We start from the raw sequence: 52,746 nt of genomic DNA, 5'->3' as shown, positions 1-52,746 counted from the left end.
CGACGACGTTCCCGGACAGCAGGGCGTCGTCACCGGCCGCGGGCGCCGACGCGCCGGCGCCCGCGACCCGGTCGGTGCGCGGGCGGCGGGTGCCGCTGCTGGTCAGCCTCGGGGCGGTCGCCGTGGCCGTCGTCGCGGTCGGTGCGTCGGGGCTGCTCCCCGACGAGGCCACGACCACCGCCGTGCCGCCGCCCGCGCCCGAGCGCTCGACCTCCTCGCCCCCGGCGCCCACGACGGTGATGACGCCGACCTTCACCCCGGCCGTCGACGACCTCGGCGAGGTCGTGATGGCGTTGAGCGACCTGCGGGCGCAGGGGTTCTCGACCGCCGACGACGCGCCCCTGCGGGCGGCGAACGTCGAGGGGTCGCAGGCCCTCGCGGCCGACCTGGCCACACTCGACGACCTGCGGGCGCAGCAGGTGCGCCTCGACGGCCTGGCGTTCACGGTGTCCGACGTCGAGGTGCTGTCGCAACAGGGCGACGACGCGGTCGTGACGCTGACCGTCGTCACCGGGGCGCACCGGGTCGTGGCCGACGACGGCAGCGTGCTCGAGGACGTCGCGGCCTCCGACCCGGCGCAGGTCGAGCTGGTGCTCGCCCGGGTCGACGGCGGGTGGCGCGTCAGCGAGGTGCGCTAGTCCTTCGAGCTGATCCAGGCGACGGCGGACGCGACGTCGGGGTGCTCGAAGCGGTAGCCGGCGTCGAGCAGCACCTGCGGGGCCAGCCGGTGGCTGGCGAGCACGTTCTCGGCGAACTCGCCGAGCACCACCCGCAGCGCCTGCGGCGGCACCGGCACGACGGAGGGACGGTGCAGGGCGCCCGCGAGCGCCTTGCTGAAGTCCTTCTGCCGCGCCGGGTCGGGCGCCGCGACGTTCACCGGTCCGTCGACCTCGGCGGTCAGCAGGAACTCGATGACGCCGAGGGTGTCGGGCAGGGTGATCCAGCTCCACCACATCCGCCCGCGACCCATCGGACCGCCGACGCCCGCCTTGTACAGCGGCAGCAGCCGGGCGAGCGAGCCGCCGTCGCGGGCGAGCACCAGCGAGGTGCGCAGGTGGGCGACCCGGATGCCGGCGTCCTGCGCGGGGCGCGCCGCCGCCTCCCACTCCTCGCAGACGTCGGCGAGGAAGCCGTCGCCGCGCGGGAACCGCTCGTTGACGACCTCGTCGCCGGTGTCGCCGTAGTAGTCCATCCCGGACGCCTGCAGCAGCACGGTCGGACGCGGTGACAGCGCGGCCAGCGCGGTCGCGAGGGTGCGGGTGGAGTCGACCCGCGAGTCGCGGATGACGCGCTTGTACTCGCTGGTCCAGCGCTTGTCGCCGACGCCCGCACCGGACAGGTTGATCGCCGCCTGCACGCCCTGCAGGGCGTCGACGTCGAGGGTGCCGGCGGCGGGGTCCCACTCCACCTCGTCGGCGGTGCGGGGCAGCCGGCGCACGAGCTGCAGCACCTCGTGCCCCCGGGCGCGCAGGTGCTCCAGCAGCGGCGGGCCGATGAAGCCGGACGCGCCGCTCACGACGATCCGCACGGGACGTCTCCTCAGCTGGTCGGGACGGTCAGAGGTTCAGGTCCGCCTCGAACGCGCCCTCTTCCAGCCGCTCCTTGATCGTCGTCAGGAACCGCGCGGCGTCGGCGCCGTCGACGATGCGGTGGTCGTAGGACAGCGCCAGGTACATCATCGACCGGATCGCGATGGTCTCGCCGCCGTCGGCGTCGGTGACCACGATCGGGCGCTTCACCACCGCGCCCGTGCCGAGGATGCCGACCTGCGGCTGGTTGATGATCGGCGTGTCGAACAGGGCGCCGCGGCTGCCGGTGTTGGTCAGCGTGAACGTGCCGCCGCCGAGCTCGTCCGGCGTCACCTTGTTGGCACGGGTGCGCTCGGCGAGGTCGGCGATCTTGCGGGCGATGCCGGCGATGTTCAGGTCGCCGGCGTCCTTGATGACCGGGACGAGCAGGCCGCGCTCGGTGTCGACCGCGATGCCGAGGTGCTCCTGCGCCGGGTAGACGATCGTGTCGTCCTCGACGGTGGCGTTCACCACCGGGTGGACCTTGAGCGCCTCGACGGTGGCGAGGGCCAGGAACGGCAGGAACGAGAGCTTGACGCCCTCGCGCTGCTCGAACGCCGACTTCGCCCGGGCGCGCAGCCGCGCGACCTTGGTGAGGTCGACCTCGACGACGGTGGTGAGCTGGGCGGACACCTTGAGCGACTCGACCATGCGCGAGGCGATCACCTTGCGCAGGCGGGTCATCTTCTCGGTGGTGCCGCGCTTCGGACCGGCCTCGGTCGGCTTCGCCGACGCAGCGGCGGGCGCCGACGCCGCCGGCTGCGCGGCCTGCGGCTCGGGCTCCGGCTCGGGCGCCGGCTTGGCGGCCTCGGCCGCCGCCAGCACGTCCTGCTTGCGGATGCGGCCGCCGACACCGGTACCGGTGAGCGTCGACAGGTCGACCCCGTGCTCGGACGCCAGCTTGCGCACCAGCGGCGTGACGTACCCGGCGGCGTCGCCCTGGGACGGCTGCTGCTGGGCCTGCACCTGGGAGGTGGGCTGCTCGGCGGAGGCCTCGCGGCGCTCCTCGCGCGGCTCGTCCTGGGCGGCCTGCGGCGCCGACTGCTGCGGCTCGGGCTCGGACGCCTTCTCCTCCTGCGGCTGGGGCTCCGGCTCCTCGGGCGCCTTCTCGTCCTCGGGCTGGGGCTGCGCCTCGGCCTGCTGGGGCTGCTCCTGCTGGGGCTGCTCCTGCTGGTCGGACCCGCCGCCGCCACCGCCGCTGCCGTCGCCGACGACGGCGAGGGCCGCACCGACCTCGACGGTCTCGTCCTCAGCGACGAGGATCTTCTGCACCGTGCCCGCGACGGGCGAGGGGATCTCGGTGTCGACCTTGTCGGTCGAGACCTCGAGCAGCGGCTCGTCGACCTCGACGGTGTCGCCCTCCGACTTCAGCCACCGGGTGACGGTGCCCTCGGTGACGCTCTCGCCGAGCGCCGGCATGACGACCTCGGTACCGCCGCCACCACCCGGCTGCTGGTCACCGCCCGACTGCTGCTGCTCGCCACCGGACGGCTGCTGCTCCTCGCCACCCGGACCGCCGGACGCGGCCGGCTGGTCGCCGGTGGGCTGCTGCTCGGCCTCGACGGGCGCCGCCGCGCTGGGCTCCTCGGCCGGCGGCTCGTCCTGCTGCTGGGGCTCGTCCTGCTGCTGCTCCTGCTGCGGCTGCTCGTCCGAGCCGCCGTCGCTCGAGCTGCCCTCGGAGCCGTCGCCGATCACGGCCAGCTTGGCGCCGACCTCGACGGTCTCGTCCTCCTGGACGAGGATCTCCTGCAGCGTCCCCGCGACGGGCGAGGGGATCTCGGTGTCGACCTTGTCGGTCGACACCTCCAGCAGCGGCTCGTCGACCTCGACCGTGTCGCCGACGTTCTTGAGCCAGCGGGTGACGGTGCCCTCGGTGACGCTCTCACCCAGGGCGGGCATCTCGACGGAGCTGGACATCGGTTCTCCTCCTGCGGGGGCCGCGGCGGGTCGGTCGGGCGGTCAGTTGTGGACGTGCAGGGGCTTGCCGGCCAGGGCCAGGTGGGCCTCGCCGAGCGACTCGTTCTGGGTGGGGTGCGCGTGGATGAGGGCGGCGACGTCCTCGGGCCAGGCCTCCCAGTTCACGATCAGCGACGCCTCGCCGACCTGCTCGCCCATGCGGGCGCCGACGGCGACGAAACCGACCACGGGGCCGTCCTTCTCGCGGATCAGCTTGACGAAGCCGGTGGTGCCGATGATCTGGCTCTTGCCGTTGCCGCCGAGGTTGTACTCGAACACCTCGACCTCGTCGTCGCCGTACTGCTCCTTGGCCTGCGCCTCGGTGAGGCCGACCGAGGCGACCTCGGGGTCGCAGTAGGTGACGCGCGGGATCGACGGGTCGAGCACCGGCTGCGGGTTCAGGCCCGCGATCTCCTCGGCCACGAAGATGCCGTGGGCGAAGCCGCGGTGGGCGAGCTGCAGGCCGGGGACGATGTCGCCGACGGCGAAGACGCCCGGGACGTTCGTGCGCAGCCGCTCGTCGGTGGGGACGAAGCCGCGGTCGACGGTGACGCCGGCCTCCTCGAAGCCGTTGCCCTGGCCGTTCGGCCCGCGGCCGACGGCGACCAGCAGCAGGTCGGCGCGGATCTGGTCTCCCGACTCGAGCGAGACGGTGACGCCGGAGTCGTCCTGCTCGACGCCGGAGAAGCGCACGCCGGTCTTGAACGCGATCTTGCGCTTGCGGAACGCGCGCTCGAGCACCTTGCTCGCGGCCTCGTCCTCGCCCGGGACGAGCCGGGGGAGCGCCTCGATGATGGTGACCTCGGCGCCGAACGACTTCCAGACGCTGGCGAACTCGACGCCGATGACGCCGCCGCCGAGCACCACGACGCTGCTCGGCACGTGGTCGAGGGTGAGCGCCTGGTCGGAGGTGATGACTCGGCCGCCGATCTGCAGCCCCGGCAGCGAGCGGGCGTACGAGCCGGTGGCCAGCACGACGTTCTTGCCGGTGAGGGTGCGGTCGCCCACGGTGACCGTGGTGGGCGACGAGAGCCGCCCCTCGCCCTCGACGACCTCGATCTTGTGCGCCTTGAACAGGCCCTGCAGGCCCTTGTAGAGGCGGCCGACGACGCCGTCCTTGTACTCGTGCACGCCGGCCATGTCGACGCCGTCGAAGCTCGCGCGGACGCCGTACTTGCCCGCCTCGCGGGCGCCGTCGGCCAGCTCGGCCGCGTGCAGCAGCGCCTTGGTGGGGATGCAGCCCCAGTGCAGGCAGGTACCGCCCAGCTTGGAGCGCTCGACCACCGCGACGCTGAGCCCGAGCTCGGCGGCACGGAACGCGCAGGCGTACCCGCCGCTGCCACCTCCCAGGATCACGAGGTCGTAGGTGTCGCCGGAGGCCTCGGCCATCTGGTCCGCTCCCTTGTGGGTTCGCTGCTGGTGGGGGTGCGCCCCATCCTGGCACTACGGGGTGGTTCCGTCGCAACGGGGCACCCGGGGCCGCGCCGGGCCGCTACCGTCCCGGCGCATGGGGTGGATCTCACGGCTGACGGGACGGGCATCAGCACGCGACCGGGCGGCGGCGCCGACCGCGCGCGGGCCGCAGCGGGGCGAGGTGCAGCGGCACCTGGCCGAGTGGGTGCGCACCCGCACGGGCGTCGAGGCGTTCCTGGAGCCCGCGACCACGGTGACGCCCGCGACCGTGCTGCTGGTGGCCGGCGACGGCGAGTGGACACGGCGTCCCGTGCCCGACCCGAGGTCGGCCACCGACTTCCTGCGCTCGGTCGGCGTGCGCACGTCCGACGTCAACCTCACCGGGTACCCGCCGCGGATGCGGGAGTGGAACGCCCGGGTGAGGGCCGACGAGGAGAACGCCCGCCGCGAGCTCGACGGCTGAGCCGTCGGGCCGACCGAGGCGTCAGGCCATCCGCTCGGCGAGCGTGAGCAGGGTGCGCACGGCGACGCCGGTACCGCCCTTGCCGGTGTACCCGTGCGGCGAGCCGCCGTTGAAGGCCGGCCCGGCGATGTCGAGGTGCGCCCACGGGATCGGCTCGCCGTCGGGGCGGGTCGCGACGAACTCGTTGAGGAACAGGCCCGCCACGAGCATGCCGCCGAACCGGTCGCCGATGTTGGCGATGTCGGCGACGGCGGAGTCCATCGACGCGCGCAGCTCGACCGGCAGCGGCATCGGCCAGAACTGCTCGCCCGCGTCGTAGGCGGCGTCGACCACGCGGTCGCGCAGGTCGTCGTCGTTGGCCATGACGGCGCTGACGCGGTTGCCGAGCGCGACCATCTGCGCGCCGGTGAGGGTGGCGACGTCGACCAGCGCGTCCGGCTGCTCCTCGCCGGCCGCCACCAGGCCGTCGGCGAGCACCAGGCGCCCCTCGGCGTCGGTGTTGAGCACCTCGACGGTGCGGCCGCCGTGGATCGTGATGACGTCGGACGGCCGCTGGGCCGAGCCGGACGGCATGTTCTCGGCGAGGCACAGCCACCCGGTGACGGCGACCGGCAGCTGGAGGCGGGCGGCGGACACGACGGTGTGCAGCACGGCGGCCGCGCCCGCCATGTCGAGCTTCATCGTCTCCATGCCGGCGGCCGGCTTGATCGACAGGCCGCCCGAGTCGAACGTGATGCCCTTGCCGACCAGCGCCAGGTGCGGGCGCTTCCCGCGGCCGGACGGCTTGTACGACACCTTCACCAGCCGTGGGCCGCGGGTCGACCCCTGGCCGACGCCGATCAGCCCGCCGTAGCCGCCGCGGCGCAGCGCGGCCTCGTCGAGCACCTGCACCTTGCCGCCGTGCTCCTTGCCGAGGGCCTGGGCGATCTCGGCGAACCGGGCCGGGTACAGGTCGAGCGGCGGGCAGTTCACGAGGTCCTTGGTGCCGGCGACGGCGTCGGCGAGCACCTGCGCGCGGGCGACGACGGCCTTGGCCGCCTTGTCGCGGGTGCGGGAGGTGTGCACCGTGACCTGCGCGACCGGCGTCTGCTGCGGCGAGGCGGAGCGGCGGCGGTACTCGGTGTAGGAGTAGGCGCCGAGCAGCGCGCCCTCGACGACGGCGGCCAGGTCGGTGCCGTCGGTGGGCAGGGCGAGCACGGCGTGGCGCGTGCCGCCCAGCGAGCGGGTCGCCGCGCCGGCCGCGCGCCGCAGCGACTCCGACGTGGTGCCCTCGCGGCCGGGACGGCCGGTGCCGCTCAGCACCACGACGGGCGCCCTGACGCCGTCCGGCGACGGGACGCGCACCACCTCGTCGGCGGTGCCCTTCACCCCCAGCACGGGCAGGGCGGCCTCGAGCGCGCGGCGCACGCCGGCGGGGAGCAGGTCGCCCGCGAGCAGGGTGGCGGGCCCGCCCGCCTCGGTCGCGGCGGCGGTGGCCAGGACGAGGGCGTCTGCGGTGACGCCCGAGGCGTCCTTGCCGGAGAGGGTCACGGTGGTCACGGTGGCGACTCTAGCCACGCGGCGACGGCGGTAGGTTCGGGGCCGTGACCACCACCCTGCACGGACCGCTGCACGACCGGCACCTCGCCGCCGGCGCCAAGATGGCCGACTTCGGCGGCTGGTCGATGCCCCTCGAGCACCCGGGCGGCGGCGTCGTCGCCGAGCACGCGGCCGTGCGCGAGGCCGTCGGCGTGTTCGACGTCAGCCACCTCGGCAAGGCGTCCGTGCGCGGGGCGGGCGCTGCCGACTTCGTCAACGCCTGCCTCGCCAACGACCTGCGGCGGATCAGCCCCGGCCAGGCGCAGTACACGCTGTGCTGCGACGACGACGGCGGCGTGGTCGACGACCTGATCGCCTACCTGCGCGCCGACGACGACGTGCTGCTGGTGCCGAACGCGGCGAACACCGCCGAGGTCGTGCGCCGGCTCGCCGCCGCCGCGCCGGACGGCGTCGAGGTCGAGGACCTGCACCGGTTGTACGCCGTGCTGGCCGTGCAGGGCCCGCTGTCGGACGAGGTGCTCGAAGACCTGGGCCTGCCCGCCGGGCACGACTACATGTCGTTCGTCGAGGCCGACTGGCGGGGCTCGCCGGTCGTCGTCTGCCGCACCGGCTACACGGGCGAGCGGGGCTACGAGCTGCTGCCGCGCTGGGACGACGCCGGGCCGCTGTGGGACGCGCTCGTCGCCGCCGCGACCGCCCGCGGCGGTCGCGCCGCCGGTCTCGGCGCCCGCGACACCCTGCGCACCGAGATGGGGTACGCCCTGCACGGCCACGAGCTGTCGACCGAGATCACGCCGGTGCAGGCCCGGGTCGGCTGGGCGGTCGGCTGGAAGAAGGACGCGTTCTGGGGACGCGATGCGCTGGTCGCCGAGAAGGCGGCCGGCCCGCGGCGGGTGCTGTGGGGGCTGCAGGCGATCGACCGCGGCGTGCCCCGCGCCGACCTCGACGTCGTCGACGACGGCGGCACGGTCGTGGGCCGCACCACGTCCGGCACCTTCTCGCCGACGCTGAAGCAGGGCATCGCCCTGGCGCTGCTGCCGCCGGAGGCCGGCGTCGACGACGAGCTGAGCGTCGACGTGCGCGGCCGCCGGCTGCGGTGCCGCGTGGTGAAGCCGCCGTTCGTGCAGGTGCAGACGCGGCAGGCGTAGGGCTCTCCCGCACCGATGAGTCCGGTGCGCGGCACCGGTCCACCGTGCATGCCCAGGATCGTGATGAACGCAGCCGTCTCGCTCGACGGGTTCGTCGCCACCGACGACGACCTGCCGGGCCCGATCTTCGACTGGTACGGCAACGGCCCGGTCGCCGTGCACCTCGGCGACGAGGAACGGGTGTTCCACGTGTCGGCGCCGACCGCCGCGGTGCTCGACGACGTCCGCACGAGCACGGCTGCCGGCATCATCGGCAGGCGCCTGTTCGACCTCGTCGACGGCTGGGGCGGGCGGCCCCCGGCCGGCGAGCACGTCTTCGTGGTGACGCACCGGCCCGCCGACGACTGGGCGTGGAAGGACACCGCGCCGTTCACCTTCGTGCGCAGCGTCGAGGAGGCCGTCGCGCGGGCACGCGCGTACGCCGGCGACCGCGACGTGTCGATCACGGCGGGCGACGTCGGCGGTCAGGCCCTGCGCCTCGGGCTGGTCGACCGCGTCGTCATGCACCTCGCGCCGGCCGTGCTGGGCAGCGGCAGGCCCTTCTTCGGCACCGGGTCGCTCACCGAGGCGATCGAGCTCGAGGACCCGCGGGTCGTCCAGGGCGACCGGGTGACGCACCTGGTGTTCGACGTCCGCCGCGACCGCCCGGCGAACCCGCGCACCGGACCGGGGTACGTCGCCGACTGAGCGGCACGACTAGCCTCGCTCCACGTGAGCGTCGCCGTCCGCGTCATCCCGTGCCTCGACGTCGACGCCGGGCGCGTCGTGAAGGGCGTCAACTTCGCCGACCTGCGCGACGCCGGCGACCCGGTCGAGCTGGCCGCGCGCTACGACGCCCAGGGTGCCGACGAGCTCACCTTCCTCGACGTCACGGCCTCGTCGTCGGACCGCGAGACGACGTACGACGTGGTGCGGCGCACCGCCGAGCAGGTGTTCATCCCGCTGACCGTCGGCGGCGGCGTGCGCGCGGTCGACGACGTCGACCGGCTGCTGCGGGCCGGGGCGGACAAGGTCGGCGTCAACACGGCCGCGATCGCGCGCCCCGCGCTGGTCGGTGAGATCGCCGACCGGTTCGGCTCCCAGGTGCTCGTGCTCTCGCTCGACGTGCGCCGGGTGCGCGACGGCGAGCCGACCGCGTCCGGGTTCGAGGTCACCACCCACGGTGGGCGGCGCGGCACCGGGCTCGACGCCGTGGTCTGGGCGCAGCAGGTGGCCGACCTGGGGGCCGGCGAGATCCTGCTGAACTCGATGGACGCCGACGGCACCCGCGACGGGTTCGACCTCGAGCTGCTGCGGCTCGTCCGCGCCGCCGTGGGCATCCCGGTGGTCGCGAGCGGGGGAGCGGGCGCGGTCGAGCACTTCGCCCCGGCCGTCGAGGCCGGTGCCGACGCCGTGCTCGCCGCGAGCGTCTTCCACTTCGGCGACCTCACCGTGGGCGAGGTCAAGGACTCGCTGCGGGCGGCGGGCCACCCCGTCCGCTGAGCGATCCGTGCGCTAGCGCGCCAGCCAGGCCTCGAACGCGGCCACGGCGTCGGCCGGGCCGGACAGCGCGACGTCTGCCTGCGGGCGACGACCGGTGACGTACAGCGCCAGCTCGGACGCGAGCCCGGTCAGCACGACGGCCGGCGCGCCGCGACGCACCTTCGAGCGCGGGCCGTCCGGCACCACCAGCACGACGCCGACGGGGCAGCGCAGGTACGAGCGGCGGGCCATGAACAGCGTCGGGCCCCAGAGCGCCTTCTCGTCGTCGAGGTCGAGCGGGCGGGCCGTCCAGCCGGGCTGCGCGCGGCGCACGTCCTCGTGGTGGATGAAGTGCTCGGCGGTGTTCACCAGGGTGTCGACCGGGGTGGGCACCGGCAGCGCGGGCCCGGAACGGAACCGCGCCACGAGGTCCTCGAACGGGCGCGGCGGGGCGTCGGTGCCGGGCAGCCGCCCGCGCAGGACGGGGGCGTGCGCCACCGCGAGCCGGACGACGGCCTGCGGGTCGCCCTCGCGCAGCACCAGGTGCCGGGCCAGGTCGCGCGTCGTCCAGCCCTCGCACAGCGTCGGGGCGTCGGGCCCGGTGGCGAGCAGCGAGTCGGCTAGGGCCTCGCGCTCGCGGGCGGCCAGCGTCGGACGGGCGCTCGGTGCGGTCATGGCGCCATCCTCGTCCACGACCGTCGGCGCGACGTGAGAGGGTTCCGTGTACCCCCTCACCGCGCCAGGAAGGCAGGCCCGCACGTGCCCGAACCCGTCCGACCGACGGTGCGGCAGGGCACCATGCGACGCGGCTTCGGCGTGCTGTGGCGCGGCATCCGGCAGCAGCCGCGCATGTTCGCGGTGGCCGTCGTGGGCGCCGCCGTCTACGGCATCGGCACGGCCGGCAGCGGCTACGTGCTCGGCCGCGTCACCGACCGCGTGCTCGAGCCGTCCTTCGACGCCGGCCGGGTCGATGCAGGCACGCTCTGGCTCGGTGCCGGGGCGCTCGCCCTGGTCTCGCTGATGACCGCCGTCGCCGTGGCCGTGCGCCGCATCTTCGCCGGGCTCACCTCGATCAACCTGATGGCGCACTACCGCCGGCGGGTCTCGTCGCAGTACCTGCGGCTGCCGCTCGCCTGGCACCACCGCCACCCCACCGGGCAGCTGCTGAGCAACGCCAGCAGCGACATCGAGGCCTCGTTCCAGGTCTTCAACCCGTTGCCGTTCTCGATCGGCGTGCTGTTCATGCTCGTGGTCGCCGGCATCGCGATGGTGCTGGCCGACCCCGTGCTCGCGGCGGTCGGGCTGACGGTGCTGCCCGCGGTCGCGATCGCGAACATCGTGTACCAGCGCGTCATCTCGCCGAAGGTCGTGCGCTCGCAGCAGCTGCGCGCCGAGGTCGCGGCGATCGCGCACGAGAGCTTCGACGGTGCGCTGGTGGTGAAGGCGCTGGGCCGCGAGGCCGACGAGACCGCGCGCTTCGCCGCGTCGGCCGACACGCTGCGCGAGGCGAACGTCGCCGTCGGACGCCTGCGCGGCGTGTTCGACCCGCTCGTCGAGCTGCTGCCCACCTTCGGCACGCTGGCCGTGCTCGGGCTCGGCACCTGGCGGGTCAGCACCGGCGACGCCGCGGCGGGCGACGTCGTGCAGGTGGCCTACCTGCTCACCATCCTCGCCTTCCCGGTGCGGGCGATCGGCTGGGTGCTCGGCGACCTGCCGCGCGCGGCGGTCGGCTTCGGACGGGTCGAGTCGGTGCTCACCGCCACCGGTGAGATGACCTACGGCAGCGCCGATCTCGGACGCGAGGGTGCGGCCGCGCTGGCGGTCGACGACGTGCGGTACGCCTACCGGGGCGCGGGTGACTCCGACCTGTCCGACGACCCCGACGCGGAGCCCGACGACGACGAGCCGGTCGAGGTGCTGCACGGCATCGACCTCGAGGTCGCGGCCGGCAGCACCGTGGCGGTGGTCGGGCCCACCGGGTCCGGCAAGTCGACGCTGGCGGGCCTGCTGGTGCGGCTCGTCGACCCGGCGTCCGGGCGGCTGCTGCTCGACGGCGTCGACGCGCGCGAGGTGCGCCAAGGCGGGGTCGCCCGAAGCGCCGCGCTCGTGCCGCAGTCGACCTTCGTGTTCGACGACACCGTGCGCGGCAACATCACCCTCGGTGCCACCGACGACGCCGGCGTCGAGCTCGACGACGACGCCGTCTGGGAGGCGCTGCGGCTGGCGCAGGGCGACCGGTTCGTCGCCGCGCTGCCGTCCGGCCTCGACACCCGGGTGGGGGAGCGCGGGGCCAGCCTGTCCGGCGGGCAGCGGCAGCGCATCGCGCTGGCCCGCGCCGTCGTCCGCTCGCCCCGGCTGCTCGTGCTCGACGACGCCACGTCGGCGGTCGACCCCCGCGTCGAGCAGGCGATCCTCGCGGGCCTGCGCGAGAGCACGTCCGGGCTGACGGTCGTCGTCGTGGCGTACCGCAAGGCGACGATCTCAGTGGCCGACGAGGTGGTGTTCGTCGAGCGCGGCCGCGTCGTCGACCGCGGCGCCCACGCCGAGCTGCTCGACCGCCAGCCGCGCTACCGCCACCTGGTGAACGCCTACGAGGAGGCCGCGAACCGATGACCGCCGCCGCCGTCCCCGGCCCGGAGGCCAAGGGCTCCGGGTCGTCCATCGAGGCCGCCGCGCAGACCAGCGTGCTCGGCACGCTCAAGCGCGGGCTCGAGCTGTCGCCGCAGATCCGCCAGGGCCTCGGCATCACGCTCGCGCTGGCCGTCGTCGCCACCGTCGGGCGGGTCATCGTGCCGGTGACGGTGCAGCAGACCATCGACACCGGCATCAACGCCGACGGCGGCCCCGACGTGCACGCCGTCACCCTGCTCGTCGGTGGGGCCGCCGTGATCGTCGCGCTCACCGGGCTCTGCTCGTACGTCGTGAACCTGCGGCTGTTCACCGCGACCGAGGCGGGGCTGGCGCAGCTGCGCACCACGGCGTTCCGTCGCGTGCACGACCTGTCGGTGCTCACCCAGAACACCGAGCGCCGCGGCGCGCTGGTCAGCCGGGTCACCAGCGACGTCGACACGATCTCGCAGTTCATGCAGTACGGCGGCCTGATGCTGATCCTGTCGGTGGGCCAGCTGACGCTCGCGACGCTGCTGATGGCGCTGTACTCGTGGCCGCTGACGCTGCTGGTGCTGGCGTTCTTCGTCCCGCTGGTGCTGTTCGGGCGGTGGATGCAGAAGTACGTCTCCGCGGCGTACGGCCGGGTGCGCGAGCGCGTCGGCGACATGCTCGGCGCCATCTCCGAGACCGTCGTCGGCGCCGACACCATCCGCGCCTACGCGGTCGAGGCGCGCACCGGCGCCCGGGTCGAGGAGAGCATCGAGAGGCACCGGCTCGCCGCCCGGCGGGCGCAGAACCTGGTGTCGCTCAGCTTCTCGTCCGGCGTGCTGGTCTCGGGCCTGGTCGTGGCGGCGGTGGTGCTCGTCGGCACCTGGACCGGCGTCGACGGCGACATCACCCTCGGCGAGCTGCTGGCGTTCCTGTTCCTGGTGCAGATCTTCACCGGCCCGGTCATGAACATCACCGAGATCCTCAACGAGCTGCAGAACGCCGTCGCCGGCTGGCGGCGCGTGCTCGCGGTGCTCGACACCCCGGCCGACGTCGCCGACCCCGGCCCCGAGGGCCACGTGCTGCCGCGCGGCCCGATCACGGTCGAGTTCGACGACGTGACCTTCGCCTACCCCGGCGGCGAGCCGGTGCTGCGCGAGGTGTCGCTGACGATCGCGCCGCGCACCAAGGTGGCCATCGTCGGCGAGACCGGCTCGGGCAAGACCACATTGGCCAAGCTGCTCACCCGGCTGCAGGACCCGCGCGACGGTCGGGTGCTGCTCGACGGCGTCGACCTGCGGGACGTGCGGTTCTCGTCCCTGCGCGAGCGGGTGGTGATGGTGCCGCAGGAGGGCTTCCTGTTCGACGACACGCTGCTGCACAACGTCCGGTACGGCCGGCCGTCGGCGTCCGACGCCGACGTCGAGCTGGCCCTCACCGAGCTCGGCCTCGACGAGTGGGTCGACGGGCTGCCCCGCGGCATCCGGTCGCGGGTCGGCCAGCGCGGCGAGTCGCTGTCGGCGGGCGAGCGCCAGCTCGTGGCGCTGGCCCGGGCCTACCTGGCCGACCCCGACCTGCTGGTGCTCGACGAGGCCACCTCGGCCGTCGACCCGGCCACCGAGGTGCGGCTGCAGCGCGCGCTGTCCGGCGTCACGACGGGCCGCACGTCGGTGACCATCGCCCACCGGATGTCGACCGCCGAGGCGGCCGACAAGGTCGTCGTCGTCGACGCCGGCCGGGTGGTCGAGGTGGGCCGGCACGACGACCTCGTCGACGCCGGCGGCGTCTACCAGCGGATGTACGCGTCCTGGCAGGCCCAGCTGAAGTCGGTCTGAATCGCGACCGACGCGTCTGGGAGGATCGCCCTCGTGCCCGGAACGACCTCGTCCGACCTCGACCCCGCCGTGGCGGCGCGCCTGAAGCGCGACGCCGACGGCCTCGTCGCCGCGGTCGTGCAGCAGCACGACAGCGGCGAGGTGCTCATGCTCGGCTGGATGGACGACGAGGCGCTGCACCGCACGCTGACGTCCGGGCGCGTGACGTTCTGGAGCCGCAGCCGGCAGGAGTACTGGCGCAAGGGCGACACGTCCGGGCACGTGCAGCACGTGCGGTCGGTGGCGCTCGACTGCGACGGCGACGCCCTGCTCGTGCGGGTCGACCAGGTCGGCGCGGCCTGCCACACCGGCGACCGCACCTGCTTCGACGCCGGCGACCTCCGCGCGGCGGTGGGCGAGTGAGCGCCGGCCCCGGACGCGAGCTCGGGACGGTCTGGCCGAGCCTCGACGTGTTCCACGAGCTCGCCCGCGACCGCCGCGTCATCCCCGTCGTGAAGCGGGTGCTCGCCGACGCCGAGACGCCGATCGGCCTGTACCGCAAGCTGTCCCACGACCGGCCCGGCACGTTCCTGCTGGAGTCGGCCGAGCACGGCGGCGTCTGGTCGCGCTACTCCTTCGTCGGCGCGTCGTCGGCCGCGACGCTCACCGAGGTCGAGGGGCAGGCGCACTGGCTCGGGACGCCGCCGGTCGGCGTCCCGACCGACGGACCGGCCCTCGACGCGCTCGCCGGGACGCTCGGGGCCCTGCACACGCCGCGGCTCGAGGGGTTGCCGCCGCTCACCGGCGGCATGGTCGGCGTCATCGGCTACGACGCGGTGCGGCACTGGGAGCGGCTGCCCGAGCACGCGGCCGACGAGCTCGGCGTGCCGCAGCTGCTGATGTCGCTCGCGACCGACATGGCCGTGCTCGACCACAGCGACGGGACGCTGCTGCTCGTGGCCAACGCGGTGAACCACGACGACACCGACGAGCGGGTCGACGAGGCCTGGGCGGACGCGGTGTCGCGGCTCGACCGGATGACCGCCGAGCTCGAGGCGCCCGCGCCGTCCACCGTCGCCGTCACCGACGTCCCCGGCGAGGTGGTGCCGCGCCAGCGCACCGCGCGCGAGGACTACCTGGCGGCCGTGCGCACCGGCCTGCAGGCGATCCGCGACGGCGAGGTGTTCCAGGTGGTGCTGTCGCAGCGCTTCGACCTCGACTGCCCGGCCGACGCCGTCGACGTGTACCGCTGCCTGCGCGCCTCGAACCCCAGCCCGTACATGTACCTGTTCCGGTGCCAGACCCCCGACGGCACGGGACTCGACGTCGTCGGGTCGAGCCCGGAGGCGCTGGTGAAGGTCGAGAGCGGGCGCGTGCTCTCGCACCCGATCGCCGGCACCCGCCCGCGCGGGAGCAAGCCCGAGGAGGACGTCTGGCTGGGCGAGGACCTGCTCGCCGACGCCAAGGAGCGCAGCGAGCACCTCATGCTCGTCGACCTCGCCCGCAACGACCTCGCCCGCGTCTGCGAGCCCGGCACCGTCGACGTCGTCGACTTCATGGGCCTCGAGCGCTACAGCCACGTCATGCACCTGGTCTCCACCGTGACGGGCGAGCAGCGGCAGGGGACCTCGGCGATCGAGGTGCTCCGGTCGGCCTTCCCCGCCGGGACCCTGTCGGGGGCACCGAAGCCGCGGGCGATGGAGCTGATCGACGAGCTGGAGCCGGTGCGGCGCGGCGTCTACGGGGGAGCGGTCGGCTACCTCGACTTCGCCGGCGACCTCGACATGGCGATCGCGATCCGCACCGCCGTGCTGCGCGACGGGGTCGCGCACGTGCAGGCCGGTGCCGGCATCGTCGCCGACTCGGTGCCGGAGAGCGAGGACGCCGAGTGCCGCGCCAAGGCGGCGGCGGTGCTGCGCGCGGTCGCCACCGCGGCGACGCTGCGTCCGGCCGGCGGGTCGGGACGCCCGTGAGCCGGTTCGGCAAGGGGCCGGTGGTCGTCGCCCTCGTCGTCCTGGCCGTCGTCCTGCTCGCGGCGTCCTCCCGCACCTGGGTGAGCGCGCAGGCCGACCTGCTCACCGGCGGTGCCGTCGCCGGCCGCCAGGTCGTGATGGCGTCCGGGTCGGCCGTGGCACCCGCGGCGGGTGCCCTCGGGCTCGTCGTCCTGGCCGCGGCCGGGCTGCTGCTGCTCGCGCGGCCGGTCGTGCGCGTCGTGGCCGGTGCGCTCGTCGTGCTCGCCGGGCTGGCTGCGGCGGTGGTCGCCGCCGGGGTGCTGCTCGACCCGACCGCCGCGGTGCTGCCGTCCGTCGCGGAGGCCTCCGGGCTGACCCCCGGCTCGGTCACCGCCGACGACGTGGCGTCGGTGCGGCTCACCGGCTGGCCCGTCGTCGCCGTCGTGGCCGCCGTGCTCGCCGCGCTCGTCGGGGTCGTCGTCCTGGCCGCCGGACGCCGGTGGGGCACCGCCCGCCGGTTCGAGCGCGACCCGGCCCCGACGCGCGGTGACGACTGGGACGCCCTCAGCCGGGGCGACGACCCCACGGCTGGCATGATGGACCCATGACCGACGACCCCCGTTCTCCCGCAGCCACCGCCCACGCCGTCGGGCACGGCAACAGCGTCGCTGCCTGGACGGCCGTGGGCGTCATCCTGCTCGGCACGCTGATCTCCTGCATCGCCCTCCCGTTCGCCCAGGTGTGGCTCTTCTGGGTCGGCGTCGTCGTCATCGTGATCGGCGCGATCCTCGGCAAGGTGCTGACCGCCATGGGCTTCGGCGAGCACGCGAGCCACCACTGACGGTGCCGCCCACCGACCGGCTGCGGGCGCTGCGCGCGCCCCTCGCCGTCGGCGCGCTCGGCGCCGGGGCGTTCGTCGCCCTCGCCGTCCGCGACCCGCACGTCGCCGGCTCGTGGGGCAGCTGCGCGTTCCTCGGCGTCACCGGTCACTGGTGCCCCGGCTGCGGCGGCCTGCGGGCGGTCAACGACCTCGCGCACCTCGACGTCGGCGCCGCGCTCTCGTCGAACGCGGCCGCCGTGCTGCTGGCGGCCGGTCTCGCGGTCTGGTGGGTGGTGTGGACCTGGTCGCGTGCGCGTGGCGTGCCGGTCCGCTGGCAGCGCTACCTCAACGGCTGGACCGTCGGTGCCGCCACCGCGCTCTGGGTGGTCTTCGCCGTCGTGCGCAACCTGCCCGGCTTCGAGGCCCTGGGGCCCGCGCCGGTCTGAACCGGCCACCCGGGACGCACGGAGGGCGCCACCCCGAGCGGGGTGGCGCCCTCCGGCGTCGTGGAGACGATCAGCCGCCGACCTGCTCCTCGACGCAGGCCTGCTGCTCCTCGGCCGTCAGGCTCGGGTCGGTGCAGTTCTCGAACTGGTTGAGGAAGCTCACGCCGATCAGCGTCAGCACGATGGTCAGCACCAGGCCGATGGCGCCGGTGATGATGCCGGCCATCGCCAGCCCGCCGCCGCCGGCCTCGCCGCGCTTGGCCTTGCCGCGGCCGAGCACGCCCAGGACGATCGCCGCGATGCCGAGCGGGCCGGCCACGAACCACAGGCAGGACGCGATGATCGCGAGGACGCCGGCGATGATGGCGATGATGGCCATGACGTTGGTGCGCGAGCCGCCGGCCGGGGTGCCGTACGACGGCGCGCCGCCGTAGCCGGCGCCGCCGCCGTAGCCGCCCGGGTCGTTCGGAGGTGTGGTCACGTCAGTGTTCTCCCCTGTTCACGCGGGCCCGCCACGTCGCAGGGGGTCCGCTGGTGCGGACCACCCTAGGGGGAACGGCCGGGACCGGCCCGCTGGCGCGCCGCTCAGGGGCTGGTGCTGAAGTCCGCGTTGCCGGTGGCGATCGCGGCGATCGTCACGATCAGGCTGAGGACGCCGCCGACGGCGCCGCAGGCGATGCCCGCGATCGCCAGGCCGCGGCCGCCGCCGGTGCCGGCCTTGACCTTGTTCAGGGCGACGAAGCCGAGCACCACGGCGGCGATGCCGGCCGGGATGGCGAGGAAACCGCACAGGAACGTCAGGATCGACACGATGCCGGCGACGAGCGCGCCGACGGCCAGGCCCGAGGACGGGGCGGGCGTGCCGGTGGCGTAGCCGCCGTAGCCCTGCGTCGCGTAGCCGCTGCCGTAGGACTGGGTCGCGTACCCCTGCTGGGACTGCTGCGGGTCGTACCCCTGCGGCTGGCCGTACCCCTGCTGCTCGGGCTGGGCGTAGGGCTGCTGGCCGTACGGGCTCTGCTGCTGGCCGTAGGACGGCTGCTCCTGCTGGCCGTAGGACGGCTGCTCCTGCTGGCCGTAGGACGGCTGCTCCTGCTGGCCGTAGGACGGCTGCTCCTGCTGGCCGTAGGACGGCTGCTCCTGCTGGCCGTAGGACGGCTGCTGCGGCTGCTGCTGGTCGGCCGGCTTCTCGAAGGAGAACGGGGACGTGCCGCCCTGCGGCTGCTCGCCGTCGGTGGGCTCGGTCGGGGGTGTCGTCACGGTCTCTCCCGGTGTGGTGAGGCCGTCCGGTGGCGCGGCCCGTTCGCGGTCGTCGCCCCACCGTAGTCGGGCCGGGGTCGGGCCACCCCTCCGGTGCGGGCTAGCATCGACCGCACGCGCCCGTACGGTGCCGCCGCCCCCGACGGCGCCCCGACAGATCCGGAGCCACCCCAGTGAGCGTGCTCGACGACATCCTCGTCGGCGTCCGGGAGGACCTCGCCGCCCGTGAGGCGGTCACGCCGCTGGAGCGCCTGCAGGAGCTCGCGGCGCAGCGGCCGGAGGCGCTCGACGCCGTCCCGGCCCTCACCGGCCCGGCGACCTCGCCCGGGCAGCCGGTGCGCGTCATCGCCGAGGTGAAGCGGTCGAGCCCCAGCAAGGGCGCCCTCGCCGCGATCGCCGACCCGGCCGCCCTCGCCGGCGACTACGAGGCGGGCGGGGCGAGCGTGGTCAGCGTCCTCACCGAGCGGCGCCGGTTCGCCGGCAGCCTCGACGACCTCGCCGCCGTCCGCGCCGCCGTCGACATCCCGGTGCTGCGCAAGGACTTCGTCGTCACGCCCTACCAGGTGTGGGAGGCGCGGGCGCACGGCGCCGACCTCGTCCTGCTGATCGTCGCCGCGCTCGACCAGCCGACCCTGGTCGGCCTCACCGAGCGCATCCACTCGCTCGGGATGACCGCGCTGGTCGAGGTGCACGGGGCCGAGGAGGTCGCCCGGGCGGCCGACGCCGGCGCCCGCGTCATCGGCGTGAACGCCCGCGACCTCACCACCCTCGAGGTCGACCGCGACCAGTTCGCCAGGGTCTCGCCGCTGATCCCCGCCGGGGTGGTCCGGATCGCCGAGTCCGGCGTCCGCGGCCCGCACGACGTGCTCGAGTACGCGCGCGCCGGGGCCGACGCCGTCCTCGTCGGCGAGGCCCTGGTCACCGGCGGCGACCCGCGCACCGCCGTGGCCGACCTCGTCAGCGCCGGGGCGCACCCGGCGGTCCGGCTGGCGCAGCGGTGACCGCCACCGACCCCACCACCGACGACGTCCCGGGCGAGCGGGGGCCCTGGTTCGGCGACTTCGGCGGCCGGTTCGTGCCCGAGGCGCTGGTCGCCGTCGTCGACGAGGTCGCCGACGCGTGGGCCAAGGCCCGGCTCGACCCCACCTTCGACCGCGAGCTGCAGTCGCTGCACCGCACCTACACCGGGCGGCCGAGCATCCTCACCGAGGTGCCGCGGTTCGCGAAGCACGCCGGTGGCGCCCGCGTCCTGCTCAAGCGCGAGGACCTCAACCACACCGGCTCGCACAAGATCAACAACGTGCTCGGGCAGGCGCTGCTGGCCCGCCGGATGGGCAAGACCCGCGTCATCGCCGAGACCGGCGCCGGGCAGCACGGCGTCGCCAGCGCCACCGCCGCCGCGCTGTTCGGCCTGAGCTGCACCGTCTACATGGGCGAGGCCGACACCCAGCGGCAGGCGCTCAACGTGGCGCGCATGCGCCTCCTCGGCGCCGAGGTGGTGCCGGTGACGGCCGGCTCGCGCACCCTCAAGGACGCCATCAACGAGGCGTTCCGCGACTGGGTCGCCCACGTCGACGACACCTTCTACCTGTTCGGCACCGCCGCCGGGCCGCACCCGTTCCCGGCGATGGTGCGCGACCTGCAGCGGGTCATCGGCGTCGAGGCGCGGGCCCAGGTGCTCGACCTCACCGGTCGCCTGCCGGACGTCGTGGCCGCCTGCGTCGGGGGCGGGTCGAACGCGATCGGCATCTTCCACGCCTTCTACGACGACACCGACGTCGAGCTGCTCGGGCTCGAGGCGGCGGGCGACGGCGTCGACACCGGGCGCACCGCGGCCTCGATCAGCGCCGGCGACCCCGGCGTCCTGCACGGCGCGCGCACCTTCGTCCTGCAGGACGAGGACGGCCAGACGGTCGAGTCGCACTCGGTGTCGGCCGGCCTCGACTACCCCGGCGTCGGGCCCGAGCACGCCTGGCTGCACGCCACGGGCCGGGCGCGGTACGAGGGCGTCACCGACACCGACGCGATGGACGCGATGGCGCTGCTGGCACGTACCGAGGGCATCATCCCGGCCATCGAGAGCGCGCACGCCCTGGCGGGCGCGCTGCGCGAGGGGCAGCGGCTCGGCCCCGACGGCGTCGTGCTGGTGAACCTGTCCGGCCGCGGCGACAAGGACGTCGACACCGCCGCCCGCTGGTTCGGGCTGCTCGACGACCAGCCGGGCGTCGACGCCTCGGCCGTCCAGGCCGTGGCCGAGCAGGACCAGCCGGACGCGGGGCAGGGCTGGTGAGCGGCACCCGGTCGGCGCAGGTCCTCGCCGCGTCGCGGGCGCTCGGACGACCGGCGCTCGTCGGCTACCTGCCCGCCGGCTTCCCGGACGTCGCCGGCGCCGCCGACGCCGCCACGGTGCTGCTCGACTGCGGGGTCGACCTGGTCGAGCTCGGCCTGCCCTACTCCGACCCCTCGCTCGACGGCCCGGTGATCCAGGCCGCCTGCGTGCAGGCGCTCGCGCAGGGCACCCGCACCCGCGACGTGGTCGCCACGGTCGAGCAGGTCGCCGCCCACCGCGGCGACGCCGCCGTCGTGGTGATGACGTACTGGAACCCGGTGCTGCGCTACGGGCCGCAGGCGTTCGCCCGCGACCTCGACGCCGCCGGGGGAGCGGGTCTCATCACGCCCGACCTCACCCCCGACAGCGGGCCCGACTGGCTCGAGGCGGCGCGCGCGCACGACCTCGACACCGTGTTCCTGGTCGCGCCGTCGTCCACCGAGCAGCGCCTCGCGTCGACGGTCGAGGCGTGCCGCGGGTTCGTCTACGCCGCCTCGCTGATGGGCGTCACCGGCGAGCGGACGAGCGTCGGCGCGCAGGCCGAGCACCTGGTGCGCCGCACCCGGCAGGCGGCCGACGACCTCGGCGTCGAGCGGTTCGTCTGCGTCGGCCTGGGCGTCTCGACCCCCGACCAGGCGGCCGAGGTCGGTCGCTACGCCGACGGCGTCATCGTCGGCTCGGCCCTGGTGCGGTGCCTGCTCGAGGCCGACGACCCGGCCGACGGCCGCCGCCGTCTCGCGCGCCTGGCCACCGACCTCGCCGACGCCGTGCACGGCGTCGAGGCGGTGGCGTCGTCATGACCTCGGTGCTGCTCGCCATCCCGAGCCCGTCGCAGGGTGTCTGGCACCTCGGGCCGTTCCCGGTGCGCGCCTACGCGCTGTGCATCCTCGCGGGCATCGTGCTGGCGATCTGGCTCGGCCAGCGCCGGCTGACCGAGCGCGGCGGCCCGCCCGGGGCCGTCGCCGACGTCGCCATCTGGGCGGTGCCGTTCGGCATCGTCGGGGGGCGGCTCTACCACGTGATCTCGTCGCCGGACGCCTACTTCGGCCCCGACGGCGACCCCGCCAAGGCGCTGCGCATCTGGGAGGGCGGTCTCGGCATCTGGGGCGCGATCGCGCTCGGCGCCGTCGGCGCAGCCATCGGCTGCCGCCGCGCCGGGCTGCGGCTGTCGACCTTCGCCGACGCCGTGGCCCCGGGCGTCCTGCTCGCGCAGGCCGTCGGACGCCTCGGCAACTGGTTCAACCAGGAGCTGTTCGGCGGACCCACCACGCTGCCGTGGGCGCTCGCGATCGACCCGCAGTACCGGCCGGCCGGCTACGAGGAGTTCGCGACCTTCCACCCGACCTTCCTGTACGAGCTGCTGTGGAACGTCGCGGCCGCCCTGGTGCTGCTGTGGCTCGACAAGCGGTTCCGGCTCGGCCACGGCCGGGTGTTCTGGGCGTACGTCGCGCTCTACACGCTCGGCCGGGTCTGGATCGAGGCCGTCCGCATCGACGACGCCGAGCGCGTGCTCGGCCTGCGGCTGAACATCTGGACCTCGATCCTGCTGTTCGCCCTGGCGGTGGCCGCGTTCGTGGTGTCGCAGCGCCGCCACCCCGGTCGCGAGCAGTCGGCGTGGCTGCCCGGACGCGAGCCGGAGCCCGTGGTGTCAGACCTCGTCGTAGCCGAAGAGTCCTGGAACCTGCAGGACGAGCAGGAAGCGAAGGAACCGGCCGGCGACGGCGGTCGCCGCGAAGACCCACCAGCGCATCCGTAGCGTCCCGGCGAGCACGCTGGTGGCCGCGATCGGCGGCAGCCCGACCGAGGCGCTGAGGGCCACCACGGCGAACGCGCGGGTCGGGTGCGCCTCGCACCACTGCGCGAGCCGGCGCATCCACTCGACGAGCCGGCCCCTGGTGACCGCCTTGCGCTGCAGCCAGGGGTTCTTCACGGCGCCGAGGCCCAGCAGGTAGAAGACCATCTTCCCGCTCACCTGGCCGGTGGCGGCGGCGAGGGCGAGCCACGGCGTCGGGGTGTCCATCGTGGCGGCGGCGACCAGCAGGTAGGCCTCGGCGTTCATCACCCACACCACGGCGCTCGCCAGGCAGTAGGCGAACGTCGCCAGCAGCTCCACACCCACCCCCTCGTGCGCCCGTGCGGACGGCTCAGCCTAGGCGTTCGGGGCGTGCTCGTGGCACCGCACGACGCCGTCCACCTCGTAGGACGTTCGGTCTCATGATGCGGACGCTCGTGCGTGGCGGAACGCGTCTGCGGGTGTTTCGCTCGTGTATCGTCGGGCCAGCCCGAGGGTCGACGACGCCCCCTCGGACCGCCCGCCGGGTCCGTCCCGCGCGGACCCACCCACGCCCCCTGCGTCGCGCAGCGGCCGACCACCGAGGACGGTGCCCGTGCAGTCGCCCTTCACCCGCCACTCGGCCCGTCCGGCCCCCCAGGGTCTCTACACCGGGTCGCACGAGCACGACGCGTGCGGCGTCGCCTTCGTGGCGACCCTGCGCGGCACCCCCGGGCACGACATCGTCGACCACGCCCTCACCGCGCTGCGCAACCTCGACCACCGCGGCGCGGTGGGAGCCGAGGTCGACTCCGGCGACGGCGCCGGCATCCTCACCCAGGTCCCCGACCGGTTCCTGCGCGAGGTCGCCGGGGTCGAGCTCCCGGCCGCCGGCGCGTACGCCGTCGGCACGGTGTTCCTGCCCGCCGACGAGGCCGAGGCGGCCGCGGCGGTGGCCGAGGTCGAGCGCATCTGCGGCGAGGAGGGGCTGAAGGTCCTCGGATGGCGCGACGTGCCGGTGACCGCCTCGCTCGTCGGGTCGATCGCGTCGTCGTGCATGCCGCTGTTCCGCCAGCTGTTCGTCAGCGCGTCGGCGCTGCCGCTGCGCGGTCTGGCGCTCGACCGGCTCGCGTTCTGCGCCCGCAAGCGGATCGAGCACGAGGCCGGCGTCTACCTGGCCTCGCTGTCGAGCCGCACGATCGTCTACAAGGGCATGCTCACGACGGGGCAGCTCGAGCCGTTCTTCTCCGACCTGTCCGACCGGCGCTACGAGACCACCCTCGCGGTCGTCCACTCGCGGTTCTCGACGAACACGTTCCCGTCGTGGCCGCTCGCGCACCCGTACCGGTACATCGCCCACAACGGCGAGATCAACACCGTCCGCGGCAACCGGAACTGGATGCACGCCCGCGAGAGCCAGCTCGAGAGCGACGTGATCCCCGGCGACCTGTCGCGGCTGTCGCCCATCTGCGACCCCGAGGGCTCCGACTCGGCCTCGTTCGACGAGGTGCTCGAGCTGCTGCACCTCGGCGGCCGCTCGCTGCCGCACGCGGTGCTGATGATGATCCCGGAGGCGTGGGAGAACCACGACTCGATGGACCCGGCCCGCAAGGCGTTCTACGAGTACCACTCGATGTTCATGGAGCCCTGGGACGGCCCGGCCGACCTGGTCTTCACCGACGGCTCGCTCATCGGCGCGGTGCTCGACCGCAACGGCCTGCGGCCGTCGCGCTACTGGGTCACCGACGACGGCCTGGTGGTGCTCGCGAGCGAGGCGGGCGTGCTCGAGCTCGACCCCGCCACCGTCAGCCGCAAGGGACGGCTGCAGCCGGGCCGGATGTTCCTGGTCGACACCGAGGCCGGGCGCCTGGTCGACGACGACGAGATCAAGTCCGAGCTCGCGGCGCAGCACCCGTACGACGAGTGGCTGCACGCAGGGCTCATCCGGCTCGCCGACCTGCCCGAGCGCGAGCACGTGGTGCACACGCACTCCTCGGTCACCCGGCGCCAGCAGACCTTCGGCTACACCGAGGAGGAGCTGCGCCTGCTCGTCGCCCCAATGGCGCGCACCGGCGCCGAGCCGATCGGGTCGATGGGCACCGACACCCCGGTCGCCGTGCTGTCGGCGCGGCCCCGGCTGCTGTTCGACTACTTCACCCAGCTGTTCGCGCAGGTCACCAACCCGCCGCTCGACGCCATCCGCGAGGAGCTCGTCACCTCGCTCGGCACGGCGATGGGCCCGGAGGGCAACGTGCTCACGGCCGGCCCGGCGCACGCCCGCCAGGTCGTGCTCGACTTCCCGGTGATCGACAACGACGAGCTCGCCAAGGTCGTGCACCTCAACCTCGACGGCGACCTGCCCGGCTACGGCACGGTGAAGATCAAGGGCCTCTACCGCGTCGACGGCGGGGGAGCCGCTCTGGCAGAACGCCTCTGGGACATCTGCGAGGAGGTGTCGCAAGCGATTGACGGCGGCGCGCGGTTCGTCGTGCTGTCCGACCGCGACTCCGACGCCGACCACGCGCCGATCCCGTCGCTGCTGCTCACCAGCGCCGTGCACCACCACCTGATCCGCGAGAAGACGCGCACGCAGGTCGGTCTCGTGATCGAGGCCGGTGACGTGCGCGAGGTGCACCACGTCGCGCTGCTCATCGGGTACGGCGCCGCGGCGGTCAACCCGTACCTGGCGATGGAGTCGGTCGAGGACCTCTGCCGCAGCGGCCAGATCACCGGCGTCGAGCCGGACGCCGCTGTGCGGCAGCTCATCTACGCGCTCGGCAAGGGCGTGCTCAAGGTGATGAGCAAGATGGGCATCTCGACCGTCGCGTCGTACCGCGGCGCGCAGGTGTTCGAGGCGATCGGCCTCGACCCCGAGCTGGTCGAGGCGTACTTCACCGGCACCACCAGCCAGCTCGGCGGCGTCGGGCTCGACGTCATCGCCGCCGAGGTCGCCGCGCGGCACGCGACGGCGTACCCCCCGGGCGGGTTGCGCCCGGCCCACCGCCGGCTCACCGTCGGCGGCGAGTACCAGTGGCGCCGCGAGGGCGAGCCGCACCTGTTCGACCCGCACACCGTGTTCCGGCTGCAGCACTCCACCCGCACCGGCCGGTACGACGTGTTCAAGCAGTACACGCAGCGGGTCGACGAGCAGTCGCAGCGGCTGATGACGCTGCGGGGCCTGTTCGCGCTGCGCACCGGCTCGCGCCCCGCCGTGCCGCTCGAGGAGGTCGAGCCGGTCGAGGCGATCGTGCGGCGCTTCTCCACCGGCGCGATGAGCTACGGCTCGATCAGCATGGAGGCGCACGAGACGCTCGCGATCGCGATGAACCGGCTCGGCGCGAAGTCGAACACCGGCGAGGGCGGCGAGGACGTCGAGCGGCTGCTCGACCCCGAGCGGCGTTCTGCCATCAAGCAGGTCGCGTCCGGCCGGTTCGGCGTGACCTCGATGTACCTCACCCACGCCGACGACATCCAGATCAAGATGGCGCAGGGGGCCAAGCCCGGTGAGGGCGGCCAGCTGCCCGGTCCGAAGGTGTACCCGTGGGTCGCCCGCACCCGGCACTCGACGCCCGGGGTCGGCCTCATCTCGCCGCCGCCGCACCACGACATCTACTCGATCGAGGACCTCGCCCAGCTCATCCACGACCTGAAGAACGCCAACCCGGCGGCGCGCATCCACGTGAAGCTGGTCTCCGAGATCGGCGTGGGCACCGTCGCGGCCGGTGTCAGCAAGGCGCACGCCGACGTCGTGCTCATCTCGGGCCACGACGGCGGCACCGGCGCGAGCCCGCTCACCTCGCTCAAGCACGCCGGTGCGCCGTGGGAGCTCGGCCTGGCCGAGACGCAGCAGACGCTGCTGCTGAACGGGTTGCGCGACCGCATCGTGGTGCAGGCCGACGGCCAGCTGAAGACCGGCCGCGACGTCGTGGTGGCCGCACTGCTCGGCGCCGAGGAGTACGGCTTCGCCACCGCACCCCTCGTGGTGAGCGGCTGCATCATGATGCGGGTCTGCCACCTCGACACCTGCCCCGTGGGCGTTGCCACCCAGAACCCCGACCTGCGGGCGCGGTTCAGCGGCAAGGCCGAGTACGTCGTGAACTTCTTCCGGTTCGTCGCCGAGGAGGTGCGCGAGCTGCTCGCCGACCTCGGCTTCCGCAGCCTCGACGAGGCGATCGGCCACGCCGAGCTGCTCGACACCCGCCGCGCCGTCGACCACTGGAAGGCCTCGGGCCTGGACCTGACGCCGATCCTGCACGTGCCCGAGCTCGCCGAGGGCGCCGCCCGCCGGCGCACGACCGAGCAGGACCACGGCCTGGCCAAGGCGCTCGACCACCAGCTGGTGACGGTCGCGGCCGACGCGCTGGAGAACGGCACGCAGGTGCGCGGCGAGGTCGCCGTCCGCAACGTCAACCGCACCGTCGGGACGATGCTCGGCCACGAGGTCACCAAGCGGTTCGGCGCCGACGGCCTCGAGCCCGGGACGATCGACCTGACCCTCACCGGGTCCGGCGGCCAGTCGTTCGGGGCGTTCGTGCCGCGCGGGGTGACGCTACGGCTCGTCGGCGACGCCAACGACTACGTGGGCAAGGGCCTGTGCGGCGGGACGCTCGTCGTGCGTCCCGACCCGGCCGCGTCGTTCGTGCCGCAGGAGAACGTCATCGCGGGCAACGTGATCGGGTACGGCGCCACCTCGGGCGAGCTGTACCTGCGGGGCCTGGTGGGCGAGCGGTTCTGCGTCCGCAACTCCGGCGCGACCGCGGTCGTCGAGGGCGTCGGCGACCACGGCTGCGAGTACATGACCGGTGGCACCGTCCTGGTGCTCGGCCCCACCGGCCGCAACTTCGGGGCGGGCATGTCGGGCGGCACCGCCTACGTGCTCGACCTCGACGAGGCGCGGCTCAACCCGCAGGCCGTCCGCACCGGCGACCTGTCTCCCGCGCCGCTCGACGACGCCGACGTCGAGGTCGTCACCGACCTGCTGCGCCGCCACGTCGAGCACACCGGTTCGACCGTCGCGCAGGAGCTGCTCGACGACCCCGCGCAGGTGCGCACGCGCCTGACCCGGCTCGTGCCGCGCGAGTACGCCCGCGTGCTCGAGCTGCGCTCCCTCGCCGTCGACGAGGGGCTCGACCCCGACGGCGACGTCGTCTGGTCCCGCATCATGGAGGGCACCCGTGGCTGACCCGAAGGGCTTCCTGTCCCAGCGAGAGCGCGAGCTGCCGACCCGGCGGCCCGTGCCGATCCGGATCATGGACTGGCGCGAGGTCTACGAGGCGCAGGACCCGGCGCAGCTGCACCGCCAGGCCGGCCGGTGCATGGACTGCGGCATCCCGTTCTGCCACGAGGGCTGCCCTCTCGGGAACCTGATCCCGGAGTGGAACGACCTGGTCTGGCGCGACGACTGGGACGAGGCGATCGAGCGCCTGCACGCCACCAACAACTTCCCGGAGTTCACCGGACGGCTCTGCCCGGCGCCGTGCGAGGCCTCGTGCGTGCTCGGCATCAACCAGCCGCCGGTCACCATCAAGCAGGTCGAGGTGTCGATCGTCGACACCGCGTTCGGCCGCGGCACGGTGCGCCCGCAGCCGCCGGACCGGCTGTCGGGCAAGACCGTCGCGGTCGTGGGCTCCGGTCCCGCCGGCCTGGCCGCCGCGCAGCAGCTGACGCGCGCGGGCCACACCGTCGCCGTGTTCGAGCGCGCCGACCGGATCGGGGGGCTGCTGCGGTACGGCATCCCCGAGTTCAAGATGGAGAAGGCGGTGCTCGACCGCCGGCTCGAGCAGATGGCCGCCGAGGGCACCCGGTTCCGTCCCGGCACCGACGTCGGTGGCGAGGGCGAGGGTGCGCTCTCGGGCCAGCAGCTCGTCGACCGCTACGACGCGGTGGTGCTGGCGGTCGGAGCGACCGTCCCGCGCGACCTGCCCGTCCCCGGGCGCGAGCTGCGCGGTGTGCTGCAGGCGATGGAGTACCTGCCGCCCGCCAACCGCGTCGCCGTGGGGGAGGAGCCGCTGCCCGGCCAGCCGCTGGTGAGCGCCGAGGGTCTCGACGTCGTCGTGATCGGCGGCGGCGACACCGGCGCCGACTGCCTCGGCACCGCCACCCGCCAGGGCGCCCGCTCGGTGACCCAGCTCGAGATCATGCCGCGGCCCGCCGAGGAGCGCTCCGACGCCCACCCGTGGCCCACCTACCCGATGATCTACCGGGTCTCGTCCGCCCACGAGGAGAACGGCGAGCGGGTCTACGCCGTCAGCACCAGCGAGCTGGTCGACGACGGCGACGGCGCCGTCGGCGCGCTGCGGCTCGAGGAGGTCGAGATGGTCGACGGCCGGTTCCGTCCGGTGGAGGGGTCCCAGCGCGAGATCCCCGCCCAGCTCGTCCTGCTCGCGATGGGCTTCACCGGCCCGCAGCAGCAGGGGCTGGTCGAGCAGCTCGGCGTCGAGCTCGACGAGCGCGGCAACGTGCGCCGCGACGACTCCTACATGTCCTCGCGCGACGGCGTCTTCGTGGCGGGCGACGCCGGTCGCGGGCAGTCGCTGATCGTGTGGGCGATCGCCGAGGGACGGGCGTGCGCCGCCGGCGTCGACCGGTTCCTCACCGGCACCACCACGCTGCCCGCGCCGATCCCGCCCACGGCGCGCCCGCTCACCGTCTGACCGTCGTCCCACCGTGTGACCCGCGTCACCCGCGGGTCGCCGCCACAACTAGGTTGGAGCCATGCGCCGAGCCAAGATCGTCTGCACGCTGGGACCCGCCGTCGGGAGCTACGAGAACGTGCTCGAGCTCGTCCGCTCCGGCATGGACGTCGCCCGCCTGAACCTCAGCCACGGCGACCACGCCGACCACCTGACCGCGTACCAGCACGTGCGCCGGGCGAGCGACGAGACCGGCCGCGCCGTCTGCGTGTTCGCAGACCTGCAGGGCCCGAAGATCCGGCTCGGACGGTTCGCCGACGGGCCCGTCGACCTCGCCGTCGGCGACCGGCTGACGATCACCACCGACGACGTCGTCGGCACCGCCGACCGGGTCTCGACCACCCACGTCGGCCTGCCCGGCGACGTCGCCGCCGGCGACACGATCCTGGTCGACGACGGCAAGGTGTCGCTGAAGGTGCTGTCGGTCGAGGGCAACGACGTGCACACCGAGTGCGTCGTGCCCGGGCCGGTCAGCAACAACAAGGGTCTGAACCTTCCCGGCGTCGCGGTGAGCGTCCCGGCGCTGTCCGACAAGGACGCCGAGGACCTGCGGTGGGCGCTGCGCACAGGCGTGGACATGGTCGCGCTGTCGTTCGTGCGCAGCGCCGCCGACGTCGACGACGTCCGCCGGATCATGGACGAGGAGGGCTTCCGCGTCCCCGTCATCGCCAAGATCGAGAAGCCGCAGGCCGTCGAGAACCTGCACGAGATCGTCGTGACCTTCGACGCGATCATGGTCGCCCGCGGCGACCTCGGCGTCGAGCTGCCGCTCGAGCAGGTGCCGCTGGTGCAGAAGCGCGCCGTCGAGATCGCCCGCCGCAACGCCAAGCCCGTGATCGTCGCCACCCAGGTGCTCGAGTCGATGATCGGCTCGCCGCGCCCCACCCGCGCGGAGGCGTCCGACGCCGCGAACGCCGTGCTGGACGGCGCCGACGCGATCATGCTCTCCGGCGAGACCAGCGTCGGGAAGTACCCGTTCGAGGCGGTGCGCACGATGGCCCGCATCATCGAGAACACCGAGGACCACGGCCTCGAGCGCATCCAGCCGCTCGGCACCCAGCCGAGCACCAAGGGCGGCGCGATCACCTGGGCCGCCTCGCAGGTCGGCTCGCTGCTCGACGTGAAGTACCTGGTGACCTTCAGCCAGTCCGGCGACTCGGCGCGGCGGATGTCGCGGCTGCGCTCACGCATCCCCGTGCTGGCGTTCACGCCCGAGCCGCGGGTGCGCTCGCAGCTGGCGCTGACCTGGGGCATCGAGACGTTCCTCGCGCCCTTCGTCAAGCACACCGACGAGATGGTGCTCCAGGTCGACACCTCGCTGCTGTCGATCGGCCGGGCGGAGAAGGGCGAGCAGGTCGTGATCGTCGCCGGGTCGCCTCCCGGCATCCCCGGCTCGACGAACGCGATGCGCGTGCACACGATGGGTGACGCCGTCGACGGCGTAGCCCCGGCCTACCGGTCGCCGCAGGAGTAGCTCGCGGCCGGCCGAGGTCACGTCTTCGGCCCGACGTGCTCGTCGAGCACGGCGACCGCGTCGCGGCGCGCCACGGAGACGTGGTCGGGCCGCGGGCGCGTCCACCGGACCCCGAGCAGGTCGAGCGCCCAGGTGCACAGGCTGATCACGTCGGCCGACCGGTTGCTGAAGAAGTACCGCGGGTAGCCCTCGTACCTGATCGTGACGCCGTCGACCGTGCGGGTCGCCCAGTTCTGCACCCGGCAGCCGTCGGAGTGGAACATTCCGCGCAGGAACCGGCCCGGGTGCTGCTCGACGACCTCGCGCTGCCACGGCTCGAGGACGATGGGGCGCTCGTGCTTGCGACCGGGGCCGTGCTGCGGGAACAGGCAGGGCCAGTGCGTCCAGTACGCCTCGACCGAGACGCACCCCTGCTTGCGGACGCGCGACACGGCGCCGGGACGCACCGCTCGGATGCTGTTCTCGCACTCCTGCACCAGCCGGGGGTAGTCGTCGGCGCAGGCGATGCGGAGGGCGTAGACGCCGCGACGTACCTGCTCGCTGAGGCAGCCGTCACCCAGGTAGAGCCCGAGCAGGTGCGCGTACGCCCCCTCATCGAGGGACGAACCGGTGCACCGCGGGCACGGGCGCGTCGAGGGACGGGCAGGCGGCCCCGACCGCACCCAGCCCGCGAGCGTGCTGCGCGGCAGACCCAGCCTGCGCGCTGCGTCGGTGACCGGTTCGCCCGCCTGCACGGCCTCGAGCGCGGCCGTCACCACGTCGAGAGGGTGCACGTCGCGAAGCCTGCCGCTCACCACCGACAGCGTCGCGTGCGTGCCCCGAGTGGGATTCGAACCCACACTGAAACGAGTTTGAGTCGTCGCCCTCTGCCGTTGGGGTACCGGGGCTAACGCGAGCGAAACATCTGCGTCATAGGCTAGCCCACGTGAGCACCGAGGACAGCCTGCCTGCCCAGCCCGCTGACGCCGCCGAGCCGGCCGTCGAGGCGCCGACCGGACGACGTCGCGTCGTCGTCGCGGAGGACGAGGCCATCATCCGGCTCGACGTCGTCGAGACGTTGCGCGAGAACGGGTTCGACGTCGTGGGGGAGGCCGGCGACGGCGAGGCGGCGGTGCGCCTGGCCGAGGAGACTCGCCCCGACGTGGTCGTCATGGACGTGAAGATGCCTGTCATGGACGGCATCTCGGCCGCGGAGCGGATCGGCAAGGAACGCCTCGCGCCCGTCGTCCTGCTCACCGCCTTCTCGCAGACCGAGCTGGTCGAGCGGGCCCGCGACGCCGGCGCCATGGCGTACGTCGTCAAGCCGTTCAACGCCTCCCAGCTGCTGCCCGCGGTCGAGATCGCGATCAGCCGGCACCGCGAGATCCTCGCGCTCGAGGAGGAGGTCGCCGACGTCACCGAGCGGTTCGAGACCCGCAAGGCCGTCGAGCGCGCGAAGGGCCTGCTGATGCAGTCGATGGGGCTGTCCGAGCCCGAGGCCTTCCGCTGGATCCAGAAGACCTCGATGGACCGCCGCCTCAGCATGCGCGAGGTGGCCGACGTGGTGGTCTCGCAGGCGTCCAAGCCCGCTGCGGGCAAGCGCCGTCCGGCGCGCGGCTGACAGCCTTCCGCCGCACGAGGTCACGAGTCGGCAACAACGACGTCACCATCTTCCGATGTGACTGACTGGCAGCACCCCCGGCAGGTACGGTCGCTCCACCAGCGGTGCTGGGCCACCCGCCCAGCCGGAAGAAGGAGAACGATTCATGATCCGACCCGCGCGCGCCTGGCGCACGACGGCGGTTCTGGGTATCGCGGCGCTCGCGCTCGCGGCCTGCGGCGGTGGCGAGGAGGACGACCCGGGCACCACGGCGTCCGAGACGTCCTCCGACGGCGGCGCGGCCACGGGTGACGGCGAGCTCGTCATCGGCACCCTGCTGCCGCAGACGGGCAACCTCGCGTTCCTCGGCCCGCCCGAGTTCGCCGGTGTCCAGCTCGCGATCGACGAGATCAACGCGGCCGGCGGCGTGAACGGCAAGGAGGTCCGCAAGGTCGACTCCGACTCCGGCGACACCTCGACCGACATCGCCTCGCAGTCCGTGGACCGTCTCCTGTCCGAGAACGTCGACGCCGTCATCGGCGCCGCGTCGTCGGGCGTCTCGTTCACCGTCATCGACAAGATCACCGGTGCGGGCGTCGTCCACTTCTCGCCGGCGAACACCTCGCCCGACTTCACCGACTACGACGACAACGGCCTGTACTTCCGTACCGCGCCGTCCGACGTGCTCCAGGGTCGCGTGATGGGTGACGTCCTGCTCAACGACGGGTACCTGAACGTGGGCGTCCTCGCCCTCGACGACCCGTACGGCACCGGCCTCGCCGAGAACATCCAGCTCTCGCTCGAGGGCGGCGGCGGCGCCATCACCGGCGACGGCCCGATCATCTACGACCCCAAGGCCGCCAGCTTCTCGGCCGAGGTCACCGAGCTCAAGGGCCAGAACCCCGAGGCGATCGTCCTGGTCGGCTTCGAGGAGACCAAGAAGATCGTCCCCGAGCTGCAGGCGCAGGGCATCGGCCCCGACACCGTGCCGCTCTACTTCGTCGACGGCAACCTGTCGGACTACAGCGCCGACTTCGCCCCCGGCACCCTCGAGGGCGTCAAGGGCACCCTGCCGGGCGCCGAGGCCGACCAGGCCTTCCGGGACGCGCTGCTCGCGGTCGACCCGGAGCTCAAGGACTACAGCTACGCGCCGGAGTCCTACGACGCGACGATTCTGATCGCGCTGGCCGCCATCGCCGCCGGTGACGACTCGGGCGAGGCCATCGCGGCCCAGCTGCAGGCCGTGTCGGCCGAGGGCGAGAAGTGCTCGGACTTCAAGACCTGCGCCGACCTGCTCGCGGACGGCACCGACATCGACTACGACGGCAAGTCCGGTCCGGTCGAGTTCAGCGACAAGGGTGACCCGACGCAGGCCACCATCGGCGTGTACCAGTACGGCGCCGACAACAAGTACACCAACCTGGAGTACGTGCCCGGCACGCTCTGATCGGTGACGCGAAGGGCCCGGCCTCACGGCCGGGCCCTTCGTGCGTCCGCAGGAGATCGATGGGCGGTCGGGGCCGGCGCCGGATGCGCAGGAACGGGGCGTCCGGCGTCCGCGGACGCCCGTGTTCTGCTCACCACGTGCGAGAGCCCCGTCCGGTGGACCGGACGGGGCTCTGGCGGGACGTGCGGGGGAGTCAGGCCTTGGCCAGCGTCCCCAGGTAGAGCTCGATCACCTTGGGGTCGTTCGCGAGCGACTTGCCGGTGCCGGTGTAGGCGTTGCGGCCCTGGTCGAGCACGTAGCCGCGGTCGACGATCTGCAGGCAGCGGCGGGCGTTCTGCTCGACCATGATCACCGAGACGCCGGCCCGGTTGATCTGGCGGGTCCGGATGAACACCTCGTCCTGCAGCGCGGGCGACAGGCCTGCCGACGGCTCGTCGAGCAGCAGCACCGACGGCTCCATCATCAGCGCGCGGCCCATCGCGACCATCTGCCGTTCGCCGCCCGACAGCGAGCCGGCGCGCTGGGCGCGACGGTCGGCCAGGGCGGGGAACAGGCCGGCGACGAACTCGAACTGCTTCTTGAAGCTGGACGGCTTCTGGTAGACGCCCATCTGCAGGTTCTCCTCGATCGTGAGCGAGGGGAACACGTTGTTCGTCTGCGGCACGAAGCCGACGCCCTGCGACACCAGCTTGTTCGCCTTGAGGCCGGTGATGTCCTGGCCGCGCAGCGTGACCGTGCCGGACCGGATCTGCACCAGGCCGAACAGGGCCTTGAGCAGCGTCGACTTGCCGGCGCCGTTCGGGCCGATGATGCCGACGAGCTCGCCCTCGTTCACGTACAGGTCGGACCCGTTGAGGATGTTGACGCCCGGCAGGTAGCCGGCCACCAGCTCGTCGGCCCGCAGCAGCGCCTTGCGGGCGCCCAGCTCGTGCCCGCGCCGGTCGACCGGCGCGTCCGTGCCCTTGCTCAGGCCTGCCATCAGAGCTCCTCCGCCTCGGCGCGCTCGGCCTCGAGCGCCTTCTCCGCCTCCGCCAGCTGACGCTGCTCGTCCTCCTCGGTGAGCGGCGCGTCGTGGTGACCGCCCAGGTAGGCGTCGATGACGGCCGGGTCGGCCATCACCTCGTCCGGCCGGCCCTCGGCGACGACCGTGCCCTGCGCCATCACGATCACCCAGTCCGAGATGTCGCGGACCATGTCCATGTCGTGCTCGACGAACAGCACGCTCATGCCCTGCTCGCGCAGGTCCTTGACGTGTCCCAGGAGCGACTGCGTCAGCGCCGGGTTCACGCCCGCCATCGGCTCGTCGAGCATGACCATCTCGGGCTTGCTCATCAGCGCCCGGGCCATCTCGAGCAGCTTGCGCTGGCCGCCGGACAGCGAGCCGGCGAAGTCGCCGGCCTTGGCGTCGAGCTTGAACCGCACCAGCAGCTCCATCGCCTGGTCGGTGATGGCCCGCTCCTGCTTGGACCACAGCCCGGGGACGAGCCCCTTGAACAGGTTCTCGCCGCCCTGGCCGGTGGCCCCGAGGCGCATGTTCTCGAGCACCGTCATGCGCGAGAGCGCCTTGGTGAGCTGGAAGGTGCGGACCATGCCGCCGCGCGCCACCTTGTGCGGCGCCACACCGGCGAGGGGACGGCCGTTGAACTGCCAGTTCCCCTTCTGCGGCCGGTCGAACCCGGTGAGCAGGTTGAAGAACGTCGTCTTGCCGGCGCCGTTGGGCCCGATCAGCGCGGTGATGGCACCGCGCTGGATTTCGACGTGCTCGACGTCGACGGCCTTGAGGCCGCCGAACACGCGCTGGACGCCGTCGGCGACCAGGATCGGGTCGGGCTTCTTGCTGCCCGGCGTGGCGGCGACGCCGGTGAACGCGGCCGTGGCGGCGTCCTTGCGGGTCGCGTGGGCGGTGCCGCCCTTGCGCATCTCAGCGGGCATTGATCGCGAGCTCCCTCTTGTCGCCGAAGATCCCCTGTGGTCGGAAGATCATGAGCAGCATCAGCGCGAGGCCGACGAGCATGAACCGGACCGGGCCGGGGTCGTTCGTGGTCAGGAACGGCAGGTAGCCCTCGCCGACCGCCTGGCGCAGCACGGTGTCGGTGAGCGACAGCACCGCCCAGAAGATCATCGCCCCGACCACGGGACCGAGCACGCGGGCGGCGCCGCCGAGCAGCAGCACGGTGTACGCGTAGAACGTGAACTCGGTGGAGTAGTTGTCCGGCTGCACGGCGGCCTTGCCGAGCGCCGAGATGAAGCCGGCGAGCGAGCCGATGACGCCACCGATGATGAGCGCCTGCAGCTTGAACGAGTAGACGTTCTTGCCGAGGCTGCGCACGGCGTCCTCGTCCTCGCGGATGCCCTTGAGGACGCGGCCCCAGGGCGAGCGCATCATCAGGAAGACGAGCACGCAGCAGATCGCGACGGTGAGCCAGCCCACCAGCAGGATCCAGGTGGTGCGCTCCCCGAACTGCCACGGACCGAAGCCGTAGGTGCCCGGGGGGATCGGGTTGGCCTCGTAGAAGCCGCCCGCGAAGCCGGTGATGCCGTTGGAACCGCCTGTGACCTCGCGCATCTCGGACGAGCGCACGATGAGCCGCAGGATCTCGGCCGCGGCGATCGTCGCGATGGCCAGGTAGTCGGCCCGCAGCCGCAGGGTCGGGATGCCCAGCAGCAGGGCGAGCACGACCGAGGCCAGCATGCCGACGAGCAGGCCGAGCCACAGCGGCAGGCCGGAGATGGCGACGACGATGCCGACCGAGTAGGCGCCGACCGCGACGAAGGCGGCCTGGCCGAAGTTCAGCAGGCCCGAGTAGCCGAAGTGCACGTTCAGGCCGATGGCGGCCAGCGCGAAGACGACCGTGTCGAGGCCGATCAGCGACGTCGCGGCGTTCTGGAAGATGTTGCCCCAGTCCATGTCTGCTCCCTCAGCCGATCCGCTCGCGGCGACCGAGGATGCCCTGCGGTCGGATGAGGAGCACCAGGATCAGCACGGCCAGGGCTCCGACGGTCTTGAGGCTGGGCGCCAGCACCAGCGTGCTGAGCTCGATGAACAGGCCCACCACGATGCTGCCGACCAGCGCGCCGAAGGCGGTGCCGAGGCCGCCGAGGGTGACCGCGGCGAACACCAGCAGCAGGATCTGGAAGCCCAGCAGGAAGTTCATGCCCTGGCCCATCGCCAGCAGGACCCCGGACAGCGCGGCGAGCGCGCCGCCGACCATCCAGACCACCTTGATCACGCGGTCGACGTCGATGCCGGACGCGGACGCGAGGGCGGGGTTGTCGGCCACGGCGCGGGTCGCCTTGCCGATGCGGGTGCGCAGCAGGCCGAACCCGACCAGCAGCAGGACGACGATCGAGACGCCCATCGCGAACAGGTCGATCGGACGCAGCAGGAAGGCGCCGAAGTCGATGCCGGCCTGGCCCTGGTACTTGTCGTAGAACAGCGACCGGGTGCCGAACACCTTGGTGAGGCTGAAGAAGTAGCGCAGCAGCAGGCCCAGGCCGATCGAGACGATCATCATCGCGACCAGGCCGGTGCCGCGCTTGCGCAGCGGCTCCCAGAGCAGCTTGTCGTTCAGGTAGCCGAACGCACCGCCGAGGACGACCGCGAGCACCGCGGCGATCTCGAAGGGCAGGCCGATCGTGACGTTGAACAGGTACCCGATCAGCGCGCCGAACGTCATCAGCTCGCCGTGGGCGAAGTTGGTGAGGCCGGTGGTGCCGAAGATGACCGACAGGCCGATCGCGGCGAGCGCGAGGATCAGGCCGAAGCGCAGGCCGTTCGCGATCAGCTGCGGCACGTCGTCGAGGCCGAAGCCGCTGCTCGAGCCGGCGGTCGGCGGGGCCGGCGCGTCGCCGTCGACGAGCGGGAACGCGATCGGCTTGGTCTGCGCCGGGTTCACCACGGCGTCCGCCGGGTTGCGGTCCTCGTTCTGCAGGCTCACGCCCTCGGGCAGGGTCTCGGTGTCGACCTCGACCGAGTAGGTGCCCGGGCCGGGGACGGGGACGACCGCCTGGCCGTCGGCGTCGGTGGTGCCCGTGCCGATCTCGCTGCCGCCCTGCGACACCGTGAAGCCGACGTCCGGGACGCCCTCGCGGTTGAGGATCACCCGGACCCGGATGTTCTCCGGGGACGCGGGCGCGCTCGCGGCGGGGTCGCCCTCGGTCGGCGGTGCGGACGTCTCGCCACCGGCCGGCGGCGTGGTGGCCGTCGTCGCGGCGGAGACCTGCACGGCGGGCAGCAGCACGGCGAACGCGGCCAGGACGAGGCCGATCAGCACGGCTGCCACCCGGCGCGCGGGCCAGGCGGATGCGCCTGTGGGCACGGGGGCACCTCCAGGGTCGGACCCGTCGCGGGTGGCGGGGGTCTGGCGAGGGGAGTCAGGGGGTCGTGCGCGGGTGGAGCGGGGAGGACTCTAGCCCAGGCAGTCTGTCGCACCGGGGACCTCGGGCGCGGGGTCCTGGCCGAGGTCGTGACCCGCCCGAGACCTGCGTCCCCCGGACGGCCCCGCCCACGCTCCGGCTACCGGCCGGTAGACCGGGTGGACCGGGTGGATGGCACCATTCACCCGAGTGGTCCAAGGCGGTTCCCTCGGGGGTGGCCGCTGCGGCAGAGTCGGCGGGTCGTCGGCGACGTGGTGCGACCGACCTGGAGCCCGGGAGGGACGAGCGTGGGACGTGCGGCCGTCACCGTGCGGGGGGCGCAGCCGGGGGACCTGACGTCGTTGCTGGTGCTCGTGACCCGGGCCCGCGACGACGACCCCGACCACCAGCGCGACCACCAGCGCGCGGGCGAGCCGCCGCGCTCGGGGTTCGTGGTCGACCGGTCCCGCCTCGAGGCGCTGCTGCGCCGCGAGGACGTGCAGGTGCTGCTGGCCCACGACCGCCCGGGCAGCGAGCCCGTCGGCGTCCTGGTGCTGCGCCGCGGCGAGCTGCTCCCGCTCACCGGTCACGAGGCCGTCCACGTCGAGCAGCTCTGGGTGCACCCCGAGCACCGGCGCCGGGGCGTTGCCCGCGCGCTGCTGCGCCAGGCCGCCGCCACCGCCGAGCAGTCCGGCCTCGACGAGGTCGTGTGCACGCTGCCGCCCACCTGGCGCGAGGCGCACCGCTTCCTGGCGCGGCTCGGCTTCGCCCCGCTGACGGCGCAGCGCGCGGTGAGCGTGCAGAACCTGCTGCGCCGGCTCGGGTCCGAGGGGGGTGCGCGGCGCCGCACCGGCCTCGAGCAGGTGCTCGCCCGGCGACGCCGCGAGCTGCGGCACGGGCGCCGCACCGACGCCCTGGTCTGAGGAGCCCTGGTCCGCGGGAGCCTGTCGGTCCCGCGTCCTAGGGTGGGACGGTGACCGACGCCCCCGCCTCCCGGCTCCTGCTCGTCGACGGCCACTCGCTGGCGTACCGGGCCTTCTTCGCCCTGCCGGTCGAGAACTTCGCCACCCGCACCGGGCAGCCGACGAACGCGGTGTTCGGCTTCACCTCCATGCTCATCAACGTCCTGCGCGACGAGGCGCCGACGCACGTCGCGGTCACCTTCGACGTGTCGCGCCAGACGTTCCGCAGCGAGCAGTACGCGGAGTACAAGGCGAACCGCGCCACCACCCGCGAGGAGTTCCGCGGCCAGGTCGACCTGGTGAAGGAGGTGCTCGCCGCGCTGCGCATCGTCGTCGTCGAGAAGGAGGGCTACGAGGCCGACGACGTCATCGCCACCCTGACCCGGCAGGGCCGCGAGCAGGGCATGGAGGTCGTCATCTCCTCCGGCGACCGCGACGCCTTCCAGCTGGTGTCCGAGACCACCACGCTGCTGTACCCGGTGCGCGGAGTCTCCGAGCTGATCCGGATGACCCCGGCCAAGGTCGAGGAGAAGTACGGCGTCCCGCCGCGGCTGTACCCCGACCTCGCCGCCCTGGTGGGCGAGACCAGCGACAACCTGCCGGGCGTGCCCGGCGTCGGCCCGAAGACCGCCGCCAAGTGGATCACCACGTACGGCGACCTCGACGGCGTCGTCGCCGTGGTCGACCAGATCAAGGGCAAGGCCGGCGAGAACCTGCGCGAGCACCTCGACGGCGTGCTGCGCAACCGGCGGCTGAACGGCCTGGTCGACGACCTCGACCTGCCGGTCACCGTCGACGACCTCAAGGCGCAGTCGTGGGACCGCGAGGAGGTGCACCGCGTCTTCGACGGGCTCGAGTTCAGGGTGCTGCGCGACCGGCTGTTCGAGTACCTCTCGGCGCCCGAGCCGGAGGCCGAGGGCGGCTTCGAGCTCGAGGTCGACCGTCCCGAGGGCGAGCAGGTGGCGGCCTGGCTCGAGCAGCACGGCGCCGACGGCGGCGCGCTCGCGGTGTCGGGCCCGCTCGGCGTCGGCGGGCAGGCCACCGGCGTCGCGGTGCGCACCCCGGCCGGGGCCAGCGCGTGGTTCGACCTGCGCGACGACGGCCTCGACGGGCCGGCGCGCGACGCGCTGGGGGAGTGGCTCGCCGATCCCGACCGCCCGAAGTACCTGCACGACGCCAAGCCGGCGATGCACGCCCTGCTGGGCGCGGGCCTGCCACTGGCAGGTCTGGCCGGCGACACGGCGCTGTCGGCCTACCTGTCGCGGCCCGACCAGCGCACCTACGACCTCGCCGACCTGGCCGTGCGGCACCTGCACCGCGAGCTGCGGCTCGACACCGGCGCGAGCGCCGAGGCGGGCGCCGAGGCCGCGGGCGACGACGACCAGGCGCAGCTCACCCTCGACGCCGAGCTGCAGCCGGCCGGCGAGGACGCCGCACCCGACGACTCCGAGCCCGCGGTGGTGCGCGCCGCGGCCGTGATGGAGCTGTCCGAGGTGCTGGCGTCCGAGCTGGCCGGTCGCGGCGGCGACGCGCTGCTTCGCGACATGGAGCTGCCGCTGGTCGAGGTGCTGCGCGAGATGGAGGCCACCGGCGTCGGGGTCGACCGCGACCTGCTCGACGAGCTGGCCTCGACCTTCGACGCCGGCGTCGCGAAGGAGGCCCAGGAGGCCTACGCCGCCATCGGGCGCGAGGTGAACCTGGGGTCGCCGAAGCAGCTGCAGGAGGTGCTCTTCGACCAGCTGCAGATGCCGAAGACGAAGCGGATCAAGTCGGGGTACACCACCGACGCCGACTCGCTGAACGACCTGTACGTGAAGACCGAGCACCCGTTCCTGCGGCACCTGCTCGCCCACCGCGACGTGATCCGGCTGCGGCAGACGGTCGAGGGGTTGATCAAGTCGGTGGCGCCGGACGGCCGCATCCACACCACGTACAGCCAGATCGTCGCGGCCACCGGCCGGCTGTCGAGCACCGAGCCGAACCTGCAGAACATCCCGATCCGCACCGACGCCGGACGCCGCATCCGCGAGGTCTTCGTCGTGGGCGACGGCTACGAGTCGCTGCTGACCGCCGACTACAGCCAGATCGAGATGCGGATCATGGCGCACCTGTCGAAGGACGAGGGGCTCATCGAGGCGTTCCGCTCCGGCGAGGACCTGCACCGGTTCGTCGGGTCGCGGGTGTTCGGCGTCCCGCCGGAGGAGGTGACCCCGGCGATGCGCTCGAAGATCAAGGCGATGTCGTACGGGCTCGCCTACGGCCTCAGCGCGTTCGGGCTCTCCCGCCAGCTGACGATCAGCACGGGCGAGGCCAAGGAGCTGATGGACGAGTACTTCGAGCGCTTCGGCGGCGTGCGCGACTACCTGCGCGGCGTCGTCGACCAGGCGCGGCGCGACGAGTACACCTCGACCATCTTCGGACGCCGCCGCTACCTGCCCGACCTCACCAGCGACAACCGCCAGCGCCGCGAGATGGCCGAGCGGATGGCCCTGAACGCGCCGATCCAGGGCTCGGCCGCCGACGTCATCAAGGTCGCGATGCTCGGCGTCGAACGCGAGCTGCGCGACCGGCGGATGCGGTCGCGGATGCTGCTGCAGGTGCACGACGAGCTCGTCCTCGAGGTGGCCGACGGCGAGCGGGAGCAGCTCGAGGAGGTCGTCCGCGCGCAGATGGCGGGGGCCGCCGACCTCGCGGTCGACCTCGAGGTGTCGGTCGGGTCCGGGCGCAGCTGGGACGACGCCGCGCACTGACGTCCGCACGTCCGGCTACCGGTCGGTAACGACCTGGCGTGTTCGGCCTCGTCCGGGCGGGAGCGCGTGCCAGACTCCGGCCATGCGCAGCGCTGCCAGGTCGGTCCCGTTCGTCGCGGCCGGCGCCGCGTCGCTGCTCCTGCTCGCCGCCTGCGGTGGTGACGACGGCGGGGACGGCGCGAGCCGCACCGAGCGCGAACGGACGACGCGCACCGACGTCGCCTTCACCGCGTGCGCCGACCAGTGCTCCGGCGAGATCGACGGTGCCGCCTTCGAGATCCTGATGCCGGACTCGTGGAACGGGACGCTGCTGCTGTACAGCCACGGGTACCGCCAGGCCGAGGCCGCGCCGCCGGACTTCGAGCCCGTGAACACCGACCCCGACCCCGCGCCCGGGTACTCCTCCGGCGACGAGCGCGCCGCCGAGGCCCTGCTCGCCGAGGGCTACGCGCTCGCCGGGTCGGCGTACGCCTCGAACGGCTGGGCGGTCGCGGACGGCGTGGCCGCCGGCGAGGCGCTGCACGAGCACTTCGTCGAGACCGTGGGCGACCCCGACCGCACCTACGTGTGGGGCGACAGCCTCGGTGGTCTCGTGACGCAGGTGCTGGCCGAGCGCAACCCCGACTGGGTCACGGCGGCCGCGCCGCTGTGCGGCGTGCTGGCCGGCCCGGTGGCGAACCTCGACCTCGCGCTCGACGTGTCGTACGCGACGAAGACGCTGCTGGCCCCCGAGCTCGAGCTCACCGGCTACTCCGACTTCGACGACGCCGTCGCCAGCTGGCAGCTCGGCTTCGACGCCGTGGTCGCGGCGGGGGGCGACACCGCGAACGGCGTGCCGCGCATCCTGATGGTCGCGGCGCTCACCGACGCCCCGACGAAGACGGCGACCTACGACGGCAGCACGGTCGAGTCGCAGGTGCGGGCCCGCGCCGAGGCCGCGCTCACCGCGCTCGGCTACTCGACCTACGGCCGCTACGAGATCGAGCAGCGGTTCAGCGGCAACCCCTCGACCAACGTCGGGGTCGACTACGCCGAGCGGGTCGACGACGCCGAGCGCGGTCTGATCGACACCGTCGGCGGCGAGGGCACCACCGACCGGCTGCTGGCCGAGCTGGAGGCGGGGGAGCGGCTCGAGGCCGACGCCGCCGCCCGGCAGTCCTTCGCCGACAGCGGCACGCCGACCGGTGCGGTGCAGGACCCGACGATCACGCTGCACACCACCGCCGACCCGCTGGTGCTGGTGCAGAACGAGACGGTGTTCGCCGAGCGCGCGGCCGCCAACCCCGACCGCACCTCCGACGTCGTCCAGCTGTACTCGTCGGCACCCGCCACCTACAGCGAGGAGGACGGCGCGCCGTACGGCGCCGGGCACTGCAACTTCAGCCCGGACGAGCGGCTCGGCGTGATCACCCTGCTCGACCGCTGGGCCCGCGAGGGCCTGTACCCCGCGACCGGCGCGGTCGAGTCGGCGATGGGCGGCGAGAACGGCATCGAGCCCAACTACAAGCCCGGCCCCTGGCCCGCCACGCTCGAGGACTGACGCGCCGCCCGGACGGGTCGGTCAGCCGCCGGCCTGCTCCAGGTCGGCGAGCAGCGCGCTGCACAGCGCCGGTCGCGGACCGGGGCGCACGTCGAGGCGTAGCCCGAGGTCGTCGAGCGTGCGGTCGCGGCCGACGGTGTGCGTCAGCAGCACCGGGCTCGCGGTCGACCAGTCCGAGGTCCACTCGGCGACCGGCGCCTGCAGCAGCGTGCCGCCGGCGGTGAGCTCGAACTGCCCGGTGTCGGAACGGGCGTGCGCCCGCACCTCGACGGACGAGCCGGCGGGCAGCTCGAACCAGGGGCCGTAGAAGTCCTGGAACGGGTCGTCGATCACCAGCCGGGCCAGGCCCTGGTAGTTCTCCAGGCCGACGTACCGCTGCTCGACCCCGGCGAGGTCGTACAGCCGCGCCGTGCCCGGGAGCTGGCCGGACTCGAGCGCGTGCACGGTCACCACGACGTCGCGCTCCTCGACGAGCACCCACGGCTCGTAGCGGTCGCCGGTGTGCAGGTAGAGCGCCTCGCAGTCGCCGCGGACGTGCAGGTCGTCGGCGTGCCCGCCGGACGGCAGCTCGTCGGACCGGCTGACCAGCCCCACGACGGGGCCGTCCGGCCCGCCCCCGAGGCGGTGCTGCAGCGTCAGGAAGTCGACCAACCGGTCGCCCCGCCAGGTCTGGGCCAGGGCCTGGCTGCCCGTCGCGACCTGGGACGCCGTCGCGACGACCGCCAGCGCGACGACGGTCGCGGCCAGCGCGACCCGCCCGGCGCGACGGAGGGCACCGACACCGCGCAGCGTGCGGCACAGCCCGACCAGACCGATCGCGCCGCCGAGCACGAGCGCCGGGACGAACTCGCTGGTGTAGCGGTAGGTCAGGTAGCCGTACGCCATCACGCCGCCGGTGACCAGGACGGTGCCGAGCAGCGGGAGCCGGAGCGCCGACACGTGCGTGCGCCGTCCGCGCGCCAGCACGACCGGCAGGCTCGCCAGGCTGAGCAGCAGCAGCAGGGTCATGAACGAGGTGACGCTGCCCGTCCGGTAGGACTGGTCGACGAACGCCCCGCCGACCCCCTCGGCCGGCTCGGCGGGCAGCGTGACGAACGGCAGGTGGTCGACGAACCGGATGCCGTCGGGACGGAAGTAGGCCTGCAGCGAGCTGAGGAAGAACTGGGGTCCGGTGATGGTGCCGCCGTTCACCTCGAGCGCCTCGCGGCGCCGTGCGTTCAGCCCGGTCCACACCTGGTCCTCGAGCGGGAACAGGTACGGGTGGCCGAACTTCGCCATGTTCACGGCGACGCCCACCCCCAGGGCGAGCACCGCCAGACCCGCCAGCCACGGACCGGTGCGGCGGCGCGCGGCGTCGCCGCGGGAGGTCCAGAGCCACACCCCGGCGACGACGGCGACGAGGCACATGGCCCAGCCGCCGGTGGTGCGGGTGAGGGCCGTGGCGGCCAGCACGGCCGCGAGCCACCCGGCCCGGGCGGGTGCGGGCTCGAGCACGAGCCGGACCAGCAGGTAGGCGCAGCTCAGCACGAGCGCGCACGACCAGAGGTAGACCTCGTGGTAGACCCACGGCAGTGCGGCGTCGAAGGTCAGCACCGTGCCGCCGGTCGCGGCTGCGAGGAAGCCGGCGACGGCCACGGCCTCGACGCGACCCACGGGCTCCTCGCCGCGCAGGCACCACCGGACCAGCCACAGGAGCCGGGCGGCGACGAAGCAGAACACCCCGAACGCCAGCGCCATCGACAGCAGGCTGAGGCGGCCGTCGAACTCGTCGGTCACCAGGAAGACGGGGATGCGCAGCAGCGCCGGGAACGGCGGGAAGTACATGTAGGTGCGCCCGCCGACCTCGAAGCCCTCGATGCCGAGCGAGCCCTCGGGGACCCAGAGGTGGCCGTCCATCAGGGCGCGGGCCTGGGTGTCGAAGAAGTTCGACCCGTACCGGAAGCGGTGGGCCGTGCGGAGCAGGTCGGTGCCCGACAGCAGCACGGCGAGGAACGGCAGGACGCCGGCGACGAGGCCGGCGGCCGTGGCGACCCTCGCGGTGCGGCCTGCGGGTGCCGCGCCGGTCAAGCCCGGGCGAGCTTGTAGAGGAACTGGTAGCCGAACATCGTCGGCCACGCCCGCGTCGCGGCGCGGTCGACCGCCCCGACGCGCCGGCCGAGGGCGGACAGCCGTCCGGCGCCGCCGCGCTCGAGGACGTCGACGGGGGAGCCGACGACGTCGTGGGCCACCACCTTGAGGCCGCTGCGCGCCACCAGGCGCGCGAAGCTGCGGCGGGTGAAGAAGCGCACGTGGCCCTCGTCGAGGGGGCCGCGGCTGTCGTAGTCGAACCGGCCGAGGGCCGTGCGGCCGCGCGGGTACCAGTGCCCGAAGTTCGGGACGCTCACCAGGATCGTGCCGCCCGGCGCCAGCCGGTCGGTCAGCTCGCGCAGCAGGCGCTCGGGGTCGACGACGTGCTCGAGGACGTCGGCCGCGACCACGACGTCGCTGTCGGTGCCGACGTCGGCGGGCAGCCCGCGCTCGAGGTCGGCCTCCACGAAGTCGTCGAGCCGCTCGCCCACGCCCTCGTGCTTGACGACGTCGACCCCGGTGACGTGGTGGCCCTGCGCCCGCACGAGCTCGCCGAAGCGGCCGTCGGAGCACCCGACGTCGAGCACGCGGCTCGCCGGGTAGGTCGCCAGCCAGGCGAGCAGCCGGCCGTGCGAGGAGTGCGGCGACGGCTTGAGCTCGTAGGCGGTGCCGTCGGCGGCGCCCTGGCCGAACCCGATCGCCCGGGCGCGGTGCCGCACGGTGTCGATCGCGACGTCCTTGGCGTACCGCATGCCGTTCACGTAGCAGACCTCGTCGCCGTAGTAGGTGGGGATCGGGACCTCGACGATGCGCTTCCCGGCTTCCAGCATGCCGAGGATGATCTCGGTGTCGAAGTCGTAGTCGTCGGAGTAGTCGGCGAAGCCGAGGTCGGCGAGGGCGTCGACCCGGTACGCGCGGTACCCGCTGTGCCACTCCGACAGCCCCGCGCCGGTCAGCGAGTTCTGGAACGCCGTGAGCACGCGGTTGCCGACGTACTTGTAGACCGGCATGCCGCCGCGCAGCGCCGACCCCGGCGTCATCATCCGCGACCCCATCACCATGTCGGCCTCGCCGGACGCGACCGGCGCGACGACCGACTCGATCACCTCGGGGGCGTACTGGGCGTCGCCGTGCAGCAGCACGACGACGTCGAGGCCGCGCTCCATCGCCCACTGGTAGCCGAACTTCTGGTTGCCGCCGTACTTGAGGTTGGCGGCGTGCTTGACCACGGTGAGCGGCAGCACCGACCCGGACTGGTAGCGCAGCGCGACCTCGTAGGTCTCGTCGTGGCTGGCGTCGTCGCTGACCAGCACGTGGTCGACGGTGCGGCGGAAGCCCTCCGGCAGCCGGTCGAGCGTCTCGCGCAGGGTGGTCGCGGCGTTGTAGGCGACCACGAGGACGCCGGTGCGCACCGCGCCGGTGCCGCTCGTCGCGCGGCGGTCGAGGTCCACCACCTCGGCCCCCCTCCTTCGGTCCGGCGCCCCCGGGCGCCCGTTCGGACGCACCTCGGCGGGCGTCCTCGGGGAAGTCTACTGGTCAGTAGGGTCGACGGGAGGGATTGCTGCATACTCCTCGGCATGACGCAGCCGCCCGCGCTCCCGGTGCCCGGGGTCCTGTCCCTGGTCGACCTCGCGACGCTGGAGTCCGAGCTGCCGCAGACCGCTGCGGCCTACCGCTCCGCCCACCCGTACCCGCACGTCGTGCTCGACGACGTGCTGACGCCGGAGGCGTTCGCGGCGGCCAGCGCCGACTTCCCGCCCATCCGCGACCCGTTCTGGAAGGGCTACCTGCACGTCAACGAGACCAAGTACGGCAACACCGAGCCGGACACCTGGGCCGAGTCGCTGCAGGCGGTCGCGCGCGAGCTCTGCTCGCCGGAGTTCGTGGCCTACCTCGAGCGGCTCACCGGCATCGAGGGCCTGATGCCGGACTGGACCATGGACGGCGGCGGCCTGCACCAGACGCTGCGCGGCGGCCACCTGAACGTCCACACCGACTTCTCGACCCACCACGGCCACGAGGACTGGAGCCGGCGGGTCAACATCCTGCTGTACCTCAACCGCGAGTGGGGCGAGGACTGGGGCGGCGAGCTCGAGCTGTGGGACGTCGACATGACGGCGGCGCAGGCGAAGGTCGCGCCGAAGGGCAACCGGATGCTGGTGTTCACGACCAGCTCCGAGAGCTACCACGGCCACCCCGACCCGCTGACCTGCCCGCCCGACCGGGCGCGCTGCTCGATGGCGCTCTACTACTTCACCCAGGACGACGGCGCCGTGCGCCGCTCGACCCACTACCGGGCCCGGCCCGAGGACGCCCGCACCAAGGCGGCCGCCATCGCCGCCGACCGCACGGCGGTCGACCTGTACGACCGCGTCAAGCGCCGTCTGGGCCTGTCGGACGAGCGGGCGTACCGGCTGCTGGAGGGTCTGCGCCGGCTGCGGCGCCGCTGACCGGCCGCGCGGGGCGTCCGAGCCGGCTCGACCACCGGCGCACGGGGCCCTCGACGAGCCGCTCGAGCACCACGACGAGCACCACCAGCGCGATCCCGCCGACGACGGCGCGCGCCGGCGCGCTCCAGTCGGGGGTGTGCCGCGAGACCAGCCAGAACAGCGGCAGGTGCCACACGTAGACGGTCAGCGACGCGACGCCGAGTCGGCGCAGGGGAGCCCACCCGAGCGCTCGCTCGACCAGCGAGGAGCCGTCGGTGTGCTGGGACGCCAGGACGAGCAGCGTCGTCGCGACCGCCAGGACGACGCCCTGCACCTTGAAGTAGGCCTCGATGTCGAGCCGGGCGGTGCTGGCCACCACGCCGAGCACCACGAGCGCGCTCGCGCTGAGCAGGGCCGAGAAGTCGGTACGCCGGCGGGCGACGCGGTCGGCGACGAGCGCGGCCAGCGCCCCGTAGAGCAGGCCGTCGACCCGGGTCGTGGTGCGCAGGGCGGCGCTGTACCAGCCCTCGACGTCGTACACGTGCCACCGCCACCAGGTGACGAGCAGGACGAGCACCACCAGCGCGACCACCAGCTGCCGGGTCCTGCTCGCCCAGAGCGCGACCACCACGGCCGCGACGACGAAGAACTGCATCTCGACGCTGAGGTACCACAGGTGCCCGATGTCGGCCCGCGCCGACAGGGCGTTGTCGCGCATGTAGGTGTTCAGCGTGAACGTCACGCCGCGGACGAGCCCGTCCCAGGTGACCTCCTGCGACGCCGGGTCGGTGCGGTCGACCTGCTTCACCACCAGCAGGGTCACGAGCAGCAGGGCGACCTGCGCGCCGATGCGGACCACGCGTCGGAGCAGGGCGCCGAAGGGTGCGCCGGCACCGTGCGAGCGCCGGGCGTCGAGCATGCTCCTGGTGACGAGGAACCCGCTCACGACCAGGAAGATCGTGACGGCGACGCTGCCGGAGCGGAACAGGCTGTCGAGGGGGTCGATCTCGTCGAGGCGGTCGAAGGGGTGCAGCACCCACGCGTGCGACAGCACCACCAGCGTGACGGCGACGCCGCGCAGGCCGTCGAGCACCCCGGTGCGCGCGGTCGCCGGTGCGGGTCGGTGCCGCGGGGTCCGGTGCTCAGCCACGGGCCGCACCCTGCTCGACCAGCGGGCGGGGCTGCTGGGCACGGAACGCGGACGAGGTGGCGAGCCAGCGGCGGGTGGGTTCCTCGACGAACCGCTGCGCGAGCACCGCGACCAGCGCGACCACGCCCAGCGCCAGCGCGGTCCGCGCGCCCCAGTGCCAGGTCGTGGTGTGGCGGCTGACGACGTAGAAGACCAGGTAGTGCCACATGTAGATGGCGAGCGAGGCGCGGCCGGTCCAGGTGAGCCAGCGGACCGACAGCACGCGGGCGACGAGGTGGTCGGCGTCGAGCCGGGTGAGGGCCAGCACCAGCCCCGCCGCCGCGACGGTGACCGCGAGGCCCCACCACCGCAGCGGCGCGAAGTCGCCGAGCTCGTAGGACAGCAGCACGAGCACGACGAGCGCGGCGCCGCTCGCGACCGCGACCACCGGGGCCGACCGGGACGTGACCAGGCGGGTGCCGAGCAGCGCCGCCACCGCCACGCCGACCAGGAGCCCGTCCGCGCGTGCCGTCGTCGCGAGGGAGGCCTCGACCCAGGCCCCGTCGTCGAGCAGCCGCGTGCGGTGCACGACGACCGCGGCCGCGGCGACGAGCGGGACGGCGACCAGCAGGGCGCGGCGGCGGGCGAGCAGCACGACCAGCAGCGGCAGGACGAGGTACACCTGCTGCTGCACGCTGAGGTACCACAGGTGCCCCAGGTCGGCCCGCGCCACCAGCGCGTTGTCGATGAACCAGCTGTTCCAGGTGAAGGTCAGCACCGCGAGCAGGCTCCGCCGGGTCGAGCTGCCGTCGGCCGGGTCGGTGGGGTCGAGCTGGGCCAGCGCCACGACGACGACCGCGAGGGGGACGAGCTGGACCCCGATGCGCACGAGGCGCCGCAGGTAGAAGCGCACGGCGTCGAGCCGCTGCTCGGCGTGCTCGCGCAGCAGCCCGCTGGTCACCACGAACCCGCCGATGACGAAGAACACCACGACGGTGCCGCCGTGGAACAGGCCTCGCACGAGCGGGACGGTGTCGATGCCCTCCATCGGCCACACGATCCAGCCGTGCCCGAGCACCACCAGGACGATCGCGATGCCGCGCACGCCGTCGAGGCTGTGCACGCGCGGCCGGGACGACGGCGCCACGACGGCCTCGGTGGGCGCGTGGTCGGCCCGCTCGCCGCTCACGACGCCGGCTGGCGCGTCCCGGCGCGGACGGTCGACGCCGCCCCCTGCCCGTCGGCCACCGCGTCGCGCAGCACCCGCTCGAAGGCGTCGACGGTGTGCTCCCAGGTGTAGTCGCGCGCGTGGCGGCGGGCGGCGTCCGCCATCCGCTCCCGCTCGGCGGTGTCGCCGAGCAGCCGGTCGGTCTCGGCGACGAAGGCGTCGAGCCCGTCGACCAGGCTGCCGGTGCGGCCGTCGACGACGGACTCGGACAGGCCGCCGGCGTCCTGGTACGCGACCGTCGGCACGCCGTGCCACGCCGCCTCCATCACCGACAGCCCCCAGCCCTCCTTGAGCGAGGGGCACAGGTGCACCCAGGTCGACGCCAGCAGCTCGTGCTTGGTGGCCTCGTCGACGAACCCGGTGAAGCGCACGGCGTCGTCGACCCCGAGCTCGCGCGCGCGCTCCTGCACGCGCTCCTCGTCCCAGCCGGTGCCGACGACGAGGAGGCGGAGCCCCGGGTGCCGCGCCCGCAGCCGGCGCACCGCCTCGAGCGCGTGGTCGACGCGCTTGTGCGGCACGATCCGCCCGAGGACGCAGAGCGTGGGCGCCTCGGCCCGGCCGCCCGACGGTGCGGTCGGCGGCGCGTCGGTGCCGTTGTGCACCACCGTGACCGACTCGTCGTACCCGAGCTCGACGAGCTCCCGCCGGGTCGTCCAGCTGACCGCGACGACGGGACGGCGGCGGTACACCCGCGGCGCCACGACCGACTCCAGGAACCAGCCGGCCCGCGCGACCGGGCCGGGCATCACGACCGGCCACTGCTCGCGGTGCACGTGGTGCACGACGCCGACGACCGGCCCGCGGCGCACCAGCGGCGAGAAGAACGGGACGCCGTTGCTCACGTCGACCACGACGTCGGGACGACCCAGCCGTCCGGTCAGGAGCGCCGCCAGCGCCCGCGGGTAGACGGTCGCGCGGGTGCCTCGCCGCACGTAGCGGACGCCGTCGACGACCTCGTCGCGCGGCGCGCGGCCGTGGTCGGCGCACCAGAAGGTGACGTCGTGCCCGCGCGCGACCAGACCCGCGGCGACGGTCTGGGCGTAGCGCTCGCTGCCGCCCCCCTCCGGGTGGCGCAGGTCGCGCCAGTTGAGGAGGACCACCCGCAGGGGGGTGGCCGCGGCGGCGGTCACGGGCACGAGGTTACCGGCCGGTTAGGCTCCCCGGATGCCGGATCGAGCAGCCGCGACGCTGCGTCGCTCGCTGCACCTGCTGGGCGAGTTCCGGTACGAGCAGACCGACGGCGCGCGGTTCTACCGGGCGCTCGCCGACGACTCGGTGCAGCAGGTCGCGCGGTGGGTCGACCTCGCCGGCGCGGGCGTCCTCGACGTCGGTGGCGGGCCCGGGTTCTTCCACGACGCGTTCACCGGCCGCGGCGCGCGCTACGTCGCCGTCGAGGCCGACGCCGGCGAGCTCGTCGCGCACGGCGGCGTCGCCGCCCCGCGGACGCTGCTCGCCGACGGCACCCGGCTGCCGTTCGCCGACGGCAGCTGGGACGTCGTCTACTGCTCGAACGTCGCCGAGCACGTGCCACGGCCGTTCGACCTGGCCGACGAGCTGCTGCGGGTGGTGCGCCCCGGTGGGACGCTCCTGCTGTCGTACCCGATGTGGCTCAGCGTCAACGGCGGCCACGAGACCTCTCCCTGGCACTACCTGGGCGGGCACCGGGCCCGGCGCCGGTACGAGCGCCGCCACGGGCACCCGCCGAAGAACGCCTTCGGCACGACGATGTTCGCGATGACCGCCTCGGAGGGCCTGAGCTGGGCCGCCCGCCAGCCGCACGCGGAGGTGCTCGCGGCCTTCCCCCGCTACCACCCCTGGTGGGCGCACTGGGTGGTGCGGCTGCCGGGGCTGCGCGAGCTGCTCACCTGGAACCTGCTGCTCGTGCTGCGCAAGCGGTGAGCACGACGCCCTGGGCGCTGCGCGGCCGGCCCGCGCCGCTCGCGGTGGCCGCGGTCCTGCTGGTCGCCCTCGTCCTGCTCGGCCCGGCGCTCGCGCCCGGTCTGGTGCTCTCCTACGACCTCGTCATGGCGCCGGACGCCGGGTTCACGCCCTTCGCCCTGGGGGCCGGTGTCGTGGCCCCGCGGGCGGTGCCGAGCGACGCGGTCGTCGCGGCGGCGTCGCTGCTGCTGCCGACCCCGCTGGTGCAGAAGCTGCTGCTGCTCGGGGTGCTGGTCGGTGCCGGCGCCGGGTGCGCCCGCCTGGTCGCCGTGCTGCTGGACGCGCGGGGGTCGGCGGCGACGTCGGCCGCCGCGCAGGTCGTCGCCGCCGTCGCGGCCACCTGGAACCCGTTCGTCGCCGAGCGGCTGGTCCTGGGGCAGTGGACGGTGCTGCTCGGCTGGGCGGTGCTGCCCTGGGCGGTGGCCTCGGTGCTCGGTGCCGACCCCGAGCGGCCGGGGGCGTCCGCCGTCCGCGTCTGCGGGTGGGTGGCACTGGCCTCGCTCGGCGGCGCCAACACCGTGCTGGCCCTGCTGCTGCTGGTGGTCGTCGCCGCGGTCGTCGCGGTGCGGCCGCGGACCGCCGCCGCCGCGACCGGCGGCGGGCTCGCGGGTGCTGCCTGC

General features: G+C 73.8%; 43 protein-coding genes, 1 tRNA gene and 2 pseudogenes. 27 read left to right on the top strand and 19 right to left on the bottom strand.

Annotated features, from left to right (window positions below; all coding sequences use genetic code 11):
* A pseudogene (locus ACYVKY_RS13860) lies at positions 1-638 on the top strand (hypothetical protein); the annotation flags it as partial.
* On the opposite strand, the gene ACYVKY_RS13855 reads toward ACYVKY_RS13860, so the two are convergent.
* Genes ACYVKY_RS13855 through lpdA form a run of 3 tightly spaced genes read right to left on the bottom strand, consistent with a single transcriptional unit; the run spans position 635 to position 4,913 of the window.
* Positions 635-1,528 carry an epimerase gene (locus tag ACYVKY_RS13855; protein ID WP_460435576.1) on the bottom strand — a complete coding sequence of 298 codons (894 nt, stop codon included), beginning with the start codon at positions 1,526-1,528 and terminating at the stop codon, positions 635-637. The pseudogene ACYVKY_RS13860 and the gene ACYVKY_RS13855 overlap by 4 nt on opposite strands.
* Positions 1,529-1,556: 28 nt before the next feature.
* Positions 1,557-3,485, bottom strand: coding sequence for a 2-oxo acid dehydrogenase subunit E2 (gene sucB, locus ACYVKY_RS13850; protein WP_460435575.1), 1,929 nt, complete (start codon positions 3,483-3,485; stop codon positions 1,557-1,559).
* Between the two features lie 42 nt (positions 3,486-3,527).
* Positions 3,528-4,913: a dihydrolipoyl dehydrogenase gene (lpdA, locus tag ACYVKY_RS13845; protein ID WP_460435574.1), complete on the bottom strand. Its 1,386-nt coding sequence runs from the start codon at positions 4,911-4,913 to the stop codon at positions 3,528-3,530.
* A 118-nt stretch (positions 4,914-5,031) separates the two neighbouring features.
* On the opposite strand from lpdA, the gene ACYVKY_RS13840 reads away from it, so the two are divergent.
* Complete coding sequence (locus ACYVKY_RS13840; RefSeq protein ID WP_460435573.1) at positions 5,032-5,400, top strand: oxidoreductase; 369 nt, start codon at positions 5,032-5,034, stop codon at positions 5,398-5,400.
* A gap of 21 nt (positions 5,401-5,421) precedes the next feature.
* On the opposite strand, the gene ACYVKY_RS13835 is transcribed toward ACYVKY_RS13840, so the two are convergent.
* Positions 5,422-6,939: a leucyl aminopeptidase gene (locus ACYVKY_RS13835; RefSeq protein ID WP_460435572.1), complete on the bottom strand. Its 1,518-nt coding sequence runs from the start codon at positions 6,937-6,939 to the stop codon at positions 5,422-5,424.
* 44 nt (positions 6,940-6,983) lie between these two features.
* Here ACYVKY_RS13835 and gcvT point away from each other — a divergent pair, with 44 nt between their 5' ends.
* The 3 genes from gcvT to hisF all read left to right on the top strand — a co-directional run bounded on the left by gcvT (position 6,984) and on the right by hisF (position 9,569).
* Entirely contained in the window at positions 6,984-8,087 is a 1,104-nt protein-coding gene (gcvT, locus tag ACYVKY_RS13830) for a glycine cleavage system aminomethyltransferase GcvT (protein ID WP_460435571.1), read from the top strand.
* A 63-nt stretch (positions 8,088-8,150) separates the two neighbouring features.
* Positions 8,151-8,774, top strand: a complete 624-nt coding sequence (locus ACYVKY_RS13825) for a dihydrofolate reductase family protein (protein ID WP_460435570.1) — start codon at positions 8,151-8,153, stop codon at positions 8,772-8,774.
* Positions 8,775-8,798: 24 nt separating this feature from the next.
* Positions 8,799-9,569 carry an imidazole glycerol phosphate synthase subunit HisF gene (hisF, locus tag ACYVKY_RS13820; RefSeq protein ID WP_460435569.1) on the top strand — a complete coding sequence of 257 codons (771 nt, stop codon included), beginning with the start codon at positions 8,799-8,801 and terminating at the stop codon, positions 9,567-9,569.
* A 12-nt stretch (positions 9,570-9,581) separates the two neighbouring features.
* Here hisF and ACYVKY_RS13815 read toward each other — a convergent pair whose 3' ends face one another.
* Positions 9,582-10,223, bottom strand: coding sequence for a TIGR03085 family metal-binding protein (locus ACYVKY_RS13815; protein ID WP_460435568.1), 642 nt, complete (start codon positions 10,221-10,223; stop codon positions 9,582-9,584).
* An 84-nt stretch (positions 10,224-10,307) separates the two neighbouring features.
* On the opposite strand from ACYVKY_RS13815, the gene ACYVKY_RS13810 reads away from it, so the two are divergent.
* From ACYVKY_RS13810 to ACYVKY_RS13780, 7 genes are read left to right on the top strand one after another with little or no spacing between them, the layout of a single operon-like run.
* Complete coding sequence (locus tag ACYVKY_RS13810; protein WP_460435567.1) at positions 10,308-12,161, top strand: ABC transporter ATP-binding protein; 1,854 nt, start codon at positions 10,308-10,310, stop codon at positions 12,159-12,161.
* Entirely contained in the window at positions 12,158-13,981 is a 1,824-nt protein-coding gene (locus ACYVKY_RS13805) for an ABC transporter ATP-binding protein (protein ID WP_460435566.1), read from the top strand. Before ACYVKY_RS13810 ends, ACYVKY_RS13805 begins: the two co-directional genes overlap by 4 nt.
* A 33-nt stretch (positions 13,982-14,014) precedes the next feature.
* On the top strand, positions 14,015-14,383 hold the full coding sequence (gene hisI, locus ACYVKY_RS13800) for a phosphoribosyl-AMP cyclohydrolase (RefSeq protein WP_460435565.1): 369 nt from the start codon (positions 14,015-14,017) through the stop codon (positions 14,381-14,383).
* Positions 14,380-15,933: an anthranilate synthase component I gene (locus tag ACYVKY_RS13795; protein WP_460435564.1), complete on the top strand. Its 1,554-nt coding sequence runs from the start codon at positions 14,380-14,382 to the stop codon at positions 15,931-15,933. Before hisI ends, ACYVKY_RS13795 begins: the two co-directional genes overlap by 4 nt.
* Positions 15,930-16,520 carry a Trp biosynthesis-associated membrane protein gene (locus tag ACYVKY_RS13790; RefSeq protein WP_460435563.1) on the top strand — a complete coding sequence of 197 codons (591 nt, stop codon included), beginning with the start codon at positions 15,930-15,932 and terminating at the stop codon, positions 16,518-16,520. Before ACYVKY_RS13795 ends, ACYVKY_RS13790 begins: the two co-directional genes overlap by 4 nt.
* Positions 16,517-16,753: an HGxxPAAW family protein gene (locus ACYVKY_RS13785; RefSeq protein ID WP_460435562.1), complete on the top strand. Its 237-nt coding sequence runs from the start codon at positions 16,517-16,519 to the stop codon at positions 16,751-16,753. Before ACYVKY_RS13790 ends, ACYVKY_RS13785 begins: the two co-directional genes overlap by 4 nt.
* A gap of 2 nt (positions 16,754-16,755) precedes the next feature.
* Positions 16,756-17,178: a DUF2752 domain-containing protein gene (locus tag ACYVKY_RS13780; RefSeq protein WP_460435561.1), complete on the top strand. Its 423-nt coding sequence runs from the start codon at positions 16,756-16,758 to the stop codon at positions 17,176-17,178.
* A gap of 70 nt (positions 17,179-17,248) precedes the next feature.
* Here ACYVKY_RS13780 and ACYVKY_RS13775 read toward each other — a convergent pair whose 3' ends face one another.
* Positions 17,249-17,659 carry a DUF4190 domain-containing protein gene (locus ACYVKY_RS13775; protein WP_460435560.1) on the bottom strand — a complete coding sequence of 137 codons (411 nt, stop codon included), beginning with the start codon at positions 17,657-17,659 and terminating at the stop codon, positions 17,249-17,251.
* A 104-nt stretch (positions 17,660-17,763) separates the two neighbouring features.
* Positions 17,764-18,435 carry a DUF4190 domain-containing protein gene (locus tag ACYVKY_RS13770; protein WP_460435559.1) on the bottom strand — a complete coding sequence of 224 codons (672 nt, stop codon included), beginning with the start codon at positions 18,433-18,435 and terminating at the stop codon, positions 17,764-17,766.
* Positions 18,436-18,608: 173 nt separating this feature from the next.
* Between ACYVKY_RS13770 and trpC the strand changes: the two genes are divergently transcribed.
* The 4 genes from trpC to lgt are packed head-to-tail and all read left to right on the top strand — an operon-like array spanning position 18,609 to position 22,520.
* On the top strand, positions 18,609-19,436 hold the full coding sequence (gene trpC, locus ACYVKY_RS13765; protein ID WP_460435558.1) for an indole-3-glycerol phosphate synthase TrpC: 828 nt from the start codon (positions 18,609-18,611) through the stop codon (positions 19,434-19,436).
* Positions 19,433-20,725: a tryptophan synthase subunit beta gene (gene trpB, locus ACYVKY_RS13760; protein WP_460435557.1), complete on the top strand. Its 1,293-nt coding sequence runs from the start codon at positions 19,433-19,435 to the stop codon at positions 20,723-20,725. Before trpC ends, trpB begins: the two co-directional genes overlap by 4 nt.
* A complete protein-coding gene (gene trpA, locus ACYVKY_RS13755; protein WP_460435556.1) occupies positions 20,722-21,564 on the top strand; it encodes a tryptophan synthase subunit alpha in 843 nt (280 codons plus the stop codon). Before trpB ends, trpA begins: the two co-directional genes overlap by 4 nt.
* Entirely contained in the window at positions 21,561-22,520 is a 960-nt protein-coding gene (gene lgt / locus ACYVKY_RS13750; protein ID WP_460435555.1) for a prolipoprotein diacylglyceryl transferase, read from the top strand. The genes trpA and lgt overlap by 4 nt, the downstream gene beginning before the upstream one ends.
* Here lgt and ACYVKY_RS13745 read toward each other — a convergent pair.
* Positions 22,413-22,877 (bottom strand): VTT domain-containing protein, encoded by a 465-nt coding sequence (locus ACYVKY_RS13745; protein WP_460435554.1) that lies wholly within the window; start codon positions 22,875-22,877, stop codon positions 22,413-22,415. The two genes, lgt and ACYVKY_RS13745, sit on opposite strands and share 108 nt — an antisense overlap.
* Positions 22,878-23,151: 274 nt before the next feature.
* Here ACYVKY_RS13745 and gltB point away from each other — a divergent pair, with 274 nt between their 5' ends.
* The 3 genes from gltB to pyk all read left to right on the top strand — a co-directional run bounded on the left by gltB (position 23,152) and on the right by pyk (position 30,701).
* The gene (gltB, locus tag ACYVKY_RS13740; protein ID WP_460435553.1) at positions 23,152-27,717 is read left to right on the top strand and encodes a glutamate synthase family protein; all 4,566 of its coding nucleotides are present in this window, start codon (positions 23,152-23,154) and stop codon (positions 27,715-27,717) included.
* A complete protein-coding gene (locus ACYVKY_RS13735; protein WP_460435552.1) occupies positions 27,710-29,188 on the top strand; it encodes a glutamate synthase subunit beta in 1,479 nt (492 codons plus the stop codon). Before gltB ends, ACYVKY_RS13735 begins: the two co-directional genes overlap by 8 nt.
* Positions 29,189-29,249: 61 nt before the next feature.
* Complete coding sequence (gene pyk, locus ACYVKY_RS13730) at positions 29,250-30,701, top strand: pyruvate kinase (RefSeq protein ID WP_460435551.1); 1,452 nt, start codon at positions 29,250-29,252, stop codon at positions 30,699-30,701.
* A gap of 17 nt (positions 30,702-30,718) precedes the next feature.
* On the opposite strand, the gene ACYVKY_RS13725 is transcribed toward pyk, so the two are convergent.
* Positions 30,719-31,474, bottom strand: coding sequence for a transcriptional regulator (locus ACYVKY_RS13725; RefSeq protein ID WP_460435550.1), 756 nt, complete (start codon positions 31,472-31,474; stop codon positions 30,719-30,721).
* A gap of 41 nt (positions 31,475-31,515) precedes the next feature.
* A tRNA-Leu gene (locus ACYVKY_RS13720) sits at positions 31,516-31,588 on the bottom strand.
* A 56-nt stretch (positions 31,589-31,644) separates the two neighbouring features.
* Between ACYVKY_RS13720 and ACYVKY_RS13715 the strand changes: the two genes are divergently transcribed.
* Entirely contained in the window at positions 31,645-32,301 is a 657-nt protein-coding gene (locus tag ACYVKY_RS13715; RefSeq protein WP_460435577.1) for an ANTAR domain-containing response regulator, read from the top strand.
* 145 nt (positions 32,302-32,446) lie between these two features.
* On the top strand, positions 32,447-33,727 hold the full coding sequence (locus tag ACYVKY_RS13710; protein ID WP_460435549.1) for an ABC transporter substrate-binding protein: 1,281 nt from the start codon (positions 32,447-32,449) through the stop codon (positions 33,725-33,727).
* Between the two features lie 193 nt (positions 33,728-33,920).
* Here the strand turns inward: ACYVKY_RS13710 and ACYVKY_RS13705 are convergent, their stop codons facing one another.
* From ACYVKY_RS13705 to ACYVKY_RS13690, 4 genes are read right to left on the bottom strand one after another with little or no spacing between them, the layout of a single operon-like run.
* On the bottom strand, positions 33,921-34,706 hold the full coding sequence (locus ACYVKY_RS13705) for an ABC transporter ATP-binding protein (protein WP_460435548.1): 786 nt from the start codon (positions 34,704-34,706) through the stop codon (positions 33,921-33,923).
* The gene (locus ACYVKY_RS13700; protein WP_460435547.1) at positions 34,706-35,659 is read right to left on the bottom strand and encodes an ABC transporter ATP-binding protein; all 954 of its coding nucleotides are present in this window, start codon (positions 35,657-35,659) and stop codon (positions 34,706-34,708) included. Before ACYVKY_RS13700 ends, ACYVKY_RS13705 begins: the two co-directional genes overlap by 1 nt.
* Complete coding sequence (locus ACYVKY_RS13695; RefSeq protein ID WP_460435546.1) at positions 35,649-36,635, bottom strand: branched-chain amino acid ABC transporter permease; 987 nt, start codon at positions 36,633-36,635, stop codon at positions 35,649-35,651. The genes ACYVKY_RS13700 and ACYVKY_RS13695 overlap by 11 nt, the downstream gene beginning before the upstream one ends.
* Before the next feature lie 10 nt (positions 36,636-36,645).
* Positions 36,646-38,046, bottom strand: coding sequence for a branched-chain amino acid ABC transporter permease (locus tag ACYVKY_RS13690; protein ID WP_460435545.1), 1,401 nt, complete (start codon positions 38,044-38,046; stop codon positions 36,646-36,648).
* Between the two features lie 345 nt (positions 38,047-38,391).
* Here ACYVKY_RS13690 and ACYVKY_RS13685 point away from each other — a divergent pair, with 345 nt between their 5' ends.
* The 3 genes from ACYVKY_RS13685 to ACYVKY_RS13675 all read left to right on the top strand — a co-directional run bounded on the left by ACYVKY_RS13685 (position 38,392) and on the right by ACYVKY_RS13675 (position 43,335).
* A complete protein-coding gene (locus ACYVKY_RS13685) occupies positions 38,392-39,006 on the top strand; it encodes a GNAT family N-acetyltransferase (RefSeq protein WP_460435544.1) in 615 nt (204 codons plus the stop codon).
* A 50-nt stretch (positions 39,007-39,056) separates the two neighbouring features.
* Positions 39,057-41,795 (top strand): DNA polymerase I, encoded by a 2,739-nt coding sequence (gene polA, locus ACYVKY_RS13680; protein ID WP_460435543.1) that lies wholly within the window; start codon positions 39,057-39,059, stop codon positions 41,793-41,795.
* Between the two features lie 82 nt (positions 41,796-41,877).
* A complete protein-coding gene (locus tag ACYVKY_RS13675; RefSeq protein WP_460435542.1) occupies positions 41,878-43,335 on the top strand; it encodes an alpha/beta hydrolase family protein in 1,458 nt (485 codons plus the stop codon).
* Between the two features lie 21 nt (positions 43,336-43,356).
* On the opposite strand, the gene ACYVKY_RS13670 is transcribed toward ACYVKY_RS13675, so the two are convergent.
* Together ACYVKY_RS13670 and ACYVKY_RS13665 are read right to left on the bottom strand one after the other, a co-directional pair.
* A complete protein-coding gene (locus tag ACYVKY_RS13670) occupies positions 43,357-45,402 on the bottom strand; it encodes a hypothetical protein (RefSeq protein ID WP_460435541.1) in 2,046 nt (681 codons plus the stop codon).
* Positions 45,399-46,856, bottom strand: a complete 1,458-nt coding sequence (locus ACYVKY_RS13665) for a methyltransferase domain-containing protein (RefSeq protein WP_460435540.1) — start codon at positions 46,854-46,856, stop codon at positions 45,399-45,401. Before ACYVKY_RS13665 ends, ACYVKY_RS13670 begins: the two co-directional genes overlap by 4 nt.
* 123 nt (positions 46,857-46,979) lie before the next feature.
* Between ACYVKY_RS13665 and ACYVKY_RS13660 the strand changes: the two genes are divergently transcribed.
* Positions 46,980-47,852, top strand: a complete 873-nt coding sequence (locus ACYVKY_RS13660) for a 2OG-Fe(II) oxygenase (protein ID WP_460435539.1) — start codon at positions 46,980-46,982, stop codon at positions 47,850-47,852.
* Here the strand turns inward: ACYVKY_RS13660 and ACYVKY_RS13655 are convergent.
* From ACYVKY_RS13655 to ACYVKY_RS13645, 3 genes are read right to left on the bottom strand one after another with little or no spacing between them, the layout of a single operon-like run.
* Entirely contained in the window at positions 47,776-48,981 is a 1,206-nt protein-coding gene (locus tag ACYVKY_RS13655) for an acyltransferase family protein (RefSeq protein ID WP_460435538.1), read from the bottom strand. The genes ACYVKY_RS13660 and ACYVKY_RS13655 overlap by 77 nt on opposite strands.
* Positions 48,974-50,149 (bottom strand): acyltransferase family protein, encoded by a 1,176-nt coding sequence (locus ACYVKY_RS13650; protein WP_460435537.1) that lies wholly within the window; start codon positions 50,147-50,149, stop codon positions 48,974-48,976. The genes ACYVKY_RS13655 and ACYVKY_RS13650 overlap by 8 nt, the downstream gene beginning before the upstream one ends.
* Positions 50,146-51,318, bottom strand: a complete 1,173-nt coding sequence (locus ACYVKY_RS13645; RefSeq protein WP_460435536.1) for a glycosyltransferase family 4 protein — start codon at positions 51,316-51,318, stop codon at positions 50,146-50,148. Before ACYVKY_RS13645 ends, ACYVKY_RS13650 begins: the two co-directional genes overlap by 4 nt.
* A 34-nt stretch (positions 51,319-51,352) precedes the next feature.
* On the opposite strand from ACYVKY_RS13645, the gene ACYVKY_RS13640 reads away from it, so the two are divergent.
* Positions 51,353-52,087, top strand: a complete 735-nt coding sequence (locus tag ACYVKY_RS13640; RefSeq protein ID WP_460435535.1) for a class I SAM-dependent methyltransferase — start codon at positions 51,353-51,355, stop codon at positions 52,085-52,087.
* Positions 52,084-52,746 (top strand): annotated as a pseudogene (locus ACYVKY_RS13635) (hypothetical protein); the annotation flags it as partial. The gene ACYVKY_RS13640 and the pseudogene ACYVKY_RS13635, both read left to right, overlap by 4 nt.

Source organism: Angustibacter speluncae (assembly GCF_054777815.1).
Note: the sequence above shows the minus strand (reverse complement) of the source record. Positions and strands in the feature narration are given on the sequence as shown.

Excerpts from the sequence above, each read along its gene's own strand:
- ACYVKY_RS13815 (WP_460435568.1), bottom strand. The coding sequence starts at position 10,223 with ATGACCGCACCGAGCGCCCGTCCGACGCTGGCCGCCCGCGAGCGCGAG.
- ACYVKY_RS13710 (WP_460435549.1), top strand. The coding sequence starts at position 32,447 with ATGATCCGACCCGCGCGCGCCTGGCGCACGACGGCGGTTCTGGGTATC.
- ACYVKY_RS13700 (WP_460435547.1), bottom strand. The coding sequence starts at position 35,659 with ATGCCCGCTGAGATGCGCAAGGGCGGCACCGCCCACGCGACCCGCAAG.
- ACYVKY_RS13785 (WP_460435562.1), top strand. The coding sequence starts at position 16,517 with ATGACCGACGACCCCCGTTCTCCCGCAGCCACCGCCCACGCCGTCGGG.
- lpdA (WP_460435574.1), bottom strand. The coding sequence starts at position 4,913 with ATGGCCGAGGCCTCCGGCGACACCTACGACCTCGTGATCCTGGGAGGT.
- ACYVKY_RS13840 (WP_460435573.1), top strand. The coding sequence starts at position 5,032 with ATGGGGTGGATCTCACGGCTGACGGGACGGGCATCAGCACGCGACCGG.
- ACYVKY_RS13660 (WP_460435539.1), top strand. The coding sequence starts at position 46,980 with ATGACGCAGCCGCCCGCGCTCCCGGTGCCCGGGGTCCTGTCCCTGGTC.
- ACYVKY_RS13675 (WP_460435542.1), top strand. The coding sequence starts at position 41,878 with ATGCGCAGCGCTGCCAGGTCGGTCCCGTTCGTCGCGGCCGGCGCCGCG.
- ACYVKY_RS13805 (WP_460435566.1), top strand. The coding sequence starts at position 12,158 with ATGACCGCCGCCGCCGTCCCCGGCCCGGAGGCCAAGGGCTCCGGGTCG.
- pyk (WP_460435551.1), top strand. The coding sequence starts at position 29,250 with ATGCGCCGAGCCAAGATCGTCTGCACGCTGGGACCCGCCGTCGGGAGC.
- ACYVKY_RS13705 (WP_460435548.1), bottom strand. The coding sequence starts at position 34,706 with ATGGCAGGCCTGAGCAAGGGCACGGACGCGCCGGTCGACCGGCGCGGG.
- ACYVKY_RS13825 (WP_460435570.1), top strand. The coding sequence starts at position 8,151 with ATGAACGCAGCCGTCTCGCTCGACGGGTTCGTCGCCACCGACGACGAC.
- sucB (WP_460435575.1), bottom strand. The coding sequence starts at position 3,485 with ATGTCCAGCTCCGTCGAGATGCCCGCCCTGGGTGAGAGCGTCACCGAG.
- ACYVKY_RS13640 (WP_460435535.1), top strand. The coding sequence starts at position 51,353 with ATGCCGGATCGAGCAGCCGCGACGCTGCGTCGCTCGCTGCACCTGCTG.
- lgt (WP_460435555.1), top strand. The coding sequence starts at position 21,561 with ATGACCTCGGTGCTGCTCGCCATCCCGAGCCCGTCGCAGGGTGTCTGG.
- ACYVKY_RS13695 (WP_460435546.1), bottom strand. The coding sequence starts at position 36,635 with ATGGACTGGGGCAACATCTTCCAGAACGCCGCGACGTCGCTGATCGGC.